Annotated in this window: 44 protein-coding genes and 4 pseudogenes (1 of these 48 running past the window's edge); 22 read left to right on the top strand and 26 right to left on the bottom strand. The window is 70.4% G+C overall.

Translation table 11 applies throughout. The features are described 5' to 3' along the window. The 7 genes from ACWCRJ_RS26360 to ACWCRJ_RS26330 all read left to right on the top strand — a co-directional run. On the top strand, positions 1-592 hold the 3' portion of the coding sequence (locus tag ACWCRJ_RS26360) for a type I polyketide synthase (protein WP_450941616.1). It extends 7,886 nt beyond the left edge of the window; the window shows 592 of its 8,478 coding nt (coding positions 7,887-8,478); its start codon lies off the left edge, out of view; it ends in the stop codon at positions 590-592. A gap of 194 nt (positions 593-786) precedes the next feature. Then, positions 787-2,862 carry a SpoIIE family protein phosphatase gene (locus ACWCRJ_RS26355; protein ID WP_450941615.1) on the top strand — a complete coding sequence of 692 codons (2,076 nt, stop codon included), beginning with the start codon at positions 787-789 and terminating at the stop codon, positions 2,860-2,862. Positions 2,863-3,470: 608 nt separating this feature from the next. Further along, positions 3,471-4,862, top strand: coding sequence for a C4-dicarboxylate transporter DctA (gene dctA / locus ACWCRJ_RS26350; protein ID WP_450941614.1), 1,392 nt, complete (start codon positions 3,471-3,473; stop codon positions 4,860-4,862). Continuing rightward, on the top strand, positions 4,862-6,013 hold the full coding sequence (locus tag ACWCRJ_RS26345; RefSeq protein ID WP_450941613.1) for a glycerate kinase: 1,152 nt from the start codon (positions 4,862-4,864) through the stop codon (positions 6,011-6,013). The genes dctA and ACWCRJ_RS26345 overlap by 1 nt, the downstream gene beginning before the upstream one ends. A gap of 42 nt (positions 6,014-6,055) precedes the next feature. After that, positions 6,056-6,955 carry a LysR family transcriptional regulator gene (locus ACWCRJ_RS26340; protein ID WP_450941612.1) on the top strand — a complete coding sequence of 300 codons (900 nt, stop codon included), beginning with the start codon at positions 6,056-6,058 and terminating at the stop codon, positions 6,953-6,955. Between the two features lie 112 nt (positions 6,956-7,067). After that, positions 7,068-8,162, top strand: coding sequence for a tartrate dehydrogenase (locus ACWCRJ_RS26335; protein WP_450941611.1), 1,095 nt, complete (start codon positions 7,068-7,070; stop codon positions 8,160-8,162). A 649-nt stretch (positions 8,163-8,811) separates the two neighbouring features. Next, positions 8,812-9,423 (top strand): hypothetical protein, encoded by a 612-nt coding sequence (locus tag ACWCRJ_RS26330; protein WP_450941610.1) that lies wholly within the window; start codon positions 8,812-8,814, stop codon positions 9,421-9,423. Between the two features lie 378 nt (positions 9,424-9,801). On the opposite strand, the gene ACWCRJ_RS26325 is transcribed toward ACWCRJ_RS26330, so the two are convergent. From ACWCRJ_RS26325 to ACWCRJ_RS26310, 4 genes are all read right to left on the bottom strand, one after another. Continuing rightward, positions 9,802-12,333: an ABC transporter permease gene (locus ACWCRJ_RS26325; protein ID WP_450941609.1), complete on the bottom strand. Its 2,532-nt coding sequence runs from the start codon at positions 12,331-12,333 to the stop codon at positions 9,802-9,804. 142 nt (positions 12,334-12,475) lie between these two features. Next, positions 12,476-13,243, bottom strand: a complete 768-nt coding sequence (locus ACWCRJ_RS26320) for an ABC transporter ATP-binding protein (protein WP_450941608.1) — start codon at positions 13,241-13,243, stop codon at positions 12,476-12,478. Positions 13,244-13,412: 169 nt separating this feature from the next. Beyond that, entirely contained in the window at positions 13,413-14,063 is a 651-nt protein-coding gene (locus ACWCRJ_RS26315) for a response regulator (protein WP_450941607.1), read from the bottom strand. Beyond that, positions 14,060-15,352, bottom strand: a complete 1,293-nt coding sequence (locus ACWCRJ_RS26310) for a sensor histidine kinase (RefSeq protein WP_450941606.1) — start codon at positions 15,350-15,352, stop codon at positions 14,060-14,062. Before ACWCRJ_RS26310 ends, ACWCRJ_RS26315 begins: the two co-directional genes overlap by 4 nt. Positions 15,353-15,675: 323 nt before the next feature. Here ACWCRJ_RS26310 and ACWCRJ_RS26305 point away from each other — a divergent pair, with 323 nt between their 5' ends. Together ACWCRJ_RS26305 and ACWCRJ_RS26300 are read left to right on the top strand one after the other, a co-directional pair. Next, on the top strand, positions 15,676-16,473 hold the full coding sequence (locus tag ACWCRJ_RS26305; RefSeq protein ID WP_450941605.1) for a hypothetical protein: 798 nt from the start codon (positions 15,676-15,678) through the stop codon (positions 16,471-16,473). Between the two features lie 139 nt (positions 16,474-16,612). Beyond that, on the top strand, positions 16,613-18,061 hold the full coding sequence (locus ACWCRJ_RS26300) for an FG-GAP repeat domain-containing protein (protein WP_450941604.1): 1,449 nt from the start codon (positions 16,613-16,615) through the stop codon (positions 18,059-18,061). Between the two features lie 47 nt (positions 18,062-18,108). Here ACWCRJ_RS26300 and ACWCRJ_RS26295 read toward each other — a convergent pair whose 3' ends face one another. After that, positions 18,109-18,582 (bottom strand): hypothetical protein, encoded by a 474-nt coding sequence (locus ACWCRJ_RS26295; RefSeq protein ID WP_450941603.1) that lies wholly within the window; start codon positions 18,580-18,582, stop codon positions 18,109-18,111. A 538-nt stretch (positions 18,583-19,120) separates the two neighbouring features. On the opposite strand from ACWCRJ_RS26295, the gene ACWCRJ_RS26290 reads away from it, so the two are divergent. The 5 genes from ACWCRJ_RS26290 to ACWCRJ_RS26270 all read left to right on the top strand — a co-directional run bounded on the left by ACWCRJ_RS26290 (position 19,121) and on the right by ACWCRJ_RS26270 (position 24,642). After that, positions 19,121-20,446, top strand: a complete 1,326-nt coding sequence (locus ACWCRJ_RS26290) for a DUF3533 domain-containing protein (RefSeq protein ID WP_450941602.1) — start codon at positions 19,121-19,123, stop codon at positions 20,444-20,446. Positions 20,447-20,547: 101 nt separating this feature from the next. Beyond that, positions 20,548-21,117 (top strand): TetR/AcrR family transcriptional regulator, encoded by a 570-nt coding sequence (locus ACWCRJ_RS26285; RefSeq protein ID WP_450941601.1) that lies wholly within the window; start codon positions 20,548-20,550, stop codon positions 21,115-21,117. Between the two features lie 893 nt (positions 21,118-22,010). Beyond that, positions 22,011-23,282: a hypothetical protein gene (locus tag ACWCRJ_RS26280; RefSeq protein WP_450941600.1), complete on the top strand. Its 1,272-nt coding sequence runs from the start codon at positions 22,011-22,013 to the stop codon at positions 23,280-23,282. A gap of 116 nt (positions 23,283-23,398) precedes the next feature. Beyond that, positions 23,399-23,932 (top strand): hypothetical protein, encoded by a 534-nt coding sequence (locus tag ACWCRJ_RS26275; RefSeq protein ID WP_450941599.1) that lies wholly within the window; start codon positions 23,399-23,401, stop codon positions 23,930-23,932. Further along, entirely contained in the window at positions 23,929-24,642 is a 714-nt protein-coding gene (locus ACWCRJ_RS26270; protein ID WP_450941598.1) for an ATP-binding cassette domain-containing protein, read from the top strand. The genes ACWCRJ_RS26275 and ACWCRJ_RS26270 overlap by 4 nt, the downstream gene beginning before the upstream one ends. Positions 24,643-25,063: 421 nt before the next feature. Here ACWCRJ_RS26270 and ACWCRJ_RS26265 read toward each other — a convergent pair whose 3' ends face one another. The 8 genes from ACWCRJ_RS26265 to ACWCRJ_RS26230 all read right to left on the bottom strand — a co-directional run bounded on the left by ACWCRJ_RS26265 (position 25,064) and on the right by ACWCRJ_RS26230 (position 37,832). Beyond that, positions 25,064-25,825: a maleylpyruvate isomerase family mycothiol-dependent enzyme gene (locus ACWCRJ_RS26265; RefSeq protein WP_450941597.1), complete on the bottom strand. Its 762-nt coding sequence runs from the start codon at positions 25,823-25,825 to the stop codon at positions 25,064-25,066. 916 nt (positions 25,826-26,741) lie between these two features. Beyond that, positions 26,742-27,767, bottom strand: coding sequence for a hypothetical protein (locus ACWCRJ_RS26260; protein ID WP_450941596.1), 1,026 nt, complete (start codon positions 27,765-27,767; stop codon positions 26,742-26,744). A 125-nt stretch (positions 27,768-27,892) separates the two neighbouring features. Beyond that, on the bottom strand, positions 27,893-29,929 hold the full coding sequence (locus ACWCRJ_RS26255) for a trypsin-like serine peptidase (RefSeq protein ID WP_450941595.1): 2,037 nt from the start codon (positions 29,927-29,929) through the stop codon (positions 27,893-27,895). 1 nt (position 29,930) lies between these two features. Next, complete coding sequence (locus ACWCRJ_RS26250) at positions 29,931-31,772, bottom strand: peroxidase family protein (protein ID WP_450941594.1); 1,842 nt, start codon at positions 31,770-31,772, stop codon at positions 29,931-29,933. 10 nt (positions 31,773-31,782) lie between these two features. Further along, positions 31,783-33,684, bottom strand: a complete 1,902-nt coding sequence (locus tag ACWCRJ_RS26245) for a GMC family oxidoreductase (RefSeq protein WP_450941593.1) — start codon at positions 33,682-33,684, stop codon at positions 31,783-31,785. Beyond that, positions 33,681-34,085: a hypothetical protein gene (locus tag ACWCRJ_RS26240; protein ID WP_450941592.1), complete on the bottom strand. Its 405-nt coding sequence runs from the start codon at positions 34,083-34,085 to the stop codon at positions 33,681-33,683. Before ACWCRJ_RS26240 ends, ACWCRJ_RS26245 begins: the two co-directional genes overlap by 4 nt. Positions 34,086-35,162: 1,077 nt before the next feature. Continuing rightward, on the bottom strand, positions 35,163-36,140 hold the full coding sequence (locus ACWCRJ_RS26235) for a phage baseplate protein (protein WP_450941591.1): 978 nt from the start codon (positions 36,138-36,140) through the stop codon (positions 35,163-35,165). A 963-nt stretch (positions 36,141-37,103) separates the two neighbouring features. After that, the gene (locus ACWCRJ_RS26230; RefSeq protein WP_450941590.1) at positions 37,104-37,832 is read right to left on the bottom strand and encodes an SDR family oxidoreductase; all 729 of its coding nucleotides are present in this window, start codon (positions 37,830-37,832) and stop codon (positions 37,104-37,106) included. Between the two features lie 74 nt (positions 37,833-37,906). Between ACWCRJ_RS26230 and ACWCRJ_RS26225 the strand changes: the two genes are divergently transcribed. Beyond that, positions 37,907-38,284 (top strand): MerR family DNA-binding transcriptional regulator, encoded by a 378-nt coding sequence (locus ACWCRJ_RS26225; protein ID WP_450941589.1) that lies wholly within the window; start codon positions 37,907-37,909, stop codon positions 38,282-38,284. 296 nt (positions 38,285-38,580) lie between these two features. Here ACWCRJ_RS26225 and ACWCRJ_RS26220 read toward each other — a convergent pair whose 3' ends face one another. The 8 genes and pseudogenes from ACWCRJ_RS26220 to ACWCRJ_RS26185 form a co-directional block, all read right to left on the bottom strand. Beyond that, positions 38,581-39,303 carry a peptidoglycan recognition protein family protein gene (locus ACWCRJ_RS26220; RefSeq protein ID WP_450941588.1) on the bottom strand — a complete coding sequence of 241 codons (723 nt, stop codon included), beginning with the start codon at positions 39,301-39,303 and terminating at the stop codon, positions 38,581-38,583. Positions 39,304-39,315: 12 nt separating this feature from the next. Next, positions 39,316-39,471 (bottom strand): hypothetical protein, encoded by a 156-nt coding sequence (locus ACWCRJ_RS26215; protein ID WP_450941587.1) that lies wholly within the window; start codon positions 39,469-39,471, stop codon positions 39,316-39,318. A 312-nt stretch (positions 39,472-39,783) separates the two neighbouring features. After that, positions 39,784-40,650, bottom strand: a complete 867-nt coding sequence (locus ACWCRJ_RS26210) for an NAD(P)-dependent oxidoreductase (RefSeq protein WP_450941586.1) — start codon at positions 40,648-40,650, stop codon at positions 39,784-39,786. A gap of 61 nt (positions 40,651-40,711) precedes the next feature. Then, a pseudogene (locus ACWCRJ_RS26205) lies at positions 40,712-41,755 on the bottom strand (alcohol dehydrogenase catalytic domain-containing protein). A gap of 83 nt (positions 41,756-41,838) precedes the next feature. Further along, positions 41,839-42,612: an SDR family NAD(P)-dependent oxidoreductase gene (locus ACWCRJ_RS26200; protein WP_450941585.1), complete on the bottom strand. Its 774-nt coding sequence runs from the start codon at positions 42,610-42,612 to the stop codon at positions 41,839-41,841. Next, positions 42,609-43,082: an NAD(P)-dependent oxidoreductase gene (locus ACWCRJ_RS26195; RefSeq protein ID WP_450941584.1), complete on the bottom strand. Its 474-nt coding sequence runs from the start codon at positions 43,080-43,082 to the stop codon at positions 42,609-42,611. The genes ACWCRJ_RS26200 and ACWCRJ_RS26195 overlap by 4 nt, the downstream gene beginning before the upstream one ends. Before the next feature lie 84 nt (positions 43,083-43,166). Further along, on the bottom strand, positions 43,167-44,255 hold the full coding sequence (locus tag ACWCRJ_RS26190; RefSeq protein ID WP_450941583.1) for an NAD(P)-dependent oxidoreductase: 1,089 nt from the start codon (positions 44,253-44,255) through the stop codon (positions 43,167-43,169). Beyond that, complete coding sequence (locus ACWCRJ_RS26185) at positions 44,255-45,214, bottom strand: cyclase family protein (protein WP_450941582.1); 960 nt, start codon at positions 45,212-45,214, stop codon at positions 44,255-44,257. Before ACWCRJ_RS26185 ends, ACWCRJ_RS26190 begins: the two co-directional genes overlap by 1 nt. Before the next feature lie 180 nt (positions 45,215-45,394). Here ACWCRJ_RS26185 and ACWCRJ_RS26180 point away from each other — a divergent pair, with 180 nt between their 5' ends. The 4 genes and pseudogenes from ACWCRJ_RS26180 to ACWCRJ_RS26165 all read left to right on the top strand — a co-directional run bounded on the left by ACWCRJ_RS26180 (position 45,395) and on the right by ACWCRJ_RS26165 (position 49,468). Then, a complete protein-coding gene (locus tag ACWCRJ_RS26180; protein ID WP_450941581.1) occupies positions 45,395-46,189 on the top strand; it encodes an IclR family transcriptional regulator in 795 nt (264 codons plus the stop codon). Positions 46,190-46,452: 263 nt separating this feature from the next. Continuing rightward, positions 46,453-47,947, top strand: a pseudogene (locus ACWCRJ_RS26175) (sugar ABC transporter ATP-binding protein). Then, positions 47,947-49,143 (top strand): ABC transporter permease, encoded by a 1,197-nt coding sequence (locus ACWCRJ_RS26170; RefSeq protein ID WP_450941580.1) that lies wholly within the window; start codon positions 47,947-47,949, stop codon positions 49,141-49,143. Before ACWCRJ_RS26175 ends, ACWCRJ_RS26170 begins: the two are co-directional and overlap by 1 nt. 109 nt (positions 49,144-49,252) lie before the next feature. Continuing rightward, positions 49,253-49,468, top strand: a complete 216-nt coding sequence (locus ACWCRJ_RS26165) for a hypothetical protein (protein ID WP_450941579.1) — start codon at positions 49,253-49,255, stop codon at positions 49,466-49,468. Between the two features lie 210 nt (positions 49,469-49,678). Here ACWCRJ_RS26165 and ACWCRJ_RS26160 read toward each other — a convergent pair whose 3' ends face one another. The 3 genes from ACWCRJ_RS26160 to ACWCRJ_RS26150 all read right to left on the bottom strand — a co-directional run bounded on the left by ACWCRJ_RS26160 (position 49,679) and on the right by ACWCRJ_RS26150 (position 53,088). Beyond that, on the bottom strand, positions 49,679-50,116 hold the full coding sequence (locus ACWCRJ_RS26160; protein WP_450941578.1) for a hypothetical protein: 438 nt from the start codon (positions 50,114-50,116) through the stop codon (positions 49,679-49,681). 658 nt (positions 50,117-50,774) lie between these two features. Further along, positions 50,775-51,224: a hypothetical protein gene (locus tag ACWCRJ_RS26155; RefSeq protein WP_450941577.1), complete on the bottom strand. Its 450-nt coding sequence runs from the start codon at positions 51,222-51,224 to the stop codon at positions 50,775-50,777. Between the two features lie 940 nt (positions 51,225-52,164). After that, complete coding sequence (locus ACWCRJ_RS26150) at positions 52,165-53,088, bottom strand: hypothetical protein (RefSeq protein WP_450941576.1); 924 nt, start codon at positions 53,086-53,088, stop codon at positions 52,165-52,167. Between the two features lie 433 nt (positions 53,089-53,521). Here ACWCRJ_RS26150 and ACWCRJ_RS26145 point away from each other — a divergent pair, with 433 nt between their 5' ends. Together ACWCRJ_RS26145 and ACWCRJ_RS26140 are read left to right on the top strand one after the other, a co-directional pair. Beyond that, positions 53,522-54,232 (top strand): hypothetical protein, encoded by a 711-nt coding sequence (locus ACWCRJ_RS26145; protein WP_450941575.1) that lies wholly within the window; start codon positions 53,522-53,524, stop codon positions 54,230-54,232. Between the two features lie 916 nt (positions 54,233-55,148). Next, a pseudogene (locus ACWCRJ_RS26140) lies at positions 55,149-55,796 on the top strand (IS5 family transposase); the annotation flags it as partial. 31 nt (positions 55,797-55,827) lie between these two features. Here ACWCRJ_RS26140 and ACWCRJ_RS26135 read toward each other — a convergent pair. Next, positions 55,828-56,820 (bottom strand): aldo/keto reductase, encoded by a 993-nt coding sequence (locus ACWCRJ_RS26135; protein ID WP_450941574.1) that lies wholly within the window; start codon positions 56,818-56,820, stop codon positions 55,828-55,830. A gap of 126 nt (positions 56,821-56,946) precedes the next feature. Here ACWCRJ_RS26135 and ACWCRJ_RS26130 point away from each other — a divergent pair, with 126 nt between their 5' ends. Next, on the top strand, positions 56,947-57,576 hold the full coding sequence (locus ACWCRJ_RS26130; RefSeq protein WP_450941573.1) for a TetR family transcriptional regulator: 630 nt from the start codon (positions 56,947-56,949) through the stop codon (positions 57,574-57,576). Between the two features lie 11 nt (positions 57,577-57,587). Here ACWCRJ_RS26130 and ACWCRJ_RS26125 read toward each other — a convergent pair. Further along, positions 57,588-57,671: pseudogene (locus tag ACWCRJ_RS26125) on the bottom strand (transposase); the annotation flags it as partial.

The raw sequence follows: 57,671 nt of genomic DNA, 5'->3' as shown, positions 1-57,671 counted from the left end.
CCTGGAGTTCCCGCACCCCGGAATCGGCGCCGGTGCCGCCGTACCGGAGGACCGTGCCGCGCTGGCCCGCGCGCTGGCCGAGAGCGTGCTACGGCACGTCGGGGCCGGTCCCTTCGTGATCGTGGGGCGCTCGGCGGGTGGCAACGTGGCGCACGTGATCGCCCACCGGCTGGAGGGCATGGGCCGGGCGGCGGCCGGTCTGGTGCTGCTGGACACCTACCACATCACCCCGGACAACAGCGGCAAGGAGTGGCTGCTGTCGCTGGCCGCCCCACCTCCGCAGGCCATCGGGCGGCCCGTCGTCCCCGGCGACGACGACACCGCCCTGGCCGCCGTGGGCGCCTACAACCGGATCTTCCTCGGCTGGGACCCCGAGCCGCTGACCACGCCCACACTCCTCGTCCGCGCGCTGCGGCCCACCACCGCGATGGCGGCCGCGGACCAGGACGACTGGCGGACGTCGTGGCCGTCGGCCCACGACGTCGTGGTCGTCCCCGGCGACCATCTGACGATGATGCGTGAGGACGCGCAGACGACCACGTCCGCGATCCGGACATGGATCGACGCGCGAACGAAGCAGCAGGAGGGGTGACACGTCAGGCCCCCTGCAATCGGCATGGCACCAGCCGGGAAGGCGGTGTCGGCGGCCGCTCTGTCCGCCGGGCACCGCCCCCCACCGTCCAGCCATGGCGTGCGGTGCCCCACGGGCAGAGGTATGACTGACACGTGGCCCGGCGGAACAGGCCCAGGCACTTTCCTGCGCTGCCGCCGGAAGGAGTGTCCGGTATGCCTGAGCGAGAGAGCCGGGCCGGGAGCGGTCGGCAGGAGGACGGTGTCACCGCCGCGCCCGGTGGGCTGCTCGATCTGCTGAAGGTCGCCGCCATGGTCCTCGGCAGCGACGGGCGGATCGTGCTGTGGAGCCCGGAGGCCGAGTCACTGCTCGGCTACTCCGCGGCCGAGGCGCTGGGCCAGGACGCGGGCGCGCTGCTGGTGGCCCCGGAGAACCGGTCCCGGGCTCGCGAGCTGTTCCGCCGCGTACGCACCGGGGCCCGCTGGGCGGGCGTCTTCCCGATGCGGCACAAGCGGGGGGCGACGCGCCGCGTGGAATTCCGCACCATGCAGCTGCGCGACGCAAGCGGCGACATCCACGCCCTGGGCCTCGGCATCGACGCGGACACCGTACGGAACGTGGAGCGGGATCTGGCCCTCTCCCACATTCTGATCAACCAGTCACCGGTCGGCATCGCGGTGTTCGACCCCGACCTGCGATGGGTCCGGGTCAATCCGTCCCTGCAGCGCATCAACGGCGTCTCCGAGGAGGCCGTGCTGGGCCGCCGCGTCGCCGAGGTACTGCCGGCGCTCGACGTCCGGGCCATCGAGGCACGGATGCGGCAGGTCCTGGACACCGGTGAGCCATTGCTGGACCAGCAGACGATCGGCCGGACCGCCGCCGACAACCAGGACCACGCCTACTCGGAGTCCTACCACCGGCTGGAGGACCCGAGCGGACGCGTGCTGGGCCTGGCGATGGCGATCCTGGACATCTCCGAGCGGCAGCGGGCGGCCGCCGAGGTCGTACAGGCGAGGGAACGCCTGGCGGTGATCGCCGACGCCGGTGTTCGCATCGGCACCACGCTGGACCTGCGTCAGACGGCACGCGAGCTCGCGGATGTCACCGTTCCGCAGCTCGCCGACCTGGCGGCCGTCGACGTACTCGACTCGGTCGTCGGCCACGGCGGCACGGGCGCGGCACGACCGGACGATCCGCCGGCCTACCGGGCGCTGGCGCTGAAAGCAGGCCGCCCCACCCATGCCTTCGAGGCCGTTGACCCGGTCGGCGAGCCGGCGTCGTACACCTCGGCACGGGTGATCACCCAGTGCGTACGGGAGGGACGGCCCATTCTCCTGCGACACGTGAACGCCAGGACACTGCGGCGTATCGCCCGGGACGACTCCGCCGCAGACCGGCTGGGCCGGGCCGGCGTCCATTCCTACCTGGCCGCTCCTCTGGTGGCCCGCGGCGAGGTGTTGGGCACGCTCAGTCTGTACCGGACGCTCAACCACCGGCCGTTCGACGACCAGGACCTCACCCTCGCGACCGAACTGGCCGCACGCGCCGCCATCTGCATCGACAACGCCCGGCTGTACGGACGTGAACGCGCCACCGCCCTCACCCTCCAGCGCAGCATCCTCCCCCAGGAACCACCGCGCCCCGCCGGCATGGAGGTGGCCTCCCGCTATCTTCCCGCGGTGAGCGAGGTGGGCGGGGACTGGTTCGACGTGCTGCCGCTCAAGAACGGCAAGGTCGGCCTCGTCGTCGGCGACGTCATGGGCAAAGGCGTGCACGCCGCGGCGATCATGGGGCAGCTTCGCACCGCCACCCGCGCCCTCGCCAGGCTCGACCTGCCGCCGGCGGAGCTGCTGGCCCACCTCGACGACATCGCCGCCTCGCTGGGCGACCCCGACACGCTGGCCACCTGCCTCTACGTCGTCTGCGACCCCCGGCACGGCCGATGCGAGGTCTCCCGCGCCGGCCACCTCCCGCCCGTACTGGTGGACCCGGGCGGGAAGGCCGTATTCCTCGACATCGCCGCCGGCGTACCCCTCGGGGTGGGAGGAGTACCGTTCACCGCCGACCAGCGGGAACTCCCGGAAGGGGCGCTGCTCGCCCTGTTCACCGATGGCCTCGTCGAACGCCGCACGGAACCCATCGACACCGGCCTGAACACCCTGCTCCGCCTGCTGGACGACACCCGTCTCCCCCTGGAGGAGACCTGCGACCTCCTGCTCGACACCCTGAACCGGCAGCCGGACGACGACGTGGCCCTCCTCCTCGCCCGACGCGTCGGCCCGCCGAACTGAAGGTCACATCGATACCGACGTGGGCGGCGTGGATACCGGTGCCGTCGAGTTCCTTGTGCGGGTTGATGGCCCAGGTGCGCAGCGCCGCGGTGGCGGCGTTGACATTGCCGACCTGCGGCACGGGGTCGATGGAGCCTGCGCCGGTGGTGTACAGCAGCGTGCCCGCGCCGGCCTCGCGCATCGCGGGCAGTACCGCCCGAGTGGCGGCGATCGCCCCGTACAGCTGGAATTCCATCTCGTGCTGCACATGAGCCGGTTCGGTCCGGGTCGGAGTGGTCAGCACCGTGCAGCCGCGTGTCCCCACCGGGGAGTACTCCAGGACATCCGATGCCCCCCCAACTTCTCGGCCGCGTCCTTGAGCGCCCGGCCGAGCGCGTCGTGCCACCCGGGCTGCCGCGATGTCATGAGGCCCGGCGGAAGCCGGATGGTCCAGGCGGCTCCGCGCCCGAGATGCGCGGATGCCATCGCCCTGCGCCCCCACCGATAGGCCCGGCCTATACGGGGCATCGATTTTTGGTCGTGGACCCCCTGCCCTGTCGCCCGTTTCACTGTGGCCCAAGCTGGCGCGCGCCGATCGGGCTCGGTGCCGCGCGATCAGGGAGGCTGCAATGACGCATACCCCGGGCACCGGACGAGACGAACAGGCCGTGCGTATCGCGGCGAGGCCGTGGTACCGGCAGTTGTACGTCCAGGTGCTGGTGGCGATCGTGATCGGCATCGTGCTGGGCTGGCGGTGGCCGGATCTCGCCACGGACATGGAACCGATCGGCACGACGTTCATCACCGCGATGAAGATGCTCATCGGTCCGATCGTCTTCCTGACGATCATCGGTGGCATCGCCGGAGTCGCCGACCTGAGGAAGGTCGGACGCACCGGCATCAAAGCGCTGACCTATTTCCAGGTCGGCACCATCGTCGCCCTGCTCACCGGTCTCGTGGCGATCAACCTCTTCCGGCTCGGCGACGGCGTGCACGCCGACCCGGCGACGCTGCGGACGTCGGGCGACGCGAGCCAGTACGTGGAGCAGGGCGAGCACCAGCACTGGTGGGAGTTCCTCACCGGTATCGTGCCGAACAGTTTCTTCGGCCCGTTCGTCGAGGGGAAGATCCTCCAGGTCATCTTCCTGGCTGTCGTCTTCGGCGTAGCGATCAAGATGGTGGGCAAGCCGGGCGAGCCGATCATCGCGGCCGTGGGACGGCTGACCGAGGTGGTCTTCAAGGTCCTGTCCTTCGTCATGAAGGCCGCGCCGCTGGGCGCCTTCGGCGCGATGTCGTACGCCATCGGGAAGTTCGGCCTGTCCACGCTGACCAGCCTCGGCTCGCTGATCCTCCTCTTCTACGTCACCTCGGCGCTGTTCGTCGTGGTCGTGCTCGGCGGTGTGCTCGCCCTGTACGTGCGGCTGAACATCTTCCAGCTCTTCCGTTACCTCAAGGAGGAGTTCTGGCTGATCCTCGGCACCTCGACCGCCGAGCCCGCGCTGCCCGGGCTGATGCGCAAGATGCAGTTCATGGGGGCGGAGCGATCCACGGTCGGACTGGTGGTGCCGACCGGGTACAGCTTCAACCTGGACGGGGCGGCGATCTACCTCTCGCTGGCCACTCTGTACATCGCCCAGGCCACCGACACCTCGCTCTCCCTCGGACAGCAACTCGGGCTGCTTGCAGTCATGTTGCTGACGTCGAAGGGTGCGGCGGGCGTCGCCGGCGGTGGTTTCATCGCTTTGACCGCGACCCTCTCGACGGTCGGCACCGTCCCTGCGGCGGGCATCATGCTCATCTTCGGCATCGACAAGTTCATGTCCGAGTGCCGGGCCCTGGTGAACTTCTTCGGCAACGCCGTCGCCACGCTGTTCATCGCCAAGTGGGAGAACGGCCTGGATCTGGAACGGGCACGCGCGGTGCTGGCCGGCCGGGCGGGGGAGCCGCCGGCGACCGAGACCGAAGAGATCCAGCCGGTCGCCCCGGCCCGCGCCCCGCACACCGCCGAGGTGACGCCCTGATGGTGTCCGTGCTGGTCGCCCCTGACAAGTTCAAGGGATCGCTCAGTGCCGACGAGGTGGCCCGCGCCCTGGAGCGCGGGCTGCTGGAGGCCGCCCCCCGGGCCCGGGTCACCCGCCTCCCGCTGGCCGACGGCGGGGAAGGAAGCGTGGCCGCCGCCTGCGCGAGCCGGTTCAGGCCGGAGAAAGTCACGGTGACCGGCCCGACCGGGCAGCCTGTCACGGCCGAACTCGCGGTGCACGGCCGTACCGTCCTCATCGAGGCGGCGGCCGTCTGCGGACTCGGCGTGCTGCCGGGCGGCCACAAGGCGCCGCTCACGGCCACCAGCCGGGGCATCGGCCAGGCCCTCCGTCACGCACTGGCAGGCGGCGCGGACACGATCGTCCTCGCGCTCGGCGGGGTCGCCACCACCGACGGCGGAGCGGGCCTGTTGCAGTCCCTCGGCGCGCGGCTGGCCCGAGAGGACGGCACACCGATCGGACCGGGCGGTGCGGGACTCGCCGATCTCCGCACGGCCGACCTCGCCGAGGCCCGCGAGGCCCTGGCGGGAGTCGATCTCGTCCTCGCCACCGATGTGGACAACCCGCTGCTCGGGACGACGGGCACGGCCGCCGTGTACGGCCCTCAGAAAGGGGCGACCGCGGGCGAGGCGCGGGAACTGGACGACGCGCTCACCGGCTTCGTGCGGCGACTGGAGGCGGGTGGAGTAGCGCAGGCCGCGCGATACGCCGATGCCCCGGGTGCGGGCGCGGCCGGCGGACTGGGATACGCCGGGATTCTGCTCGGCGGGCGGACGTGCTCGGGCGCCGACTATTTCCTCACTCTTCTTGGAGCCGATGGCCTTCTGGCCGCGAGCGACTTCGTCGTGACCGGCGAAGGCAGCCTCGACGAGCAGTCCCTGTCGGGCAAGCTGCCCGTGGCGCTGGCCCGGCGGGCCGGCCGGCTCGGGGTGGCGGTGCACGCGGTGGCCGGCCGCTGCACCCTGCCCGAGGATCGGACCGCCGCCCACTTCCGTTCCGTGCAAGCCCTGACGGACCTGACCGATCAGGACTGCGCGCGGGACAGTGCCCTGTCCGCGCACCTGCTCGCCCGGTGCGGGCGGAGCCTCGCCGCCCGGTGGATCGGACGCGGAGGAACGGAAGCCGGCGGGTAGGCTCGCTCCGCCTGTCGTACCAGCACAGAGCGGGGAGGTGCCGTGGACGCCCGGCAACTGGAGTACTTTCTGGCCATCGTCGAGCACGGTGGCTTCAGCAAGGCCGCCGCAGCCCTCCATGTCGCCCAGCCGTCGCTGTCCCAGGCGATGGCCAACCTGGAGGCCGATCTCGGGGTCGCCCTCTTCCACCGGGTGGGCCGGGGCGTCGTCCTGAGCGAGGCAGGCCGGGAGCTGTTGGAGCCGAGCCGGCGCGTGCTGCGCGACCTGGCCGCCGTACGCGACACCGCCGCCGCGCTCGCCGGGCTGCACGGTGGCACGGTCGAAGTCGCCACCATGCCCTCGCCCGGCATCGAGCCGCTGACCACGCTCATCCACCGCTTCGCCGACCTGCACCCGGCGGTGACCGTGAGCACGCACGCCGCCTTCACACCCGACGAGGTGGTCGCGCTGGTCCGCAGCGGCGCCTGCGAGCTGGGCCTGCTGGGCAGCGCGAGTCCGGTGCACCCGACCGGCCTGGACGTACTGCACGTCGAGGACCAGCCGTTCGTGGTCGTCGCGGCGCCCGGCGGGGCGATCGAGGACGACGTCACCATCCGTCCCCGAGACCTGGCCGGACAGAAACTCATCGCCTCACGCACCGGCAGCCTGATGCGCAACATCGTCGACGACATCACCGCGGGCGGCACCGGCACGGAGATCGTGACGGTCGTCGACCACCGCACGTCGATCCTGCCGCTGGTCCTGACCGGTGTCGGGATCGCCGTCCTGCCGTCGTCCTGGACCCGGCTCGCCCGCCGCTGCGGGGCGGTGGTGGCACCGCTGGCGCCCACCGCGCACCTCCACGTGGCCATGGTCAGCCTGCCGGCGCACCTCACGCCGGCCGCGCGGGCGTTCCTGGCCCTCACCAGGTCCTTGGCCGGTCGGCGGGCACCCGCCGTCTGACGCGGGACCGATCGGCTGCGCCTATACGTGCCATCGAAAGCAGGTCTTGGACGCATCACCGCGCCGCTGTGTTGACTCGAACCGACCGCACGACAGCGAGCCGGAGGCACCCATGACAGCCGCACCCCGCACGTTCCGCATCGCCGCCATCCCCGCCGACGGGGTGGGCAAGGAAGTCGTCGCCGCCGGGCGGGCCGTCCTGGACGCGCTGGCCGACGGCTCCCGGAACTCGGCGGACCCCTTCGCCTTCGCCTGGGAGGAGTTCCCCTGGGGCTGCGAGTACTACGAGCGCACCGGCAAGATGATCGACGACGACGGTCTGGAGCGGTTGAAGGACTTCGACGCCATCTACTTCGGCGCCGTCGGCTGGCCCACCGTCCCCGACCACATCAGCCTGTGGGGCCTGCGTCTGAAGATCTGCCAGAACTTCGACCAGTGGGCCAACGTCCGCCCCGTGCACTTCCTGCCGGGCGTCCAGAGCCCGCTGCGCAAGGCCGACGACACGGACCTGGACTGGGTCGTCGTCCGCGAGAACAGCGAGGGGGAGTACGCGGGCCTCGGCGGACGCAACCTCGGCGGACGGGGGCCCGGGGGCGAAGTGGCCGTACAGTCCGCCCTGTTCACCGAGGTGGGCTGTGAACGCATCATGCGCTTCGCCTTCGACCTGGCCCGCACCAGGGACCGCAGGAAGGTCTCCTCCGTGACCAAGAGCAACGCCCAGCAGTACGGCATGGTCCTGTGGGACGACGTCTTCAAGCGCGTGGCCGCCGACTACCCGGACGTGGAGACCGAGAGCGTGCTCGTGGACGCGATGTCCGCGAAGTTCGTCCTGCGTCCCGAGGACCTCTCGGTCGTCGTCGCCTCCAACCTCAACGCGGACATCCTCTCCGACCTCGGCAGCGCGCTGGCCGGCAGCCTGGGCCTGGCCGCCAGCGCCAACCTCAACCCCGAGCGCCGCTTCCCCAGCATGTTCGAGCCGGTCCACGGCTCCGCACCGGACATCGCGGGGCAGGGCCTGGCCAACCCCATCGGCGCGGTCGGCAGCGCCGCGCTGATGCTGGAGCACTTCGGCCTGCCGGAGCAGGCGGCGCGCCTGCAGAAGGCGATCGAGGCGACGACCGCCGCTGGCGTCCTCACCCGCGATGTCGGCGGCACGGCCACGACGGAGGACGTGACCAAGGCCCTGATCGACGCACTCGACGTCTGACCGTCTTTTCGGGCGCGCGGCAGCCGCGCAGAGGGGCAACCCCATTCCGGCGTGCGGCGATTGCCCCAGCGCGCGACACCGGGCATAGGCGAACTGGCCGCCGGGCCCGTCAAGTGGGTGCTCCCCGACGAGCCGACGCCGTCCACGTCCGGTGGACAGGCCTCAACTGGCGCCTGTCCACCGGAGAGCAGCGGGCTGCCGCCAACGGTTGGTCGGTCCGTACGGACGTCACTCCACCGGCGCGGGCCTGAAGCCCGTCTGGAAGTACCCGAACGGGAACCTCGGCGGATTCCCGCGCTTCAGGGCCGACCACGCCACCGCGGAGCGCTGGAAGCAGACCTTCCCTCTCTATTCGCTCTCCACTTCGAGGAGGTCGAGGGAGACCCCGTCGCCGGGCCGGCTCGGGCCGCACCCGGCGGCCTGTCCCGGCAGCGGCCACAACTGGGCAGGCCGACCTCTCGGTTGCAGGAACACGTCGGCCTCGGCCGGGGGGCCACGCGTGTGGCTGACGGTGCCGCCGCTGGTGAGCGCGTCGCCAGCGAAGAGGGAACCCGCCCCTCGTCGAGTGCGCTGAAGAAGCTCCGGTGGCGGCAACGGCGTTCCGCCCCCTGCCCGTGGTGAACGGTGGCATGGCTGCGACGATGCCCCGGTGAACCACTTCTCGTATTCCAGCCTGGGGCCTGGTCATGACCGGCAGCATCTCCCGGAGCCCTGGCAAGCCGAGCCCGGCCAGTGGCCGAAGCTGGAGGCCGCACTCGCTGTGGTCAATCGCGACCTGATGGCCACCCTGCCGGGCCAGGACCCTCTGATACTGATGGTCACCCCGTCCTGGCAGCCGCTGCCCCCGGGCGTGAGCGACAGGGGGCAGGTCCACGTGGCGATGCCGGACGGCCGCTGGCACGGTAATGCGGTGAACGCGTGTGACCTGGAGGAGGGCGATCCTCCGGAGCCGGAGGATGAGGCGACGGTCCTGACCGTCGTCGCGGATGCGGCGCAGGCCACCATCACCGAGTTGCTCTGGCAGGTCTGGCCGGTCTGCCGGGAACACAAGATCGGAATGCACCCTCGTCCCGCGGGGACCGTCGACGACCGGTGCGAGGGCGACGCAGACGCGGCCGGCCCACCCGTGTGGTGGTGCCGGGGCGGCCGGGACGGCGCCTGCCACGACGTCTCCCCGGTGGGCGAGCTGGCCGCCACTCTGCCCGGAAAGCAGCGCCGCGCACTGCACCGCAGCGCGCGTGAACGAGACGGTCACCGATAGCCGCGGGCCAGACCGAGGCGCGGTGCCGCCGGACCCGCCACGCGAACGAGCCACACGCGAAGTACGAAGCAGGCTCGGACAGCCCGTGGCCTTGGTGTGGGTGAGTGGGGCTCGGCGCCGTCGGCATGCCGAAATCACCACGTCCCCACGGCCGGACAGAACCTGTTTCCCGCAGCGGCATCCACCGAGATCAGCCCCTGCACGACGGCCTGCCAGAACCGGATGCCGCCCTCACACCACGCGACACCCGGCCGACCCGGCGAGGGCATCTGCCCGCGCTGGCCCGACCGCCCGCTGGAGTACGCCGAGAGGCACGCGCGGCGGCCGACCCTGAGTGGATCAGTCCGACCGCTGCCCGGGCCAGCTGTCCCGCGCGCCTCAGTCCGCCTTGAGGGCGGTGAGGATGTTCAGCCGGGCCGCCCGGCGGGCGGGCCAGAGTCCCGCCACCACGCCGACGAGTGCGGCGCCCGTGAGGGCGACGGCGATGCGGCCCCAGGGGACGACCATCTCGTACCCCTGGATGCTGTCGGCGGCCATCCTGCCCGCGGCCCAGCCGAGGAAGAGGCCCGCGCCGATGCCCAGCAGGGCCCCGAACAGCGAGATGAGGACGGACTCCAGGTGGATCATCCGCTTGGTCTGCTCGGGCTGGAGCCCCACCGCGCGCAGCATCCCGATCTCACGGGTCCGCTCGAACACGGACATCGCGAGGGTGTTGACGACTCCCAGGACGGCGATCACCACGGCCATGGCCAGCAGCCCGTACAGCATGTTCAGGAGCAGGGTGATGTCCCCACCGCCGGCGGACCTGGCCAGGTCGTCGGTGTTCCGCAGCCGGATGAGGGGGTTCTGGTCGAGGGCGTGCCGCAGGGACTGCCGTACCGCCTCGCCGTCGCCGTCCTCGGTGTGCACCAGGACCGAGGTGTCCTCGATCTCCTTCACATGGGGCTGGAGGGTGGCGAGCGGCATCATGGTGGCCGGGAGGAACTCGTCGCCACGGTAGATGCCGCCGATCCGCAGGGTCCCCCGGTTGCCGTCGCCGTAGACCACCGGAAGCCGCTGGCCCATGGTCCATCCGTAGAGGTCGGCCGTGGAGGTGTCGATCAGCAGGTTCGTGCCGCCGCCCGCGCCCAGTGCCGCGAGCGACCCCGATGCGAAGCCGGGGTCGAGGAGAGCGCCGATGCTCCGGGCGTCCACACCGGTCAGGTTCACCTCGTCGCCGCCGATCCGGACGGCGCTCTGGCGCAGCGGGCTGGCGGCGGTCACGGCCGTGGACTTCGCCAGGGTGTCATGGACCGACGCGGGCAGGGAGCCGCCTCTCCTCGACGAGATCTCGAAGTCGGCCGTGACGGCGTTCTCGGCCCGCTGGTGCAGCGAGGTCGTGGCGGACACCGCGACCACCGTCAGGCCGGTGACCATCGACAGCCCGATCATCAGGGCCGAGGCCGTGGAGGCGGTTCGCCGGGGATTGCGGCGGGCGCCCCGCGCGGCCAGCGTGCCCGGGACGCCGAAGCGGCGCAGGAGAGGCACGGCCAGGGCGATGGCCGGTCCGCAGAGCGCCGGGGTCACCACGATGAGGCCGATGAGCAGCAGGGCGGACGGGAAAAGGACGAGGGTGCGGCCCTGCTCTCCGCTGCCCGCGGCGAACACCACGCCGAGCACACCGATCACGATCAGGGCGGCACCGATGGCGTTGCGCCTGCGGAGGCTACGGGCCGGCGGGGGTGTGTGGAGCGCGGACATGGCGGCCACGGGAGGCACGGCGGCGGCACGGCGGGCCGGCAGATACGCGGCGAGCATGGTGACGACGACGCCCACCAGGAACGAGACCAGCACGGTGCCCGGAGCGACGACCAACGGCCCGTCGGGGACGCCGGATCCGGTGGACGCGAACAGCTGCCGCATGGCCAGGGCCACACCGATCCCGAGGAGGAACCCCGCGGCCCCCGCGCACAGCCCCAGCAGCGCGGCCTCGATGAGGACGGAACGGGTCACCTGGCGACGTTCGGCGCCGACGGCCCGCAGCAGGGCCACCTCCTGCGAACGCTGGGTGACCAGCATGGTGAAGGTGTTGCCGATGACGAAGACGCCGACGAACAGGGCGATGGCCGCGAAGACGAGCAGCACCTGGCTGAGCGCGTCCGCCCCCTCGGCGGCCGCGGCCCGCTGCTGCGCGCGCACCTGCGCCGCCGTGCTGATCTCGGAGTCCTCGGGCAGCAGGTCGCGTGCCTGCGCCGCGAGCCGCTGCGCGGAGGCACCGCGCGCGGCATCGAGGGAGACACCGTGGTACCGACCCGGCCTCAGCAACAGTTTCTGCGCGGTGGCGTCGTCGAAGAACACCGAGGTGCCGCCGGAGCCCGAGGTGTCGCCGGTGCGGACGATTCCGACGAGTTTCTTGTGCAGCACGGGTCCGTCGATGGCCAGTCGGACGGTGTCGCCCAGCCGGTAGCCGCCCTGGTCGGCGGTGCTGGTGTCCATCAGCACCTCGTCGGGCCCGGTGGGGGCGCGTCCGGTCGTCAGGGGGTGGCGGTCGTCCTTGCCGTCGGCCTGGGGGAAGTAGTTGCCCGCCATCGCCACCTTGCCCTCGCCGAGGGGGCGGCCGTCCTTCGCGGCCACGGCGGCGAACCCTTCCACGGAGCCGGTCACGGTCGCCACGCCGGGCAGCCGTCGCAGGCGCCCCAGCGTGTCCTCCCCAATGGTTCCGGGCTCGCCCGATGTCTCGTCGAACGGTGGGGTGGCCTGGACCGCGACATCGCGCAGCGTGCTGAGGTAGCGCTTCTTGTAGGCGTTGCCGACGGTGTCGGTGAAGACGAGGGTGCCCACGACGAAGGCGACGCCGAGCAGAACGGCGAGCATGGTCATCAGCAGGCGGGCTTTGTGCGCGAGGACATTGCGCAGGGCGGTGCGGAACACGGGCGGCCTTCCAGGGGTGCCGGTGAGGGGTGCTCGGGGAGCGGGAGACGCGCCGGGCGCGGGGCGTACGCGCGTCAGGCGCGGTGAGCCGACGGCAGGCGAGGCGAGGCGAGGCGAGGCGAGGCGAGGCGTGGCGTCAGCGTCAGACCGGGTGCGCGGGTGTCAGGCGGCCCATGCGCTCCAGGACGGCCTCGGCGGTGGGCGCGTGGAGTTCGTCGACGATGCGCCCGTCGGCGAGGAAGACGACGCGGTCCGCGTAGGACGCGGCGGCGGGGTCATGGGTGACCATGACGACGGTCTGGCCCAGGGCGCTCGTGGAGCCGCGCAGGAATTCGAGGATCTCGGCCCCGCTGCGGGAGTCCAGGTTGCCGGTGGGCTCGTCGGCGAAGACGATGTCGGGCCGCGCGGCCAGCGCGCGGGCGACGGCGACGCGCTGCTGCTGGCCGCCGGAGAGCTGGCCGGGCCGGTGGTCGAGCCGGTCGGCCAGGCCGACGGTCCGGATGACGCTCTCCAGCCAGGCCCGTTCCGGCTTGCGGCCCGCGATGTCCATGGGGAGGGTGATGTTCTCCACGGCGCTCAGGGTGGGCAGCAGGTTGAACGCCTGGAAGACGAAGCCGATGCGGTCGCGGCGCAGCCGGGTGAGCTGACGGTCGTTCAGGGAGCCGAGCTCCGTGTCGCCGAGGCGGACCGACCCGAAGGACAGTGAGTCGAGACCGGCCATGCAGTGCATCAGGGTGGACTTCCCCGATCCGGAGGGGCCCATGATCGCGGTGAACCGGCTCCGGACGAAGCCGACCGTGACCGCGTCGAGGGCCACCACACGGGTGTCGCCCGTGCCGTACACCTTCGTCAGGTCGGTTGCCTGGGCCGCGTAGCTCTCCAGGGCGGAAGGGGGCAGGTGTGCGTGCATGCCGATCCTCGGTGGACGCTCGATGTGGATGGCCCCTCGTGGCAGAGGGGGTCGCCGCCGACGGCGACCTCCATGAGCCTTCCGCTCGGCCACCCGCCGGCGGATCCCCCGAACATCCGGCACCGCATCCCCCGATCGGGGGAGATTGCCGGTTCCTACGGCGCGAACGCTATTCGGCACGCCCCGAGCGGAAGGCCCAGGCCGCGACCTCGACCCTGTTGCGCAGGCCCAACTTCGCCTGTAGCGACCCCAGATGGGTCTTGACCGTGCTGGGCGCGATGTACAGCTCGGCGGCGATCTCCGGGTTGGTCAGCCCGCGGGCGATGCCCTGGACGACCTCCTCCTCGCGGTCGGTCAACGGTTCGGCCGGCTCGGATGCGCCGCGTCGCCGTGCCTTGGTGAAGTGCTGCAGCAGCCGGAGGGTGATCTGCGGGGCGACCATGGCGTCCCCGCGGGCCGCCGCCCGGACGGCCTCGGTCAGCAGTGCGGGCCCGGCGTCCTTGAGGAGGAAGCCAGACGCTCCGTTCGACAGTGCCGTATACACATATTCGTCGAGGTCGAAGGTGGTGACCACGACCACCTTCGGCGCTCCGGGACGACCGCCGCCGGCCAGTTGGCGGGTGACTTCCAGTCCGTCGGGCGGAGGCATCCGGATGTCCACGAGACACACGTCCGGCCTCGTCTCGCGGGCCAGCGCCAGGGCCGAGGCACCGTCGGCGGCCTCGGCCACCACCTCCATGTCGGACTCGGCCGACAGCACCATGCGGAACCCGGCCCGTACCAGATACTGATCGTCAGCGACCAGGATGCGTATGGTCATGCCGTCCTGCCCTCCCGTAGCCGCACCCCGGAGCGTACGGCGTGCCGTCCGCGTGCACGGGCGTTCCGTGCGGCCTCGTCGGGGTGCAGCGGTACGGAGGCGTGGACACGCCACCCGCCTTCGGGCCGGTGCCCCGCCTCGAAGTCACCGCCGAGCAGTTCGATGCGCTCCCGCATGCCCATGATGCCGAAGCCGCCGCCGAGCCGCCCGAGGCTGCCGCGGGGGCCGGACGGAGAGCCTTGTCCGTCGTCCTCGACGACCAGTTCGGCGTGGCGAGCCGCGACCCGGGCGGACACGTCGACCGACCGCGCGCCCCGCGCATAGCGCTGGGCGTTGGTCAGGGCCTCCTGCAGGACGCGGCTCAGCCCGCCGGTGACTTCCGCGGGGACGTCCATGGGCAACCCCTGTCCGAGGTCCAGCCGGATCGGCAGTCCCGTCACCCGCGCCTCGTCCACGATGCGGGTCAGCACCTCGCCGAGGTTCTCCGCATGCCGCGGCGCCTCGTCACCGCGCATCGAACCGACCAGACGCCGCATCGACGTCAGCGCCTCGCCGCCCGCGTGCTCGACGGCCTCCAGCATTTCGTTCAGCATCCGCGGATCGGGGGTGCCCCGGCCGGTGACATGGCGCAGGGCCTGCAGCTGCACCACGATCGCGGTCACCTGATGGGCCACGGTGTCGTGCAGGTCGCGGGCGAGCGCGAGCCGTTCCTCCTGCCGGACCAGTTGTCCGGTGCGTTCCTGTTGAACGTCGTGGAGACGCAGCACCAGGCCGCAGACGAAGGCCAGGGCCAGTTCCAGCACGGTGCTGTCGGAGAAGTCACCGGGATCCGAGTCCCGCAGCACCGGGACGGAGAACACGCTGATGCCCAGGGCCGCCACGACCACCGGGGCCCACCGGGGCGTACATCGGCGCACAGTCACGGCGAGGAGGACCAGCAGGCCCATGAGTTCGCTGCCGCTGCTCTCGCTGGTCACCATGTTCACCGGCAGCAGGTGGTAGGCCACCGTGGCCATGAAGGTGCCGAAGCAGGCCACCAGCGCGGCCCGCGGGACCCATCGGGAGTCGCACACCGCGGCCAGCACGGCCATCGCCCCTGCCAGGGCTCCGGAGCAGACCGGCACCCAGTCCCCGACGAAGGCCTCCCTGTCGAAGGCCGCGTCGAAGACGATCCGCCCCCGTACGTCCTCGAAGACGGAGAAGAGGAACAACAGCCCCAGCGCCGAGATCAGGATCCGCCCCGGCCAACTTCGGTGACCGGCACGGCCGGAGGACACACCTATTCGCATCCGCGTCACCCTACGCACCTACGGCGGCGATCGCCGCCTGCCTCCCGCGCGCGGGTCGGTGGGCATGGGCGCGGGTCCCTGGCTTCGGCGGCGCGCATGGCCCTGAGCGCGGTTTCCGGCCGGCGGCCCGTGAAGTCGGTGGCCACCTGCAAATCCACCACCGCGTCGGCGCGCGCCAGTTGTGCCCGCATGAGGCGGAGGACTGCCCTCATGGACATGTACGGACGCCTCCCGTGCGCCTACCGTCGAAGTGACTGGCGGAACGGTTCGGGGCCGGGGTGCTGTGCCCTGCTCCCGACCCCACTACAGGGAGCGGCAGCGTCATGGGTCTCGACCGGAAGAAAGAGAGTGGCGAGCGGGAAGGAAAGCCTCTGCCCCGGCGGACCTCAACAGCCCAGAGCGCCGATGCGGCGCGCTTCTTGGGGAACCGTCAGGTCACGCAGTCGTCCGTCCGAGCCGTGCAGCGCATGGCCGGGAACGCAGCCGCCACCGCGTATGTGCAGAGGGTCACCGACGCGGATCGTGACAAAGCCAACGCTCGCCGGGAACGTTGGGCCGAGCGGGACACCGGACGTGGCGGTGCGCAGCAGGCAGCGAGCTTCACCAGTCACGAGACGGCGTTCGGGCCGTACAACGAGCGCCCCGGGCGCGGCGGGGCTCCGTACATCAGCTCCAACAAGAAGCAGTATCCGGGAACCCAGGGCGACGACCGCTACGTCCGCGAGGAAGAGAGCCAGTTCACCGGCCTGATCCCCACTCTCGACGCCGAGCAGTTCCTTCCCCTCGTCGAAGCGCTGAAGGGGCGGGAGTTGAGCGAGGAGGATATCGCAGGTCTGAGTGACGAACAGTGCCGGGCAGCGGCGATGCTCATGGGAATCGCCAATGCCGAGGCGGTTCGCGAGGCGGGAGCGATCAAGCACATCCGCAGCGCGCTCCGGCGGCAGGCCAACCCGTCCCACGAAGCACCGGAGTTCCTCAATGACTACCCGCAGGGACGTATCGGCGGTGCCCAGCACGAGAAGCGCGTCCGGTCGGGCAGGGCAAGGCGGGCCACACCCGAGGTCGAAACGATTCTTGACGCGTCGTCCTCGTCGGACGAGAGCACATCCCGCCGCCGTTAGTTCCTTGCATCCGTCGTAGTAGTGCCGTTGCCGACGGTGCCCAGTGGCACGGCGGCGAAAGGCATGCGGGACGCTGACCGGAATCCGACCCTGATCCGGTCGTTACGGGGCCGTGAGCTGCGTCTTGCAGGCTTGCACCATGCGCCTGCACCCTCGCTGCCCTGCTGTCGTCGTGGTTGCCCTCTGTCTGAGCACCCTGCTGGTCACGGGCTGCTCGGACGGTGACGGGAAGCCGGCGCCCCTGCCGCCCCCTTCCCCCGCCCAGCGGGACGACGGCGAGGTCAATCGGGACGACGTGAACGGCGACGGGTACGGCGACGCGGTCGTCAACGGCTGGTACAAGGAGCCGAAGTCAGGGGGCGACTGGCACAACAACCGCTTCGTCGCCCTGGCCGCCTCCGGTGGCCCGAAGCCGGGAAAGGCCTTCCGCCTCGCGGAGCGCTACGCCAAGCCGGACCCCCACATCACCAGCGCGCCGATCATGCACGACCGCTCGGCTCAGTTCACCGCGGATCTTGATGACGACGGTTACGCCGACGTCGTCGTGCGCAACCGGCTGAGCCACCCCAACGGGAAGTTCACGCTCGACCAGCGCATCGTCTGGGGTGGCCCGGACGGCCCCACGGGTGCCACCAAGCTTCCGGCCGACGTCCTGCGGGCCATCGCTGCCGGGGACTTCGACGGCGACGGCGCCCTCGACCTGCTGAGCCTCGCGGAGCCCGGCAGCGAGTACGACCGCACCCCGCAGCCCGCCGCTGTCCTGTACGGCCCGCTCGGCCGCGACGGCGGGGTGCCCCGCAGGACATGGAGTGCCGATGTGGGCCAAGGAGGCTGGGCGTACATGGCGCACGCGGTCGTGGGCGACTTCGACGGTGACGGCCGCGACGATCTGGTGACCAAGGCCGAATACGACGAGGAAGACGTTCGCCTCGAGGATGGCATGCCCAAAGACGTCATCGACGCCGTGCTCTACCGGGGTACGGCACAGGGGCTGAAGCCCTCCGGGGCCGTGCCGGGCATCACGGGCCGGGCTCCCGGCCTGGGCGACGGCGCCAGCCCCGTGGCGGCGGGAGATTTCGACGGTGACGGCTGTGCCGACATCCTCGCCCGGCAGGGCTACAGGCAAGCCGTTGCCGTCTACGGCAGCGGCAAGGGGCCCGGCCGGGGCAGTCCCGAAAGCGGGCTCGGCAAACTGGACGTCGTCGGCGCCCTCGCCGTCGGTGATCTCAACGGCGACGGGCGCGACGACATCGCCACGCAGTCCTCGGGCGACGATCGCCGCGTCGGCCAGGTGGCAGTGGTGGTCGGCGGCGATGACGGGCTCAGCGCGTCCCGTACCGTCATGATCGACCGGTACGCGATCGGGCTCGGCGGCTCCCCGCAGCACGAGGGAGACCGCGACTTCTTCGGCTGGGACCTGCACCTCGCCGACCTCGACATCGATGGCCGCGACGAGCTGCTCATCGGCACGTTCGGCTTCAACAAACCCCGCAAGGACGCTGGTTACTGGATCCTGCACGGAACGAAGGACGGCCCGTCGAAGACGAACCGCCGCTTCGTCAGAACCAAGGACTTCGGCCGCAGCTGACGTCCGGAGCGGGCGACAAGGGTGGGCGGTCGGCGCGGTTCGCCTGGCTAGCAGCTGCTGGAGCTCTGCCGCACGATGTGGGCGTTGGCCTCGTCCCCGACTTTGACGTAGAGCGCGGACTTGCCCCTCCGGTCGTACGTCTCGTCGTCGTTGATCGGTCCGGGGATGTCGAACGACACCTTGTAGCACCACCCGGCGTCGACTCGGAAAGCGTCCCAGTCCTGGTCCCACGGGGTGTGCTCGCCCGGACTGAGCCACTCTGTCTTCTGCGCGGCCCCACCGCTGCTGCACGTCGGCTGGGTAGTCGTCGAGGCGCCGGTGAGATCCCAGCTCCTGCACCAGTTGAAGTAGGCCACGGCTCCGACACCGCTGTCATTCACGGTCGACGAGCATCCGAGATTCCCGCACTCGGGGCCCGCGTACGCAGCGGGGGCGGGTCCCGCTACGACGAAGGCGATGGTCGTCGCCCCCACCACGGCCGCCGCCTTGGACCGCTTGCCGAACAGCTCCTGTAGTGGCATTTCTTCTCCTCTTGCGGTTGTTCCGGTTGTTCCGGTCGTAGCTTCGCGGAGGCGCCACGTCCCGCCGGCCGGCGCTTGGTCCGTGGGCGGGTTGGCGTGGTCGGCCCGCCTGGCTCACTCCGCAACGGCTCCCGTCCTGCCACGGCCCGACCTGCGATGAGATCGTGGATCAGAGGGCGGCGCGCAGCAAGGCTCGAACGCCAAAATGGAACGCCTGGAACGCCGCCCATGCCGCTAGCTGGGAGTTTCAGGCGTTATGGAACGCCCAGATCCCGCCGGGCGTGGTCTTTCGACTTGGATTTGGAAACTGATCGGTTTACTATGGCGGAAACCGGCCGGTTTCCATGTGGGGCGGCTGGGGCCGTGACCCACGGGTGCCGTCGCCGGCTTCGTCGACGGCGGCCGGGGCGCCGGGAGGGCTCACCCTCGCCCGGTCGTCGCCACCCGTGCCGCGGGGTTTCGATACGGCGAGTTCCGGTCTGCGACGGTGCCGTCCGGTCTCCTTCCGATGTAGCTGTTGTCCAGGCCGGAGTAAGTCATGAATGGAATTCACCCCTTCCGCGTGCTGCGTGCGAAACCCCTGTGGATCGCCAACGGCGTCATCACGGGCGTTCTCGCGCTGCTGTTCACCGTGTTCTATGTCGGTGCCAACATCGACCCGGCCGGCCACATGACCAAGCTCCCGGTCGGTCTGGTCAACGCCGACAAGGGGGCCTCGGTCGGCGGCAGGCAGGTCAACCTGGGGGAGCAGATCACCGAGTCGATCCGGAAGTCCCCCGGGGGAGGGGACAAGATCGACTGGAAGGTGATGGACGAGCCGGAGGTGACGGAAGCGCTCGGCAAGGGCAAGCTGTTCGGCGCGCTCGTCGTGCCCGCCGACTTCACGTCCTCCACCACCGCTCTGACCGGCACCGCGGCCAAGGAGCCCCCGGTCCGTCCGACGCTGACGGTGGTGACGAACCAGTCCGCCGGCGGCATGGGCTCCAGCCTGGCGCGGGTCGCGACGGCCCAGGCGGCCGAGAACGCCTCGCTCCGACTGGGTGAGGAACTGACCGCGCGGACCGGTGGCGAGCAGGCGGAGCTGCCCGCCGCGGCGCGCCTTCTGCTGGCCGACCCGGCCGCCGTCACCGTCGAGGACGGCCATCCGCTCGGCTCACACAGCGGCCTGGGTATGACGGCGTTCTACTACGCGCTCGCCCTGGTGGTCGTCGGCATGCTCTCCGCCAACGTCATCAGCGGCCAGGTCGACCACGCCCTCGGCTACACGCACAACGACATGGGCCCGCTGCGTCTGCACCGCCCGTTGATCCGGGCGACCCGGGTGCAGACCCTCACCATCAGCAGCACCCTCATGACGGGCCTGTCTTTGCTGATGGGCACCCTGGTGATGGCGGGCGCGGTCGGCATCATGGGCATGGACGCCGCCCACCTGCCGCTGCTGTGGCTGTACTCGGTGTGCGCCATAGCCGTCTCCGGGATCGGCGCGCTCACCCTCCTGGCGGTGTTCGGCACGCCCGGGATGCTGGTGGTCACGCTGTTCTTCATCGGGATGGCGGTGCCGACGGCCGGGGCCACGACCCCCATCGAGGCGCTGCCCGGCTTCTACCGCTTCCTGGCCGAGTTCGAGCCGCTGCGGCAGATCACCGGTGGTATCCGCTCGATCCTCTACTACGACGCGCAGGGCGACGCGGGTCTGACCCGGGGCTGGGTGATGATGGCGGCCGGCCTTGTGGCGGCCGTAGTGTTCGGCTTCGGTGTGCTGGGGTGGTACGACCGCAAGGGACTGCACCGCATCCCCGTCACCGCCGAGACCGGGCCCGAGCCCGAGACCGGGCCCGAGAAGAGCGCAACCCGGGCGCAGTGAAGCATCTTCCGTATTCGTCAGGACGCGGCCGTCGGGCCCCTCGACGACGGATGGGAAACCGATCGGTTTTCATTTCGCCCGATTCGGGTTAACCTCACCTTATGACCACCGAAGTGAAGCCAAGTTCCAGAGAGCGGCTGTTGGAGGCGGCAGCCACGCTCACCTACCGAGACGGCGTCAACATCGGCGTCGACGCGCTGTGCAAGGCGGCGGGAGTGTCGAAGCGCTCCATGTACCAGCTGTTCGAGAGCAAGGACGATCTGCTGGCAGCGAGCCTGAAGGAGCGCAATGCCGCTTCCGTGGCCGCTCTCCTGCCCGCGGCGGACGACGAACGCTCCCCCCGCGAACGGATCCTGCACGTCTTCGAGCAACTGGAGTCGCAGGCGTGCGAGCCCGGCTTCCAGGGCTGCCCGTATCTGGCTGTGCAGATCGAGCTGAAGGACCAGAGTCACTCCGCGAGCCAGGTGGCACACCGGAGCAAGGCGAAACTTACGGCCTTCTTCCGTGCCGAGGCCGAACAGGGCGGCGCGAGCGATCCCGGCCTGCTGGCCCGGCAGCTCATCCTGGTCTTCGACGGAGCCAGCGCCCGCGCGGGGATCGGAGCCGACACCGTCACGGGACTCATCGCCCCCACAGTGGTCACTCTGCTCGACACGGCAGGCGTGCGCTGACGCCTCGTCCTTCCACGTGCTTCGTGCTTCCCGTGTTTCCCAGATCCTCGTCCGGCTCGCTCGCCCGGACGGCCTCGCCGATCAGGTCGTCGCCTGGGTCTCGGCGGCTTCTCGTTCGCGAGGCAGGCCGCGTCGGACGGCGTGCTGAACCGGTCGGCGCCGATGTCGGGTGCGCAGACCGCGGGAACGGTCGATCCCCAGTAGCCCTTGCCGCCGTTGTCGGAGATGACGACTCCCGCGCCGATGGCCGGGGACGAGGCGGTGAGCTGGTAGCCCGCGACGCTGCCGATGCCCGTGCCGCCGCTGCCGGGCGAGGCCAGCAGGGGATCCGCGGTGATGCAGGGCACAAGGACCCGACCGCCGATGACGACCCGCGTCACAGCGAGGAGACCCGTCGCTGCATACCCGACTTCGACCGCGGGGTGCGTCGCACTGCCAGCACCCTCGCACTCTACGAGTTCATGCTGGAGCGTCACCCCTCGCGCATCAACCGCGGTGCGCTGTGGGGCTCCTGCCGGGCAGCGAAAGGCTGAGCGGTCGGCAGTGCCGATTTCGTAGACACCATGGCGCAGCCGTCAAGCGCCGGGCAAGGGCCCGTCCGGCACCCGCACAACCGCGGCTTCGGTCATCCCGCGCGTGGATGGACCGCACCGGCGTCAGACGGCGTGGGGTATGACGTCCAGCGGCGAAGTCTGTGTCATAGAACCTGGTGGGTTCGTCCTTCGTTCCAGTGATGCCGGCTCCGGGTTCTCGGTCACCCGGAGTCGGCGACCGGAGCGGCCCGGTATCCCCGTATGCGCTGTTGCACGACTCACGCGCCCGCGTTCACTCCGTCACGCCCCTGCCCACCCGCAACTGCGGACACAGCGGCAACGCTCCTTCACATCATGTATGTGGCACGGTGGGAACCCGGGACTCTGGTGCTCCGGGCGTATCTGCGGCGCCAGGCCGGCCCGTTGCTGTCGTTGACCGTGGCGGCTCTGATCGCCGGCTTCGCCGTGAGCCAGTCCCAGGACAGGTGGATCGAGATCGGCGAGAACCTCCACGAGGCGGCATGCGGCTACGGCGGGGCGGCCGCCGTCCTCCTCGCGAGCTGGCAGGGCGGCGCCGAGGTGCGCGGCGGAGTCGACTGGATCCATGCGACAGCCGTTCGCGGAGTGCTCTGGCAGCGCCTGGCAGGCTTGGCCTCGGGCGTCCTGTGGCCCCTGTGCGGATATCTGCTGGCGGTCCTGGCAGTACTCGTGTGGCCGTTCGCAGGACAACCGTCCCACCGTCCGCCGTTCGACGCCATGACCGTCGACGCGGCATCGATCACGGCCGTCTCGTGTATCGCCTACCTGGTCGGCCGCACCGTGCCGCTCCCGGTGACACCGTTCGTCCTCGTCACGGCCTTGGTCCTGTTCGGGCAGAGCGCATGGTGGATGGCGATCACACATCCCGTGGAGATCAACTACAGCGGGGACGCGCTTCCGCCCAACACGTCCGGCTGGGTTCCGGTTCACCCTCCCCTGTGGCTGCCCTGGGGACGATCCCTGCTGTTCGCCGTCGTGGCGGCGGGGGCCGTCAGCCTGTGCGCGCGCTACTGGAAGACGGCCGTCGTACTGGTGGTGGTGGCCGGAGCGGGGGCACTGGGTCTGGGACTGACGCAGGAGGGCGGCGCTGCGATCTCCGCCGTCAACGCCTCCGAGATGCGATGCACGGGGCGACAGGCCGCTCTTTGTCTACCGAGGGAGAACGAAGGCGCGCGGCGACGCCTCCAACCCCAGGTGGACCGGCTCGCCGAAAAACTGGAAGGCGTGCGCAACGCCCCCACCTACTACGTGGTGAGCGACCAGAGCTACCGCTATAGAGACTGGGGGGCCGATGACGATCCAGCCGACTCCGGCCCACGGGTCATCGGTATCGATGCCGGTGCCGATACGGAGTCCCTCGCCAGGGACGTGGTCTGCCCGGATTCCTTCTGTACGGGGTCCCTGGACGGAGCGGTGTTCGCCTGGCTGACCGGCATCCCGCCGGACAACGCGCTGTACCGAGAAGAGCAACTGCTCCGCATCCGAGAGCTGGACGGCCTTCCTCCGAAGCAGCGCGCGGACTGGCTCGAGCGGTATCTGCACGCGGTGAGGTTCGGGAAAGCGCTGCCCGACCTGCCCTACTGGCATTGGTGATCGTCCTGAACCCACATCAGCTTCTTCCCGTGTGGTTGCGGGCCGTCCCCGGCCTGCGGTGGCCCTGGCTGCTGTCCGTCTGCGGAGTATGTGCGGCGGGCGTGTGGCTGGGGAGGATGGCTGACCAGGAGGACATCCTGGCTGTCCTGCTGCTGCTTGCCCCGCTGCTGCCCCTCGTCTGGGTCGCCGTCAGCTACGGCGGTAAGGCCGACCCCTTCGCGCCGGTCGTGCGTACGACCCCGGCGGGAGGGCTGCGACTGCTGCTCCTGCGGACCGGGGTCGTTCTGGCCCTCTGTCTTCCGCTGCTCGCCGCCGCCGGTCTGGCCGGGTTGAGCGGTTCGCTCTGGGCTGCGGCCTGGCTCGTGCCGTGTCTGACCCTCACGCTCGCCACGCTCGTCCTCAGCTCCTACATCGGCTGCTTGCTCGGTGCCGGCGCGGTATCCGTCATGTGGCTCTTGGCGGTCTCGGCCATCACCCGGCTGTCCATGCGGACGGACGGGCCTGTCACCTCCTGGCGCCGTGTCCTTCTCGAAGTCCTCATGGACCTTCTCGACTTCGGTTCCCAGTTCCTCTGGGCACTGGCCGCCGGCGTACTGACCCTTCTGCTCACGCTCCGCCGTGAGTCCTTCGATGACTTGAGGTCCCGATGATCAACGCCCGCCGCGTGACCGTCCGCCACCGGCGCACGACCGCGGTCGACAGTCTCTGTCTGGACTTGCCTCGGGGCGTCCACGGTCTGCTGGGACCGAACGGTTCCGGGAAGAGCTCGCTGCTCGCCGTACTGGCGACGGCGACCCGCCCGGCTGAAGGTGAACTCAGGCTGCTGGACAGGGACCCTGGTCGTCCCGCCGAGCGGAGGGAGATCCGCCGCAGGCTCGGCTATCTGCCGCAGAAGTGCGAGATGTTCCGGGGGTTCACGGTCCGCGAGTGCGTCAGCTATGCGGCCTGGCTGAAGGACATGCCCGGCCGCGGCGGGGCAACTGCGGTGGAGCGCGCGGTGGAGAGCGCCGGCCTGAGCGCGCGTATCGACAAGAAGTACCGCTCCCTCTCCGGGGGTATGCAACGCCGTGTCGGGATCGCCCAAGCTCTGGTGAACCGGCCGGAACTCCTGCTTCTCGACGAGCCGACGAACGGCCTCGACCCGGAACAGCGCGAGCAACTGCACCTGTTGCTGCGGGAACTGAGTGCCACGACCACGGTCGTCATGGCCACCCATCTGATGGAGGACGTGGAGGGCTGCTGCGACAGCGTGGTCGTGCTCAAGAACGCGCGCAAAAGGTTCGCCGGGTCGCTGGACGAGCTGCGCTCGGCGGGTGGCTACGCACGAGTGATCGCAGACGACCCGGACAGCAGGATGTGACGGCCGCACCCACGCCACCGGAAGCGGCACGGAACTCCGTACGGCTCGTGTCCTCTAGCAATGCGGTCGGAGTAGCGTTCGCCGGCGAGTACAGGTATAGGGATAGTTATTAGCTTCTGTCCATGCCGACGAGGCGCATCGGATCGTTTCGGAGCATCGGCCGGACCGCACACCGTCTCGGCATGGGGCGGGGTGCCGGGCAGGTAGTGGAACTCGGCGAGTGGTATGCGCGGGGTCCTCGCGAGCGCTCCACCTCGAAAACCACGTCGAACATCACCAGCTCCACCCACCGCCGCACGGCGCCGGGGCAGGTCTGCGGGGGAGGAGCGACGGCACAGGGGTGTATCGGTGGAGCGCGGGGCACGGGCGTTGCCCGCGGACGCGGACGTCGTCGAGGCCGTCCGGTGGCGGTATCGACTGGCTACTCCTCGGGCTCCCAGGCGATCAGCTGCTCGAACACCTGCTGGTCGCCCTCCACCTTCAGGTCGCTCAGCGTGAGGCGGCCCCAGACGAAGAGGAGCAGCTGCTCGGCGGTGCCCGTGGCCGAAGCGGAGGCGGGCGCGGCGTCGTCCGTGAGGGGTGCGGGCCAGGCGCCGGTGCCGTCCAGCGCGAGAAGCCAGGAGCGGCCCTCGGTGGCGTGGTAGTGGATGGTGGCGGCCTCGTGCGGCCAGGCCGCCGGGGTGGAGTTGCAGGTGTCGAGAAACTCGGCCACGCCGTCGATCGCGACGTCCGCCGGCATCGACTGCACGGCGCCTGCGGCGAGCTGGGCGTCGTAGGTGTGCACCAGCACCTCGTGCACCCGGCGCCGGGCAACACCCCAGGCATTCGCCGGCGACACGCCGGCACCCCACCACGTCCAGCACTCGCGCTCCGGGCCGGCCTCGCGCAGCGCACTCAGCAGCAGCTCGTTCGACTCGGCGTACCAGGCCGTCAGCGCCGCGAGCTCGCGCGGCACCTCCGCGGCATCCTTGGCCGGCGGAGCCTCGGCCGGGCCCGCGGCGACGATCGCCGCCCACCAGCGCTGGCCCGTACCCAGGTGATGCACCAGATCGAACAACGTCCACTCGGGGCAGGACGGCACCGGCTCGTCAAGGCTGGGCGCGGCGGCAACCGCACTCCGGAACGCGGCCGACCGCTCGTCGATCAGTTGCAGCAGGGCGGAATACTCAGGACTCTCTGTCACATCGCTTGCCTATCACTCCAGCTCAGCCGACCGCACCTCATTTCCAGGCCGTCAGCTGCGGGAGTCGAAGCACCTATCGAGCTGCCGCTCACGCTGGCGGCGATGGCAGAACCGGCGGGTCTCGGCAGCGAGTTGGGCCTGGTCACGGGCCCGGCTGTGCATGGGCGGACTCCCGTTGCGATCGGCGGCGACCAACTCGTCGGGGGTGCAGCTCCGGCGAGTACGACGGCAGGAAGTGCGGCTCGATACGGTCCGGGTGATCGGCCGGCCAGGCGCGGACCTTGCGGGAGCGGTGCGCGGAGTGGCCGCCGGGTCGGTGATCAACAGGTTCTCGATGCGGTCGAGCAGGAGGCGATCCGGCAGGCCGTACTGGATCACTGCCCCTGTGACCTGGGGCTGACAGGGCAGCTGTGGACGCGGCGGACCGGGGTCGGGGATCTGATCGCGAAGTTGTACCGGGTGCGGCTGACCGAGCAGGGGGTGGGCGAGTACCCGCGCCGGTGGGGCTGTCCTTCCAGCGTCCGGGCAAGCGGGCCGTCGAGCCAGACACGAGAGCGGTACGTGTCTGGCGGGAGGAGACCTGGCCGGCGATCCGGGCCAGGGCGAAGGCCGAGCGCGGCGAGGTGCTCTTCGCCGACCAGGTCGGCATCCGTTCCGGCCAGGTCACCGGCCGCATCTGGTACGCCAAAGGGTGCACCCCTGCCGTACGCCGCTCGGGCAACCGGTCTCGGTCGACGCGATGTCCGCGATCAGTACCAAGGGCCGGATGCACCTCATGGTGTGCACCGAGACCTTCGACGCCGACGTCGTGTGCCGCTTCCTGGCCCGGCTCGCAGGCCACTTCGACCGCAAGGCGCACCTTGTCGTGGACGGCCGCCGTACATGTCCCACGGTTCGACGCCGAGCGCTGCTCGGCTCAGTCGGCGCCCGCGGCCTGTGCGGCGACCAGCGCCCCGACCCGGCTGCGGTACGCCTCGACCAGGTTGCCGCCGTCAGAGCTGGGAAGTCCCTCCGCACCGGCCCCGATCGACTGCAGGACCGTGTCGGCCCGAGCCTGAAGGTCCGCCACCTCGTCCGCGGTGTGCGGGTACAGCAGGTTGAGCCCGCGCTTGTCGCCGTCCGACAGGTTCTGCCCGTCACCGGTCGGTGCGCAACTGCTCGGGGTGGACTTGTAGAAGAACGACGGGAACCGGTACAGCATCACGGACCGTGGGTCGAAAGGCCCGGCAACGACATCCGGGTCATTCTCGGTGCGAAGGTTGTGGTCCACCTTCGCGCGCGGCCATCGGTTCGGCTCACCCGCGAGGTATGTGTAGATGCCGGGGCGCCGACCTTGCGAGTCCGCCACGAAGACACCGTCCGCGTCTTGGGTGGGAACATACCCGGCGTCGTCGTCCCAGCGGAACTCGGCCTCGCAGGTGCCGCGCATGTTCTGGTGGGAGTGGTGGAACGCCAGCGCGTGCAGGAACTCGTGCCGCACCGTGCCCTCCCACTGGGCGGGCCTGTTCACCGCGTAGCGCCCGAGGTTCAGGCTGCGCTGGCCCGGGTTGCCCCCGACCGGGCCACCTCCCGCGCCGATGGTGCGATCCGTGCTGTCGGTGCCGACCAGGGAGAAGTACCCCTGCAGGTCGAAGCTGACTCGGATTTCGGCGGCGAAGGCGGTATCGGCCGTGCTCCATCGCCGGAAGGTTCCGGTCACCTCGTCGTGGCCGAAGTCGAGTTTCAGGTTGCAGGTGTCGGTGATCTGCGCCGTCGCTCCGGCGATGTCCGCGTGCAGTTGTTCGTCCCCGTCGAGAAACGCGACCCGCACGGTCGAACCGGGTGTCCACCGGGCGATGTCGGTGACGAGGAACTCCAGGCCACCGCTGGCCGATGCGCGCCTCCAACGATCGCGCACCTCGATCGCCGCGACGATCTCGTCCGGGAGGGATTCGAGTTCCATGGCGCATCCTTTCGCATCACATGCGAAGCGGTCCCACGACCGCTCTGACAAGGGGTGGCTGCTCGGCTCGACGCGCGAGCGTGCCGACATGTGCCACCGGTCCGCTCGGTGACGGAACGGCAGGCTCAGCCGCTGAGGTGGCTGCCGATCGATCGTGCGACGTCGGGGTGGGCGAGGTACTCGACGATGCTGTGTGCCCGGTCGCGGGCGTTGACGACGGCGAGGTCGGACAGACCGTCCGCCCAGTCGTCGCCCAGCGGGCATCCGATGGCCACCCCGTCGGTCGGGCACCAGACGTTGAGCCAGTCCGCCACGACGTCCGGACGTTTCGGTCCGCCGACGAGCAGCCTGCTGTACACGCTGTCCAGGCCGAGGGGGCTGCCCGCCGTGGTCAGATGGACGAGGTCCACCCCGGGGGACAGTCGTGTGGTGAGATCAAGGCCGACGACCGTGCCGAGGCTGTGACTGACGAGCACCACTTCCCCGGCGTCCGGCATCGTCTCAAGTACGCAGTCCAGGACCTCGTCCCGGATGCGCCGGTCTTCGAGGTACGCGGCCACATCGCGGAAGACCAGGGCGATGGCCCAGGCATCGAGGTCGCTCCTGGCGGCCAGCCAGCTGAGCCGCTTCTGCAGGGACCCGGCCACGTCACCCAGGTCGATGCGCTCGGTGGCCAACTGGCCCTCCTGCGGCATGTCCCACTTCGAGGCCGCCTCGCCGATGATCTCCTCGTACACCGCGCGGGCGGAGGGGGTGGTGGGTGCCACGGCCTCCGCCGCCCTGGCGGTCGGCGCCTCGGTGAGGTGGGGGACGGCCTCGTGCGCGGTCATGGCCCGCACCAGCCTGTCGCCGTAGTAGGGGAACCAGACGTCCGCCGGGTCGACGAAGGGAGAGAGCCCGGCGCGGACGAGCCCCTGGTTGAGTCCGGCCGCCCATTCGCGGCGCAGTTTCTCGGGCTCCTTGCCTTCCTGGGAGCGACCGTGCAGGAAGACCAGATGCCGTCTGCCGCCGAACGCGCCGTCCCGGGCGCGCAGACCCGCCCGCGCGGTGACCTGCTCGGCGGCCGGGGGCGACGCCGCGACGGCGGGAGCCGGAGCCGGCACCGGACCTGCGGCGGCCTCTGCTGCGTCCAGCCCCGACTCCGGGCCCATCTCGGCCAGCAGTTCCTGCTGCCGGGAGGAGAGGGGCAAGGCAGCGAGATGCTTCAGGATCGAGCTGATGCGTACGCCCTCGTTGGACACCCAGTCGATGGCGTCGTCGCCGTCACCGGGCTGCCAGACCTGTCCGTCACGGCGCAGGACGCGGCCCTGTCCGTCGGTCCTGGGGACGCCGCTGTGGTGGAGGGCGACGACCTCCCATTGGTCGTTGAAGACGGGAGAGCCCGAGTTGCCCGGCTCGGTGTCCGTCTCGTAATGGAGGAAGTCGTCGAGGCGTACCTGGAGCGTGTTGTCGCGTACGGCGATCTCCTTCAGGCGTCCCATGGGATGGCCGATGACGTTGACCGGCTCGCCAATGACCAGTTTTCCCTTCTGGGCGCTGAGCCGGTTCCAGCCGAACGTCTGGCCCGCGGGCCGCAGGTCCGGGCCGGGGGCGACCCGCACCAGGGCGAAGTCGAGGCGTTGGTCCGCCGCGAAGAATCCGTCCGGGTCGAGCTCCAACCGCGTCGCCGGCTGGGAAGCGTTGTCGACGGTGACCTGGGCGTCGAACTCCACGAAGCTCTGCCGGGCGGCCTCGACGTCGGGGAGCACGTGATGGTTGGTCAGCAGCAGGTTCGGTGACACCAGGAAGCCGGTGCCGACCGGCAGCTCGCGGCCGTTCTCCCGCACCGAGATCCGGGCGACGGTGCGGGCCGCCCGGGCGCCGCGCGGCAGGAAACTCCAGGCCTGCAGGTCCCTGGACACCCCCAGAATGCGTTCGTACGCGGCGCTCGCCTCCAGCGGCTCCGCCCGGACGGCCTCCACCGCCATGGCGGCGGGCACCGCCTGCCGGTCGAGCAGTCGGGCCGCGCGCGCCGCGAGTGCCTCCTCCGAGTCCGGGAAGGCGACCCCGGCATCCTGCCGCTGTCTGATGGCCCGCCGCTCGTCGCCGGTCTCCCCGTACCGTGCGGCAGCCGCCGCGGCCTGGCGCTCCCGTTCGTCGTGGGACCTGTCCGTCGCCGCCATGTCAGGTCACCGTCCTTCCGGGTGTGTTCCACGGCACGAAGGCGTTCGCCAGCCCCGCCAGAGCCGTACGCAGCTCCGGGTGGTGGCGCAGCAGCACCGTGATCATGGAGTTGTCGTCGATCCAAGCCATACCGGCCTTGGAGTACACCTCGGGGGTGTAGTACTCGGTGAAGAAGCGGTCGCTGTTCAGCCGGCGTGAGGCCATCAGGATGAAGATGCGGAACGCCGTGTCGCTGAAGGCGAATCCGGTCGGCAGCTTCTCCGCGTACAGCCCGACCATGAGGTCGACCTTCTCGATGTCGCCGTCGTACAGCCACTGGATCTGCTCGGCCCACGCCCGGTTTTCGGTCAGTTCCAGGAAGTTCGCGGCGGGCTTCAGCCGCAGCAGCCGGCGGAACTCGTTGTAGCGGGGGACGCCCAGCTCCCGGGAGCGCAGGATGTCGGTGGCGGCGAGGTCCTGCAGCTGTCCGTCGGGACGCTCGAGCTCCTGCAGGAACTTGGGGAAGTTGTGCAGGGTGACCAGTCCGGGGTGGAGCGTGCCGAAGCTGTAGAGCAGATCACTCATCTCGGTGGTCTCCAGGACCTTCAGCGCCCCGGGGCCCGAGATGTCGCGGAGGGTGCAGTGGCGCAAGCTCGTGTCGTCGGCGGCGGAGCGCAGATGCCACTCGTCACGGATGAGCGGGTGCATACGGTAGACGGCCACGAACTCCTCGGTGAGGGAGTACGGGACGCCGTAGTGGTCCGTCTCGGCGCCGGGGATGCCGCTGACGACCTCGCTGTCGCTGATGCGGCCGAAGAGGTTGTGGACGCGCTCGCCCGCGACGCCCCACCAGTTGGCGCGCAGTGCCTTGACGGTGGTGGGGTGGCTGATCACGGCCGGTGTCCACTCCACGGTGTGGATCTTGGCGAGGAGCGCGGCGTTGACGAGCCGGGCCCGCTGGAAGAGCTCCTCGTCGTTCCAGGACGGGTACGCCCCGTGCAGGTGGTCGCAGATCGCGTTGTGCTCACGGGCGAACAGGTCGTGCATCATGGCCAGGCCCACCCAGAACCCGGGGATGTGCGAGGGATCCCGGGAGGGGTCCGAGGGGATCGGGGACTGCTCGTCGTCCCACAGCCGCAGCTTGCCCAGCTCACCGGTGCGCATCAGGCGTTGCTCGGTCTCGTTCGTCCCGTAGATCTGTGAGGCGTCCCACCAGTGGGAGGACACGTTGACGCGGGTGTCGGGCGTCCCTGGGGGAGCCTGCGGGTCGCGGGTCGGGTCGTCCGGTGTCCGCATGATCCGCATGGGGTGTTCCGGCCACGGGTCGTCGTCCATGAGGGGCACTTCCCAGGGCCGTTCCGTGGGGCTGGTCCCGTGACTGAACCAGTCGCGGACCATGAACTGAAGCCAGGCGGCGACCAGGGAGTTGACCGATTCTGCGGGGGTCAGTTCGTCGCGGGTGAGCAGGGAACGACTGACCTCGCGCGGGCTCGGCGCGGCGAGCACGTCCTCGGGTGTGGCCGGGGCGATCCGGTCCAGCGGGATGTTCCGGCCGAAGCGGGTGCCCGCCATGCCCATGCGCGGCTCGTCGAGGTCGTTGTGGCTGCCGTCGGCGGTCCGGTTGACCTTGTGGCTCTCGGAGGGGGGCGCGGGATCGGGCAGGTCGGCCGAGGGCAGATGACCGGTGTCGTGGAGGTTCTTCTGCCGGAGCTTGACTCGCAGTCCGAGGAGGGTCAGCAAGCCCGGTAGGACAGGCAGCCTGTCCCAGCCGAGACGTCGGTCCAGGTATTCGGCGCCGGCGGTGACGACCCGCCAGGGAAGTGACGTACGGTATCCGGCTGCGGCGCGTGGTTGCTTGCTCATCGCGGTCTCCTTAAGAGGTTGCGAGGATGACGTCGCTCGCCTTCTCGCTGATCATGTAAATAGGGGTGGCGACGAAGAATCCGGGAATGCGGGGGAAGACCGAGGCGTCGACGATCCGCAGGCGGTCCACTCCGCGCACCCGGAACTCGCTGTCGACGACGGCCGAGGGGTCGTCCGTCCGTCCCATCCGGCACGTGCAGGAGGCGTGGTGGCCCCAGGCTTCGTCCTGCACGAAACGGCGGACGTCGTCGCGGCCGACGACCTCCTCGCCGGGCCACACCTCGTTGAGGATCACGGAGCCGGCCCTGCGGTTCATCCCGCGCACGAACTCGACGGCACCGGCCATGGCTTCGAGATCCACGTCATCCTTGTCCGTGCCCTCGCCGAAGTAGTGGAAGTTCACCAGGGGGGTGTCGCGGGGGTCGCCGGAGCGCAGCCGCACCCGCCCCCCGGTGTTGTGGGTACGGCTCTTCAGGATCGCCCAGGTGAAGTGGTCCCGTCGGCGTGTCAGATCGAGCGAGTAGCCGGGGTAGTAGCCGCGGAAGTCGAAGGGGCCGCCGAAGATGAACAGATCGGGCGCGTCCAGCTCCGGACGGGACTTGCGGGTGACACCGACGACGGCGCCGTTGGTCGTGTACAGGCCTTCGCCGCGCAGCCACGCCCGGTAACAGCGGTCCGGTGCGGTCCCGGACCGCGGCGCGTGGAAGTCGCAGTCCTTGAGCACCGGGAACTCGCGGTCCATCTGGCTGACCACGCCGACCTCGTACCGGTCCTGCAGGTGGGCGCCAACGCCCTGGAGGTCGACCCGTACGGGGATGCGGTGCCGCTGCAGCTCCTCACGCGGGCCGATGCCCGAAAGCATCTGCAGCTGGGGCGTGTTGAAGGCACCCGCGGCCAAGACCACCTCACGGGAGGCGAGGACCCTGTGCAGGACGGGGGGCCGGGCGTCCGGCCGGCTCGCGGGGTCGGCACGGTAGGCGTGCGCCCCGTCCAGATAGTCGATGCCGACCGCGGCTCCGTTCCGGTCCAGCACGACCCGGGCCGCCAGGGCGTTCGTTCGGACCACCAGGTTGCCCGGATGACTTCGCTGTGCGGCCTCGACTCGCTCGCGTACGGCGCTGCGCCGTCCGTTCGCGGTGGAGAGGGGGATCTGCCACAGCCCCTGCAGGGCACGCGTCTGCGCCCGCCAGTCGTTGGGGTCGACGAAGGAGCCGAACCCCTCCAGCGGGGACAGCGGCCGGTCGAGGAGGTCGGCCAGCGCGTCCTCCGCGGCCGAGAGGACGACCTTCAGCAACTGCTTGTCCTGCAGGGCCAGTTCGGGGTCGGCCAGGGCGGTCGGCAGCCAGCCGTCGAAGCCGTGGCGCGCGTCGTTGCGGTACCGGGCGCCCACGTAGGGCAGGACCCTCAGCAGCGCGGCCAGCAGCGCGTTGGCAGGGGGCTTCTTGGGCCGCGGCCGGTAGGTGCAGCGTTCCAGCCGCTCGAAGTACCGGCGCATGGCCGTGCTGTGCCACGTCGTGTCGCCGGTCTCCTCCGCGATCGCGTCCCAGTCGCGGTTGTACGGGTAGACGGTGATCAGCGCGTGGTGCGCGGTGCAGCCGCCGACCGTCCCGGCACGCGGGTAGAGGACGCCCCGGTCGGGGACGAGTTTGCTGTCGCGCTGCTGCTGCCGCTCATCGGCGTAGTGCCGTACGAAGTAGTTCCAGCACTGGACGGGGTCCTCGGAGGCGTCGGCGTGGAAGGCGGGCACCAGATAGTTGTCGTTCTCCTGGGCACCACCCGCGTCGAGCAGCAGGGTGCGCATGCCGGCGGCGGCGAGATTGGCCGCCAACGGCCCGCCTCCCGCCCCGGCGCCGACGACGACGTAGTCGAAACCCGTCTCGGCCGGGGAAACGGCATCGGGTCCTTCCGTCACTTCCGCTTCCCCTTCACCGAGTTGGCGAGCGAGGTGACGGCCAGGACCGTGTTGGCGGCCGAGATGAGCGTGGTCAGCACCGCGGTACGCGGTGGAAGCCGGCCGCTCAGACCAAGGGTGGCCGCCGTCGCCGTGTCACTGACGTGGATCAGGACGCCGTCGCGCAGGTCGTCCCGCAACCGCTCGTCGCGGTTGGTCAGCAGGTCGAGGCCGAGCAGGATCGTCCGGATCCCGAAGAGCCGGAAGGCGTACACGGCCGCCGGACTGGGCCCCTCACCATCGGGGTCGAGGCGCCGGATGAGCAGGCCGGGTGCGAGCAGTCCGGCGGCCCCGTTGACGAGCCGGATTCCGGCGAGTGCGTAGATCGAGACAGCGCGAGGCGCGGCTTTCCGGGTGGACATCATGTCTCCTGACGGTGCGGCGACGGGAACTACCGCCGAACCCCCCGAGGAGGAAGAAGAACCCCCCAAAGCACTCTTAATAGAACACTATGGGAATCGCCGCGCCCCTGCACCTCAAGTTCGAGGACCCCAGCGGTGTCTCCGACGGGCGTGCTTACCCTGCCGGCTCCGGAGGCTGGGCCTCGGCTGGTGACGCCTGCGCCGCTTGCCCGACCGGTGCACAAGCAGGCCGAGCTCGCGTTCGCCCGGCTCGACGCCGAGGAGCCGGCGCGGGCCGAGGACGAAGTACGGAAGATCGAGAGCACGATCGAGGGGCGCAGACGGGCGGGCCCGCCCGTCCAGCCTCCTGCGGATGCCGCGGTGGGGCAGGCATCCGGCGAAGGAGGAACGGTACGGTGTGCAGCTTCGAGACGGGACAGACGCTGGTGCGACGCGATGTGCACCGCCCGCTCCGGCCGGGTGTGGAGCGAGCACGCTCCGCGCGTCGTCGCCGACACGAGCGAGGCCCCTGGTGGCCGCTTGCTCGCCGGGAGCCGAGACCCGCCGGCCGGCTCTGTACGTCAAGGCCCGCGACGACGGAGACCGGTCACTACGACGGACGAAGACGAGTACGCGCACGTACGGCGGCTTCGTCACCGATACCGACCACCAGGCCGTGGATGCGGCCCGCGACGAGGTCCTCGCGATGCTGGCCGTACGTTCCGGCCCGTTCACCGAGTCCGCCGCGTGGTCAGCCTGGCGATGGAACCCGACCTGGCCCGCCCCGCGACTGCCGCAACCCCCCGGCGGCCGCGCGCAGAGCTGTACCGGCAGGCGACTGAACCGCGAATCGAGCGGCGAGGAGTTGTCGCGACTCGCTTGCGCGCGTACGCGGTAGCAGGCCCGTGTGCTGTCGCCGTCGTGTGTGCCCGGCGTGCCGGGCGCCGTGGGTGCTGGGCGTGACCTTGGAGACACCCCTGGGACGGGGGACACCGGCCCGCTCGGTGTCGGAGCACTGGACGTGCCATCGGCTCCCACCGCACGCGATGCGCGAGGGGGAGCCGGGCAGCGGACCCGCCTTGTCACGGCCCGGACGGCTCAGATCAGCGCGTTCTTGTAGAAGATGCTGGAGCGCCGGTCGCCCTCCACACCGGTGGCGAAACCGATGAAGAGGCGGGCCTCACCGGCGTCGGTGCGGTAGATCGCCAGACCCTCGGGCTCGCGGTGGTGCAGGGTGGAGCCGGCCTTGGTGAGGACAGGCCCCTGCTTCACGGTGCCTGTGTTGATGTCGATGCTGGTGACGTGGGTGTTGCCGTCACCGGTGGGGGTGCCGTCGCCGGGGTACGCGTCACCCGTCAGGTAGTACATGTACGAGCCGTACAACGTGTAGCCCTGCGGTGTGCCGGAGATCGCCGGCTGCTTGAAGTCGACCAGCGGCGAGCCGAAGTTGCCCGTCTCGAAGGCGGAGAGGGGGTATACGGCGATGCGCTTGCCGGAACTGCTGTGGTAGCGCACGATCATGCGCTGGTAGACCGGGTCGACGGAACAGGTGTACTCGGTGGCCCCCGAGATGGGCCGGTAGGCGGCCGAGCCGGCCGGTGAACTCAGCGTGGTGCCTGCGGCGTACCGGACGGGGGTGAGTGCGGTGCCGTATCCGGCGGTGTTCGCGGCGCACTCGATCCACAGCTCGGTGCCGGAACCGCTCGGCAGCGCGGCGAATGCGACGCCGTGACCGAAGCCGTTGAGGTGCATGTACGAGATGTAGTTCCCGTCGAAGTCCATCTTGTTGATGCACAGGTCACCAGCGGACTCGGGGCTGTCACTCCGCTTGGTCGCCACGAAGAGGAACTTGTTCACCCAGTCGAAGGCGAAGCTCTGCTGCACCCGCGCCCCGTGTGTGTCCTTGGACCGGAACAGGTCGTACGACGGCTCCGTGAGATCGAACCTCTTGGTGCCGGCCACCGCCGCGGAAGCCGTCTGCGCGCCGGCACCGAGCCCCAGCGCGGCTAGCGAGGCGCCGGCGCCGGTGCGTATGAGGCCGCGGCGGGAGAAGGGAAGACGGTGAGGGTGGTGCATGGGGGGACTCCGAAGCATGGTGGGGGAGAGGGCAGAAGTGGGTGATGCTATCTCCTGGGCCGGCCGTCGTTCCGGATCGGGCGGAGTCCGTCACGACTGCGGCACCGGACCGGCACAACCGGCGTCCGACGCGCGCAGATGAGGGATGGTCAGGCAAGGGGAACCGGTCGGCTTCCAGCTGTTCCAGCCGGCAGGGGGAGTCGAGGGGGCCGTCCGGCGTGGTCGTGGTCCGCGTATGCCCGCTCACCGGATTCGTCCGGACAAGCGCGGTGGCTGGCAGGGGCGGGGCGGAAGCCCGGACCCGTCCGGGAGAGACCGTCGCCGTAGCGACGGCGGTGGTGGGGCCGTGCGCGACGCGCGGTCTGAACGCCCAGGGAGCCGACCGGGGACCAGTCCGGCGTCGCGGAAGGCGGTCATGACGCCGATCGCCATGACGTTGCTGACGGCGAGGATGAGGTGCCGGCCAGGCACCTGCGGACAGGCTCGCGGCCCGCCGCGCAACCGTCTCGGCGGCTGAACGCGGCTTCGACCACGAACCTCTCGTCCACGTCGATGCTGACCTCGGGAAGGCCCTCCACAAGCCGTCGCACACGGATACACCGCTGCTGGTGGAGGACATCCGCGCAGCGACCGGACGGGCAGCCGAGCCACCGGGCACGCCGAGACACTGCGGAGGCGACGGATGTCGAGCATGCGGACGAGGAGGACGAGTCCCCGGCGCCGATGTTCGGTGCCGTCCAGCCCTACAGCTGGGCCTCACTTGACAGCCTCCCACTGACAACCGGCACCAGCAGCCCCTCAGCGAGCGAATCTGGGGGCGTCGACCCGATCCGCAAGGAGTCCGACCTGGGCTGCACCTTCTACGACACATGCCGGATGTCGTGGTCCCCTGGCGCCAGTTCCAGGGCTAACCACGCATGAGCGCAGAAGCCATGACCCAGGTCGGTGCAGCCCGATGGGACCTCATACCGCCATCAGCGCCGACAGGGCGCGGTCCATCGTGGCGTTGAACTCTTCCGGCGTCAGCGGTAGCCGGGACTTGACGTCCCGGCTCCACTGGTCGGCGAGGACCTCGGCGGAGCCCGCCTCGACACCGTCGAGCGCCGCGTCGGCCAGGTCCGACGGCGTGATCTTGGCGACGGGCCAGCCCGCGGCCATGTCGGTGTCGGCCAGGCCGAGGTGCACCGCTGTCACGAGCGTGCCCTGCTCGACGAGTTCCAGCCGGACGCCGTTGGTCATGGCCCAGGCGGCGGCCTTGGCCAGGTGGTAGGCGTTGGCACCCTTGCCTGCGAACCATGACATGGCGGAGAGGACGTTGACGATCGCACCCCCGCCGTTCCCGGCGAGCGTCGGCGCGAACTCCCGGATCATTCCCAGGTGGCCGAACATGTTGGTCTCCAGCTCGTGCCGCACCGCGTCCAAGGAACCGGCCACCAGGTCGGTCCCCGTAATGATCCCCGCGTTGTTGATGAGCACCGAGACGTCCGGGGCGGCCTCGGCTGCGGCCCGCACGGATACGGGATCGGTGATGTCGAGAGGCAGCACCTCGACCCCGGGGAGGTCCACGGACTCGGGTCGGCGAGCCGTCGCGTAGACCTTGCGGGCTCCCCGTTCGAGCAGGCGCTGGGCAAAGGCGCGGCCCAGACCGCGGTTGGCTCCGGTGACAAGGGCAACTGAGTTGTTGATGTCCATGCCGCTACGCTAGAACCTGACGCTAACGTCAGAGGCAAGTCCTGCTCCACAGGGCTGGGATGAGAGGACTCACCATGACCGCCACAGAGGCCGCGGCCGAACGGCTGATCCGCATCGGCGAGGTGGCGCGGGGTGCCGGGGTTTCTGTACGCGCCGTGCGCTACTACGAGCAGCAGGGGCTGCTCATCGCCGAGCGCAGCCCATCCGGCCAGCGCCTCTACCGGCAGGATGCCGTCCCCCTGGTCCGTTTCTTCCAGCAGATGTTCGCCGCCGGCCTGACCAGTCGAAGGATCACGGAACTCCTTCCGTGCTGGGCCTCCGGGCACACCGACGCCGAGCAACGAGCCATGCTGCGCACCGAGCGGGACCGCATCCAGGCCAAGGTCGACGACTTGCAGGCTGCCCTGGACCGCCTCGACGGCGTCATCGCGGTCACGGACACGCACCCGTAGGTCACTCGACGGGCCTTGACCGTCTTGCGTGAGCAGGATCTGAGTGCTGTCGGCGGCCTCGGCCACGCCGCTCGATATGTCGAAGAACTCCGCCGCGTGTCCGCCCCTTTGGGCCAAGTACGCAGAGGGCGCCTTTGCCCTTTCAGTACGCGGCGACGCCGCTGGGCGCGCGCGTCGAGCGGGCCAACTCCTCCTCGTTCGGGTCACGGTCACAACCGGAGTCGTGGGCCGGGCCTCCCCCGGCGCACCTCCTCGGCTTCGTCGAAGTCCTCTTTCCTCAGGGTGCTGGGCCGTGGTCAGCGTTGGCGCTCGACCGGTACCGGCTCGGTGTCCGGACGGAGGGTGGGGTGTGCATCCTTGAAGTGGTCGTACGCCACCCGTGCCGCGGTGAGGACCTCGTCGTAGATCTGGTCCATGTGCGGGCCGGCGCACACGGTCGAGGACCAGTGGTGGTGATAGAAAAGGTTGCTCCGGCTGGGGCGTTCGCCGATCACCTCGGCGAAGAGCCAGCCGGCGAGACGTGCGGCGTTCTTCCAAGTGACCTCGCTGACCGTCCAGTTGGGCGCGAGCGTCGCGTTCGCCATTTCGATGCTGATCGAGCTCTGGTTGCCGAACGTGTTGCCGACGGCCCAGGCGTACTCGTGCACCTTGACGTATTGGGCGACGGCGCCGGCGGCGTCCACGTCGAAGTGGGCCGAAGCCGGACGTACCCTCCAGACGTCGAGCACGCCCTGGTGCGAAAGCCGGCCGGCGTTGTGGTGCAGCGTGACCGACGTCTTCTTGTACGACGTGTGGGTGACGTGGCCCGTCGCGCTGAGCTCGTCGATGAAGTCCGCGACGGGACGGTCGTAGGGGATGGTGCCGGCCGCTCGGGGGTCGGCCTTCGCGTAGTCCTCGGCGAAGCCGACGAAGTCGCTCTCAGGAAGGTCGTCAATGTTGTCGGTGCCGGGGCCATCGCCCGTGTCGGACCTCTCGATGGCCGCCTTCACGTCCTCGTCGTCGACGTTGTTCTCGGGCATGACGCCGTCCTTTCAGTCGCGCAACTCGCGCAACAGATGGTCTGGGGGCTGGACGAGGAGGAGATACGGCTCGATGACCTGAGCCGGGGCAGGTACGGCCGTCGGGCGTCGGATCTTGATCACGGAGATCGGCTCGTCACCGGGGAGGGTTCGCACATGCCCGTGCATGCGAGTCCCCTCGGACGCGGCGGGAGTCGACGAACGCGATTCTGGTTGCCCTACGCACTTCTGAAAGGCCGATCAGGGCGTCTGATTCCAGGTTCGCCCCGTGGGCAAACCCTGTCAATTTCGGTCGGGGCGCGTGTCCGTGGTGCGCAGCGCCTCCGACCGCACACCACCCACTTCAACGGGTCCGGTGGCGGCCGGCCTGGCCCTCTCGACGAGGTGGTGGCCCCGTTTTCGCCTCGACATCGACCGGCCCGCCGTGAACGCCGGCCTCACCTTGCCCCACCGCAACGGCCGTAGCAAAGGTGTCACGCGTCATGAGGTGGCCCGCGGCATGGATGTGCCGGGCCTGCCCGATGTGCCGGGGACCGGGGTGGGGGCGGCCTTCCCGTCCAGTACCGCTTCGATGTTGCGGGCGGCGAGGTCCACCATGGCCGCACGGGTCGCCTCCGTCGCCGAGCCGACGTGCGGCAGTACCACCAGATGCGGCTCGGCGAACAGCGGGTCGGACGGGGAACGCGGTTCACCGGTCATCACGTCCAGCCCCGCCGAGTGCAGTTCGCCGCGGCGCAGCGCGCCCAACAGGGCCTCCTCGTCCACCACTCCGCCGCGTCCGGTGTTGACCAGGGTCGTGGTCGGTCTCAGCAGGGCGAGTTCGGCGGCGCCGATCAGTCCTCTGGCGCGGGCGATCTGGCCGTAGCCGATCAGCCCGAGCGTCGCGCCGTGCACGTCGAGCCCCAGGAACGCGTCCATGCGGAAGGCGCCCCAGGTGCCGCGGCGCACACTGTCCATGCTGGCGGGCAGGCGGCGCCGGGCCATGAGGATCAGCGCCATCGCCACGTCGGCTGTGGTGTCCGCGAGTACGCCGGGCGTGTGGGTGACGACGACACCGCGCTCCATGACGGCTGCCACGTCGATGCCGTCGTAGCCCATCGACGCGAGAGCGACGACCCGCAGGCGGGCCCCCGCCGCGTCGAGCAGCGCGGCGTCGACGCGGTCGCTGCCGAGAACCAGCAGCCCCTCGCAGTCCTGGGCCAGCTCGGCCAGTTCAGCCGGGGTCGGCGGGGCGGGTTCCGGCCAGCCGGTGACGTCGAAGCGGGCGGCGAGGCGCCCGAGGCCGTCACCGGGAAGGCCGGTGCGGCCGACTGCCACGCGAGGGCGGCCGGTGGGTGTGCCGGACATGTTCGACTCCGTTGCAGGCGAAGAGGATCGGGGCGGGTGAGGTCCGTGTTTCCGGCTGTCTTCAGGCCTCGAAGTCCAGCAGCACCTTGCACGAGCGGGCGGGGTCGGCCGCGAGTTCGAACGCTGCCTGGGTGTCGGCCGCGGGTACTACGGAGGTGATCACCGGGTCCACCGGGAGGCTGCCGTCGGCCAGCGCCCGCAGGACGTCGGTGAGTTCGTCGTCGAAGCGGAAGGAGCCGACGAGTCGCACTTTCCGGGTGATCAGCGCGTTGGCCGCCACCGGAGTGTCGCCGGGCGGCAGGAGGCCGAGACCCACGACGAGGCCCCCGCGGTCGACCCCGTACACGCAGGTGCGCAGTCCCGCCTGGCTGCCGGAGGACTCGATGGCGAGGTCCGCGGCGAGTTCGTCGAGCCCGTCGGCGCCGACGCCGACCCGCACGGTCGAGGTGGCGCCCACCTGCTTGGCGATGGCCAGCGGGGCCTCGTGCACATCGGTCACGATGATCTCGGCGGCGCCGGCGGCCCGGAGCGCCGCCACCACGAGGCAGCCGATGGGACCCGCTCCGGTGACCAGCACTTGCTTGCCGCGTACGTCCCCGGCCTGCCGCACGGCGTGTCAGGCGACCGCGGCCGGCTCGACCACGGCGGCCAGCCGCAGATCCAGGCCGTGGGGCAGGGGGAGCACCCGCTCGGCGGGGACGATGATGACGTCGGCGAAGCCGCCCTGGACATGGGGGTTGCGCGCGGCGCTGCCCAGGTAGCCGGTGTCCAGGCAGGTGTTGCGCCGACCGGCGAGGCACTGGCGGCAGCTGCCGCAGGAGGCCAGCGGGTGCACGGCCACCGGTGTCCCGGGTGGCGGTGCCGGGGTGCCGGGGCCCGCCTCGCGCACCCAGCCCACGACTTCGTGGCCGAGCACCAGCGGCTCGCGGATCCGGAACTCCCCGACCGCGCCGTGGCGCCAGTAGTGCAGGTCGGAACCGCAGATGCCGCCGTACCGGATGTCGACCGCGACCTCGCCGGGGCCGGGCACCGGCACCGGGCGTTCCTCCAGGTGAAGGTCGCCCGCGCCGTGCGCCACCACGGCGCGCGTCGTCGCTGAGTCCATGTTCTCGTCCCGCTCTCCGTCGAAGGCTTCGGATGCTCGGCTGCTCGGCTGCTTCGATCGGTTCGTACAGGGGTGGTGATGCGTCAGACGACCGCGGTCAGTCCGCCGGCGACGGCGATCACCTGACCGTTGACGAAGTCGGACGCTGGTGCGGCGAGCCATACCAGCGTGCCGACCAGGTCCTCGACCGTGGCCCAGCGCCCGGCCGGGGTGCGGCCCCGGATCCACGAGTCGAAGGCCGGATCGTCCACCAGCGGGCGGGGCAGCTCCGTGACCACATAGCCCGGGGCGAGGGCGTTGACGGTCAGCCCTGATCCCGCCCACTCGGCGCACATGCTGCGGGTCAGCATGGCCAGGCCGCCCTTGGAAGCCGCGTAGGCGGCGATGCCGGGCCGGGCCAGCCAGGTCTGTACGGAGCAGACGTTGACGATCTTTCCGTGGCCTCGCCGGACCATCCCGGCGGCCACCGTGCGGCCGACGAGGAAGGCGCTCGTGAGGTTGGTGTGCAGCACCCGCTCGAAGTTCTCCGCGGAGATGTCCAGCATCGGTTCGCGGTGCTGCACCCCCGTGTTGTTGACGAGGATGTCCAGCGGGCCGGTGGCGTCCTCGATCTCCCGGATCGCCTGTCGTACGGCCTCCTCGTCGGTGACGTCGACGGCCGCCGTGTGCACCTTGGCACCGGTGGTCTCGGACAGCTTCTGCCGGGCGCGTTCCAGCGTCCCGGGATCGCGGCCGTTCAGGACGAGTTCCGCACCCGCCTCGGCCGGCCCGGTGGCGAGTGCGGCTCCGATGCCCTTGCTGGAGCCGGTCACCAGGGCCCGGCGGCCGGTGAGGTCGAACAGGGCGGGAGCCTTCACGGCCGCACCTCCAGGGGGGCGTAGTAGTGCATCAGTGCCGCGTTGTCGGCGTCGCCGTGGCCGGCCGCGCCGAGCCATCGATGCAGTTCGACCACGGCGGTGGTGATCGGAAGCGGTATGCCGGCGGACCGCGCGTGGTCGCGGGCGGCGTCGAGATCCTTGACCATGTTGCCGACGCGTCCGGTGGGGGAGAGGTCGGCCTCGGCGAACTTGACGAAGAACTCCTGGAGCAGAGCCGAGTCGGCCCTGCCTCCGGTGAGGGCGGTGAGCACCTGCCGGGGCGGCAGACCGGCCCTGCGTACCAGGGCGGCTGCCTCGGCGAGCGCGGCGAATCCGCAGCCGACCAGTACCTGGTTGACGGACTTCACCAGCTGACCGGAACCGGCAGGACCGAGGTGTGTCAGTCGCGAGGCCAGCGCGCCGAGGACGGGCCGGGCGCGTTGGACGTGCTCGGCCTCGCCGCCGAGCATCAGGCGCCAGGTTGACTGCCATCGGAAGGCCCATCGCGCCGAGCCCGACGAAGCCGACGGTGTCGGACCGGGAGGGCGGTGGGCTCACGGCCTGACCCCCGCCCGCGCGTGCCGGCCCGCGTCTTCCGCGAGCGCGCCCAGCCGTTCGGAGAGGTAGGGGTGAGCGAGCACAGCCCGGTTGACGACGAAGCGCGGCAGCCGGCCGGTCGCGACGTCCAGCACGGCCCGGACCGCGCTGCCGCCAATGCCCGCGGACATCTCGTCGGTCCAGGCCAGGCTGTGCGGACTGAGGACGACGTTGTCCATGCGCAGCAGCGGGTTGTCCGGATCGGGCGGCTCGGTCTCGAAGACGTCCAGGCCGGCGCCTCTGATGCGGCCCGCCCGCAGTGCGTCGATCAGTGCCGTCTCGTCGACGATCGGGCCGCGCGCGACATTGAGGAGGACGGCCGAGGGCCGCATCAGGGACAGCCGCCTGGCGTCCACCAGGTGATGGGTCTCCTCGGTCAGCACGCACATCACGATGACCGCGTCCGGCTCGGCCAGCACGGTGTCGGCGTCGACGAGACGTACGCCCAGTTCCGCGGCGGTCTCCGACGGACAGTAGGGGTCGTAGGCGATGATCTCGGTGTCGAACGGCCGGAGCAGTCCGACGAGGTCGCGGGCCGTGTTGCCGAGTCCGAGAAGGCCGATACGGCGGCCGGTGAGCCCGAGCCCCATCCACTGTTCCCGCTCGGCCCAGCGTCCCTGGCGTACCAGCCGGTCCTTGGCGGTCATGTGGTGCAGGAGCCCCAGCAGCATGGTGAGGGCGGCGGTGGCGACGGGCCGCCGGGCGCCGTCCGGGGTGATGGTCACGAGGGTGCCGTGCAGCGTGCAGGCGTCGAGGTCGACGGCGTCGTAGCCGACCCCGAAGCGGGCGAAGAGGACCGGGGGTCTGGTGAGGCCGGTGAAGGAGCGGGCGGTGACGGCGGGGGCCGCGAACAGGACGGCGTCGAGGCCGTCGATGTCCGGGGCGAGGAGTTCGTCGGTATCGCGCGGCAGGTAGTGCCAGTCGATCCCGGCGGCGTCCAGCTCGCCCAGCCGGATGTCGCCCCATACATTGCGCCCGTCCGCGTCGAGGAAGTCGCGGCTGAACCCGACGGTGAACGGGCCGCCGGCCGACGGGGGGCCCGCCATCACAGCACCGCGACCGGGTTGACGGGCGAGCCCGTGCCGCCGGGGATGTTCAGCGGCGCGACGACGAGCAGGAACTCGTACCGGCCCTGCGCCGCGCAGGCGGCGGACAGCGCCTCCAGGTCGAGATTGTCCAGGAGCGGTACGCCCATCGCGGTGATGGTGAGGGCGTGCACGGGGGAGTGCAGCCCCTCGACGGGCGAGGGCCGTACGTCGCTGTCGCCGTCACCGCCGAGCAGGGAGATCCCGCGCTCGGCCAGCAGGGGTACGGCGTCCACGTGGAAGCCGGCGCTCGCGTCGTCCGGGTTCCAGGGGCCGAGTTCGGCGCGCCGCCGGAAGTGGCCGGAACGCAGCAGCACCGCGTCGCCCTCGCCGATGCTCAAGCCCAGCGCCTTCTCCGCGGCGACGACGTCCTCGGCGTGCACGGCGGTGCCGGGCTCCAGCCAGTCGATGCCGAGGGCGGCGGGCAGGTCGATCAGTACGCCCCTGGTGACGAGGGGGCCCAGCGCGGAGACGGCGCCGAAGTGGGCGCCGGCGGCGTCGACCACCTCGCGGGCGGTGCGGCCGTCGTAGAGCTGACCGCGATAGGCGATGTGGGACAGCGCGTCGAGGTGACTGACGCCCTTGCCGTGGTAGTCGACGGCGATGAAGTCCTTGTGACAGGACGGTTCGGGGGCCTCGACGTCGCCGAGGTCGGACATGTAGTGCAGCGCGGGCTTACCGTTGTCGGGGCCGGGCACGGTGTTCCAGGGCAGGGCCATGGGGACGGTGACGCCGCTGCGGACCAGGGCGGTGGCCCGCTGGACGTGGGCGGGGGTGACCCGGTTCCACGCGCCGCGGTCGGCGGGGCTCCACGTGCCCCAGGTCCGTACGGCGGCGAAGAGGGAGTCGAACTCCTCACGCGACAGCGGGGGGCCGTTGTCGGGCGGAGGGGGCGGGGAGTCGGTCGGGCTGCTGGTCATGAGGTGCTCAGCGCTCCAGGGCTCGGAGGGTGTCGTCGGCCGGCCTACAAGGCGCGCTACGGTCGGCGGACTCGGCGAATCCCGACGCAAAGCGCGCGGCGACGGCATTGTCGTTCGGCGACAGACGAGAGACAATAACAACATGCTGAACTTCGAACAGAATGATGGGTGGAACCGACGGTGAGCGCAAGCGACCCGGGAAGCCTCGTCCCGGCGGTGACCCGAGCGGTGGCGATTCTCGACGTGCTCGGCGAGGCGGAAGGCCGCCCGCTGTCGGTCAGCGAGATCGCGCGTGCCCTGGACCTGCCCAAGTCCTCGACGGGCAATCTCTGCGCCTCCCTGGAGGCGGCGGGCATGATCACGCGCAACGGCGCGGGCTTCGCGCTCGGGCGCAAGCTGGTGGAGCTCGGCGGCCGGTATCTGTCCACGGTGGACCAGCTGCGCGACTTCTACGAGTTGTGCCGACGCAGCTCGCACATCTCGCAGGAGACCGCCCGGGTGGCCGTTCTCGACGGCCTGGACGTGCTGTACCTGGCCAGGTACGACGGCACCCAGCCGTTGCGGCTCACCGCCAACATCGGCGACCGTTTCCCCGCGAACTGCACGGCCACCGGCAAGGCCATCCTCTCCACGCTGGATCCGGCGGTGGCGGAGGACCGGCTTCGCGGCCGTACCCTGCCCGCGCTGAGTGAACGGTCCATCACCTCGGTGCCCGCACTGCTCCAGGACCTGGCCCGGGCCCGGGCCAGGGGTTACGCGGTCGACGACGAGGAGGCGACGGCGGGTGTGCTGTGTCTGGCCGTGCCGGTATCCGGTTTCCGCACCGACTCGGCGCCCTTCGCGATCAGCGTCACCGTGCTCAAGGCGCGGCTCGACGACGAGTTCCGTGCGGCACTTCTGAAGGATCTGCGCGCCATCGCGGCGGGCATGGAGAACCCCATGCTCCCGCGGGGGGCGTCCCAGGGGGGCCGATGAGGTGAGGCGGGCGCCCCGCCACCGCCTTGGGTGATCGTCGTCGCGGCGGCCGTACGGACATCTGTCCGTACGGCCGCCGCAACGTTCGGGCAACTCATGACAACGGGAGTATTGACCAACATGCTGTGCTGAGTTCAGGATGCTGGTCGAGCCGATGGATCGGTCCTCGGTCTGCAGAACCCGGAGAAGTCCGTGAACGACGCTCCCGACGACATAGCCGCCAGTTCTCGTCCCCCGGCGGGCGCGCGGCCTCCCGCCCGATCGTGACGATCCGCGGCCTGCGCAAGCGGTTCGGCGGCACTCTCGCGCTCGCCGATGTGGACCTCGACATCCACGCCGGCAGCGTCCTTGCCCTGTTGGGGCACAATGGTGCCGGAAAATCCACACTTATCAAGGTTCTCGCTGGTGTCTATCGCGCCGACGAGGGCCAGGTCACCGTCGCCGGCCACCCCCTCGGCTCCGGCGCCGCGAGCGCCGAGATGTCCTTCATCCACCAGGACCTGGGTCTCGTGGAATGGATGACCGTGGCCGAGAACGTCGCCCTGGGCACCGGCTACCCCCGCCGCGCCGGGCTCGTCTCCTGGCGGCAGGTACGTCGGCGCTGCACCGAGGCCCTGGAGATAGTCGCCGGGCACCTCGACCCGGACGCTGCCGTCGCCGACCTCACCCGCGCCGAGCTCCCTCGTGGCCATCGCCCGCGCGCTGGCCACCCGCGCCCGCCTCATCGTCCTCGACGAACCCACAGCCAGCCTCCCCGCCGCCGACTGCGCGAGGCTCTTCGACGTCCTGCACACCCTGCGCGACCGAGGCCATGCCATCGTCTACGTCAGCCACCGCCTCGACGAGGTGTACCAGGTGTCCGACCGCTACGCCGTCCTGCGCGACGGACACCTCATCAGCGAGGGCCTCCTCGCCGACCACGGCCCCGACCGGATCGTGCGCGACATCGTCGGCCACGAGCCGGAGAGCCACCGTCCCGCGGCTCCGCGCACCACCTTTGCCTCCGACTCCACCGTGCTGCGCATGTCCGGCGCCATCACCGAGGGCGCCGGCCCCGTCGATCTCGAACTGCGCGCCGGGGAAGTCCTCGGCATGGTCGGCCTCACCGGAGCCGGACACATGCACCTCGGCCGCGCCCTCGCCGGCGCCCGGCCCCTCACCGGCGGCCAGGTGCTCCTGGACGGCAGGCCCTACCGCCCCGGCTCGGTCTCCGCCGCCGTCGACGCGGGCATCGGCTTCGTCACCAGCAACCGGCAGGAGGAGGGCTGCGCCCTCGAACTCTCTGTCCGCGAGAACTTCCTGGCCAACCCCCGGGCAGACGCCCGCTCCCCGTGGCGCTGAGTCAACCCCAAGCGGGAACGCGCCCAGGCCAGGTCACTCGTCGAGCGGTTCGGCGTACGCCCCGGCGATCCCGAGGCCCCTATCGCCACCCTCTCCGGCGGCAACCAGCAGAAAATCATGATCGGCCGCTGGCTGCGCCTGAGCCGCCGCGTGGTGATCCTCGAGGAACCGACCGCCGGAGTCGACGTCGGCGCCAAGGCCGAGATCTACCGCCTCCTCGACGACGCCCTCGCCGAAGGACTCGCCGTCCTGCTCATCTCCGCCGACTTCGAGGAAGTCGCCGACGTCTGCCACCGCGCCCTGGTCTTCGTCCGGGGGGCGGTCACGGCCGAACTGTCCGGCGCGGCCCTCACCGTCACCGAACTCACCCATGCCGCGTCGGCCATGCCGGCGCTGACCGGAACGGGCAACCACTGATGGCCACCGAGACCACATCCTCCCGCCGCGATCAGGGAACCACGACCGGCAGCGACATCGACAGGAGCAAGCGCACGGACACCACATCCTCGGCCCGCCGGTCCAGCGGCAGCCGCGCACGCGGCCATCTGATCGGCACCTACGGACTGCTCACCCTCACCGTTCTGCTCTTCCTCGTCTTCTCCTTCGCCCTGCCGGACACGTTCCCGACCCTCGACAACATCTCCTCGATACTGTCCAACCAGTCGATCCCGGCCATGCTCGCCCTCGGTGCGATGATCCCCATCGTCACCGGCAAGTTCGACCTCTCCGTCGGCTACGGCCTCGGCCTCGCCCATGTGCTGACGATGCAGCTCATCGTCAACAACGGCTGGGCCTGGCCCATGGCCTGCCTGGTCGTCATCATCGGCGGCGGCATCATCGGAGTGTTCAACGGACTGCTCGTCGAGTTCGCCAAGATCGACTCCTTCATCGCCACCCTCGGCACCGGCAGCGTGCTGTACGCCTGCACCGGCTGGATCACCGACGGCGCCCGCATCGTCCCCGGCCCGCAGGGACTGCCCCCGGCCTTCACCGACCTGTACGACTCAAAACTCCTCGGCCTGCCCGTCCCCGCCTTCTACGTCCTCGGCCTCGCCGTCGTCCTCTGGCTGCTCCTGGAACGGCTGCCGCTCGGCCGCTACCTGTACCTCATCGGCTCCAACGCCCGAGCCGCCGACCTGGTCGGCATCCCCACCCGCCGCTACGGCATCTACGCCTTCGCCGGCTCCGGGCTCGTGGTCGGCTGCGCGGGCGTCCTGCTCGCCGCCCAGCAGCAGATCGGCAACCCCAGCGTCGGTATGGACTACCTGCTGCCCGCCTTCGTCGGAGCCCTGCTCGGGTCCACCGCCATCAAGCCCGGCCGCGCCAACGCCGCCGGCACGGTCGTCGCCGTCGCCATCCTCGCCATCGGCCTCGCCGGCATCCAGCAGATGGGGGCCGAATTCTGGGCCACCTCCCTGTTCCACGGCGGCACCCTCCTCCTCGCCGTCGGCCTGGCCGGCTACTCCGCCCGCCGCAGGCTGCGCGCAGGCGCCAACGCCACCCGCACGTCACTGTCCGAGCCGTCGTCGTCCGCCGCGCCGTCCGCCTCCGTGCAGACGTCCCTCTCCTCCGCGGAATCCACACCCCCGTCACCGGCCGCGACACCGGAGTAATCCGCACCGCCGCGCCCCTTCACGTCGAGGCGTCCGACCCCACCTCCATCCCCTCGATACGCCCCCGCTGCTTTCCTCCCCTCCCCGTACGTCATTCAAGGAGCCGTCCGTGTCGCACCACCACACCCGCAAGGCGACGCTGAGAACCGTGGCCGCCCTCGCCGTGGTCACCGCCTTCGCCGCAGGCTGCACCCGAGGGTCCCAGTCCGGCACCGCCGGCACCGCGGCCGACACCATGGGCGGCTGCCTCGCCGTCCTCGCCAAGGCGTTCCTCAGCGGCGAGAACCGCTTCCTCGGCCTGGGCCCCCATGGTCATGGCCGATAGGTATCCGGCTCCTGTCACGACTCGCCGGGTGGATCGGGCGAGGATGCGGTGGTCGACCTCCCCAGGCGTTCCGCCGCATCCCCGGCCGATCTTCCGCCGTCTACCCGCTGGCTGCCGCGCCACTCCTACTCCGGCGCATCAAGATCACATACTGCTTGGTTGGCGGCCGTCAGATGGGTACGCCCGCCGTCCGGCAACGGTGTGCCCTGGTCACTCGATGTGGACGGGTGCCGGGGACCATGCGGGAGGCAGTGGCTCAGCCGGATCTCCGGTCACCAGCAGCGGGTAGCGGAACCGCCACCACCGCGCGTGCTCTGTCATCGGGCTCCGGCTCGTACCGAACGGCTCTGTCGGTCCCGTGGCCACGTGGAAGCGCGCGTCCAGGGCGTCGAGTTCGGCCTGACGGTGCCTGCGTACCCGCTCGGTCAGGATCGGCCAGGCGTCGTGGAGCCAGTCGCGATCGGCGATGTCATGGGAGAACTCCCAGGCCCACATCGTGTCGAAGCCCTCCTCGACGTCCGCCACGAACTCCGCCCACGCCTCCATGCGGGCGTTCAGGCTCAGGACGCTGTGGTAACGCGTGGACAGCAGCCGCGTGGCACGATGAACCGACGCGTAGTCCTCGGCGTCCAGCAACTCACTCTCCATGCCCTGCAGCCTCGCAGGAGAGCGCACCGTCGTCACCTCAATACCGCCGACGACCCCAGCCGCCGGGCTCGGGAACCCGCGTACCTGACAGGCGCACCCGTTGGATCCGCCCAGGAGCCAGCCCGAAGCCGGCGTCCGGACCTGGGCTGAGGAGGGGTGCCAGGGGGAGCGACGCCGCCATCAAAGTCGATGATCGTTGTCTCAGCCGTGGTCACGAATCGTCAATCGTGCCGGGACGGCCGGTCCGTGGGCACAGGGCAACGCTGTCACCTGCCCGCCCCTGCGGCGTCAGCCCACCGATTGATCACCCGCGCGACATCGGCCCACAGGCCTACGCCCTCGGGCCGATGGGGTCTGCGGCCGACCTCCTGGCGCCAGGTCAGCGGCCGGCTCACCGCACCATGGCAAGAGGGAAGGCCACCGACTGCACCTGCAGCGGAACATCCGCCATCGCCCGCCCCGTCGACCGCGACGGCACCAATCCGCCAGGCGTACGTCTTCCATGGGACGGTCACCGTGGCTGCGATCCGCCTATGGCTCCGTACGCAGTGAAACGCCTCGTTCAGAGCTTGTCAGCACCTGGGTAGTGGCGACGCAGTTCGCTGAGCACGCGCGCGTCGACAGCCCTGACGTCCCCGGATGAGCTGTCGAACTCGGTCTACCAGGGTGAGCGGGTGTCGCGGCGTGCTTCTGGGGTCTGCTCGGGCAGAGCCGTGTCCTGGTCGGTGCGTAGCAGCATGCCCGGGTCGGGTTCGCAGTCCTCGTTGGGCGGTGCCGGCTGGTGGAAACGCTCGGTGCGCGCAATGGTGATTTCCACCAGTCGGCCCTCGTGGAACATCCATAGCCCGAAGCAGTCGTCGTCCTGGTCGCGAAGCAGAACTTGCACCGTATGCGGATGCGGCCACGGCAGCGACTCCAGGTGCCTGAGCAGACCCTTGCGGGCATGCATTTTCTCGAACTCCAGGGCCCACCCGAACTCGTAACCCCAGTGCCCCGCTATAGGGACGAAGCGACCTCGCCACGTGCGTTCCGGGTCCTCCTGGGTCAGCGGTTCCATCACCTCGTCCGACCAGCGGGCGAGCACGATGACCTCTGCGTCTCTACTCATGTCGGAGTATCACCGCATCCGCCTGATCCACCGCAACCAAATTCCTCAAGGACCATGACGACGACGAGAGCGATGAGGGCCGCTCGGACTGACCGTCACAGCGGCAGGACGTCCGTGAGGCTCCACCCTGGTCGGCCCACGCGGAAGTGGTGGCACGGGCGCAGGCAGAAGCGGCGCGACCGCAGCGCGCGAGCCGCATGAGGCTGCGGGCGGCGCCGCCGCGCCGGGCGTCAGCAGGCGCGTGTCACTGCGGCGTGCAGTGCGCGCACACCAGACCTGCGGGTGCCGGTCGGCGCTTTCGATAACGATGTCGCTGATCGCTGATCGCTGATCGCTGATCGCTGATCGCTGATCGCGGACCTGGCCGGGACTCGCCCTATGAGCGTCCGGGAGGGGGTGGGCGGCCTGTTCGGGCCGTTGCCAGGCACACCAGGTACGCGCGATGTCGGTGCCCGGGCGGGCCCAGCGCTCGGCGGTCGGGAGCTGCTCGGGCCGCAGGTTCTTCCCGGCATCGAGTGCGGCGCGGGCGTCGCCGAGTAGCGGGCCGACCGTGTGGGTGCGCGAGTGCCCAGTGCACGCCGACCATGTGCACGTCGACGGCGGCCTGGCTGATCGCGAATGGCCGGCCCGGCGGAACCACCGGCGACAGACGGCGTGCGGCGCGTCGGGCCTCCTCTGCCATCGCCCTGGCCTCGGCACGCTGCCCGGCCCGGGCGGCGGTGAGGCCAGGGTGCAAAGGCTGGTCTTGACTGACATCTGATCGGCAGGGTGACTTTGGGTACTTCGACGAGGGCGGCCGAGGGCTACTGCTCGTCGCTCGGCTCACCCAGGGCTGGAGTACCCGGCACAGCGCCAACGCCAGGAACATCTCGTGCGCGCAGGCCTTCCCCCCGAATCGGGCTGAGACGGGAGCCGCCGCCCGCTTCGGCAGACCGCGTGTTCAGGATCCCTGGGTGATCGTCTTTTCTCGCATCATGTTCTCCAGCTCCTCGTCGGACAGCGGGTGCAGTGTGTTCAGCAGGTGGCGCAGGCCGGGTTCGTCGAGGGACTGGCTGGAGACCTCGACCTCCGCGCCGCGGTGCTCGCGGATCAGTCTGATGTGGTGGCCGTCGTCGGGGAGAGCACTGACCACCCGGATCTCGCCGCGTTCGTCCATGGTGCAGGTCACGCCCTTCTGCACGAGCAGAGCGCATGTCGCTTTCGGCGTGTGCGGCGAGCGGACTGTCAGGTTCACGTATCCGCCCTGATCCGGCTCGACCGGGAGGTAGTCGACGCTGAACTGGCCGCCTCCCACCACAGCCTGGGAGACCCGCATCCCCGGCGGGGTGTCTCCCACATACAGCAGCTCGGGACGCTCCCGGTACCGCGCGACCTCGGTAGCGTGCCGACGCTGCTCCGCCTGCTCCGGACCGACCAGGCCCCCGTAGACCACGCATGCCGCCAGCACGGCGATCGCCCCCAGCCGCACCCGCTGGCTCGGTACGAAGAACGCCGCGGCCACGGCGTACGGCAATCCGGTCAGCGCGATCCGCATGCCCGCGCTCCCCAGGTCGACCTCCCCGCCGTAGGCGGCCAGGCCGGCCAGGACGCCGAGCGTGCCGAGGACGAACACCAGGACCGCCCAGCCGAATCGACGCGGCGTGGAATCGCACAGCGGCACGACCGTCCGCGCGGGGAGGCCCGCCGTGGCCAGCAGGATCACCGTCAGCGGCACGCCCAGAGCGAAGGCCGAGACGACCGCCCCGTCGCCGCCGCCCCAGCCGGCCATCAGCAGCCCGAATCCGAATACCGGCATCGCGGCCGCCATCGTCGCCCAGACCAGAAGGAGATGAAGTGCTGTCAGTGCGCCTCTGCCACTCGTCATGCCAGAAGGCTGCCAGCCCGTGTTCCGGCGGACATGAGTACAACTACTCAGTACATTCACCTCCCTCATCGGCGGTGTGCAGGCGGAAAGCACCCGCCGCGTCGGCGGCCTGCGATTCGGACGCGGCCTACGCGGCCCCGGTGTCGACGGTCGGGGCGAGCGGGACCAGCTCTTCGCCGAGACCGAGCCGGAGGCCGCGTTCTGCCCGCGAGGGCGGCGGGATCGTCGCCGTCCGGTACGCGGCTGAAGCCGCTGGGCCGCCCCCGTCCGCTCCGCCGGGCAGGGTCCGGGAGTTACGGAACAGGGACAACTCGGTGCAACCGTCCCCCACCCGTCCGCGTCTCCGCTCCTGCCCAGCGGGAATGCCGGGCCATGGTGCGACGGAGAGTGACGAGTGAACCGATCCAAGGGATGGGCGAGACGGGTGTCCCGGATGGCCGCCGCAGGGCTGGTCGCGGGGCTGGTCGTGGCCTGCGGGCCGAAGGACTCGGCTGCGGGGGAAGCGGCCGTGAGCGGGAAGCCGGACAAGACGTCGAAGCCGGCGACCGCCACACCGGCCAAGACGCCCAACAGCCCTGGGAAGACACCCGACAGCCCGGGGAAGACACCCGGAACCCCCACCACGCCTCCGTCCCCGAAGCCGAGCGGTACGGCACCCGGCGGCGCCAAGGCCCTGACCTGCGAGCAGCTGAGGAACGCGTCTCTGGACGGCGGAGGGCTGGAGGGATACGGCATCTCGGGAGCCGCCCTCAGCGCAGGACGCTGGGAGGGCGCGGACGGTGTCGTGATCGAGTTGCAGCCGCAGTGCGCGATCGGTGACATCGCCGGGGACAGCGCGCCCGACGCCGTGGGAGCCCTGAAGATCTCGACCGGCGGCACCGGAAAGTTCTACACGCTGGTGACTTGGCGCAACGACGGCGGCACCCCCGTCCCCGCGGCCGCCGCCGAGCTCGGCGACCGTACGCCTGTGGTCTCCATCGACTTCCCGTCCGGCGGGGCACCACGACAGGTGACCGTCGTCTACCGCACTCGCGGCGATGACGACCCGGCGGCCGTCGTCACCCTCACCCGTACCGCTGTGTACCAGGTCAGCGAGCCCACCATGGTGGAACTGCACCACAGCGACGCCCCGTACACGCCGTAGCGAATTCGAGCTCGTGCGGCCGGCCGGGGGCAGGCATGGCGCCTGCGCGCCAACGCCCGAGCGTACCGATCCGTCGGCCGGGACGGCTCCGTTCGAGGAAGTGGGAGACGCTGCTGGTGTCAGGGGGACGTCAGAGGGCTGGAGGTCGGGTCATGCGCGGTGCCAGCGGGCGGGGTGCCGCCACCGGCCGGAACTGTCGCGGGCGATATCGACGCTGACTTCCAGACGGACGGTGCGGCTGATGTACTGAAGGTCCCCGTGGTCGTCGTACTGCCGAGCAGCGGCGTGCGGGGATCGACCGGGGACCGGTGACCGAACATGATGATCGCCTCGTGCGTTCTTGCAGGCCACCTCTTCCATCCAGACCGACGCCCACCTCAGTCACTCGCGCACGACGTCAGCCTGGGTGGTCGACGGGCACAGGGCCCATGGTGCCGACAACCTCCGCGTGGCGAACTCCGACTCCGGCGCGGCCCGGCGCCGGTACGGCCACCCGGTCGCGTCCCTCCCGGACCGCAGGGGATCAAATACGACGAAGTGGGCCGGGCCACTTCATCGCTGCTCGGTCCGCACCAGCTCCGTGGCCGGGCAAGCTGGTTCTGCAACCGTGCGAACGCGAGGCGGCCCGCGGTGTCCCATGCGATCAGCTTGCCGTCCAGCGCGCGGTCGCATCCGACATCTGCGCGACGCCGGGCACGATCTCCGGGACGGCGCGCAGCTCTGGCGGAGCTGTTCACTGCCGAGCGGGTTCGCCGCCGTACTCCAGGGCTCATGGCGGAGCGGGCCTGGGAGTGGGCCGCCAAGCGCTCACGCGTCGCACTCCCGGCCGCTTGCGGCTTCCCGCGGGCGGAAGTCGAGTGGGTTACGCGGCTGCGGGGCCTGGCCATCGAGACCGGACTGATGACCAGCGGCGCGGACGTGGCGGCAGCTCCCGCCTGTGTTCGGTCCGGCCTGGCAGACGGTGTACCGGAGGTTCACACAGTGGAGCCAGGACCGGGTCTGGGGCCGGCTCCACCGCGTGGTCCTGGATGAACTCGGTGCCCGGGGTGAGCTGGACTGGTCCCGGTGCGCGATCGATTCGGTCAGCATCCGTGCCGTAAAAGAGGGGATGCTGTCGGGACCGAATCCGACCGATCGTGGCAAGTCGGGATCGAAGATTCATCTGCTCACCGACCGGAACGGGACGCCGCTGTCGCTGGGCATCTCCGGAGCCAACATGCACGACAGCCAGGCCCTGGAACCGCTTGTGCGCGGCATCCCGCCCATCCGCTCCCGCCGCGGACCTCGACGCAGACGCCCGGCGAAACTGCATGCGGACAAGGGCTACGACTACAAGCACCTGCGACGATGGCTCCGCAGCCGCGGCATACGCCACCGCATCGCCCGCAAGGGCATCGAGCCCTCGCAGCGGCTCGGCCGTCATCGATGGGTCGTTGAACGTACGGTTTCCTGGCTTGGCGGATGCCGTCGTCTGCACCGCCGCTACGAACGCAAGCCCGAGCACTTCCTCGCCTTCGTCGGCATAGCCGCCGCTCTCATCTGCCACCGGCGCCTCACCACATGAACGGTGGAGAGGCGTTGTGGCGTCTGCGGGATCAGTCGGTGGTGAAGCTGGACAGTGTCGCGGCCGGGTAGCGGCTGCCCGCCGAGCCGTGGGGGAGGATCTCGGTGATGTCGGCCAGGTCGGCGTCGGTGAGCTGGACGCTGTCCGCGCCGGCGTTCTCCTCGAGACGCCTGGCACTGCGGGTGCCGGGGATGGGCACGACGTCCTGACCCTGGGCGAGGAGCCAGGCCAGCGCGAGTTGGGCGGTGGTGATGCCCCTGGCCGCGGCGAGTTCCTTGAGCTGTTCGGTGGCGCGGAGGTTGTAGGTGTAGTTCTCGCCCTGCCAGCGCTCGTCCCAGCTGCGCATGTCGTCCGCGGGGTATTCGCTCGCGGGCTTGACCGCTCCGGTCAGGAAGCCTCGGCCGAGCGGGGAGTAGGGCACCAGGCCGATGCCGAGCTCCCGCAGGACGGGGAGGATCTCCTCCTGCACCTCGCGCTCGAAGAGGGAGTACTCGTACTGGAGGGCGGAGACCGGGGTGACGGCGTGGGCTCGGCGGATGTACTGGGGGCCGACGTTGCTCAGGCCGAAGTACCTGACCTTGCCCTCGGTGATCAGTTCACCGACGGCGCCCGCGACTTCCTCGGCGGGGACGTTGGGGTCGGAGATGTGCTGGTAGAACAGGTCGATGTGGGCGGTCTGCAGGTGGCGCAGGCTGTTTTCGGCGACCTCGCGGATGTTCTCGGGGCGGCTGTTGAAGCCGGAACCGAGCGGCTGGGAGGTCATGTCGAAGCCGAATTTGGTGGCCAGGACCACCTCGTCGCGGAAGTCCCGGACAGCTTTGCCCAGCAGGATCTCGTTGCTGCCAGTACCGGCGCCGTACAGCTCGGCGGTGTCGAAGAAGTCGATCCCGAGTTCGTGGGCGCGATGGATGGTCGCGGTGCCCTCGTCATCGTTCGAGGTGCCGTAGGCCATGGACATGCCCATGACGCCGAGACCGAGCGCCGAGACGCGCAGGCCCTGAGAGCCCAGGTTGCGGAGCTGCATGAGTTCATTTCCTCCGTGCTTGTCGGCCCCACCCCGAACGGGTCGAACCGAACTGTTCGGTTTTAACGTTACGCGCAGATGCCCTGCAGCGCCAAACCAAACCGTTCGGTGCTTTATCCTGGGGTTATGTCCCATTCCCCCGACTCCGGCCAGGCACCAGCGCACGCTGCTGCTTCTGGCAGCAGCGACACCACGCGCGAGCGGATCCTCGCCGCTGCCATGGAGGAGTTCGCCCGCCACGGCATCGCCGGCGCCCGCGTCGACCGCATGGCCAAACTGGCCCGGACCAGCAAGGAGCGGGTCTACGCCTACTTCCGCAGCAAGGAAGCGCTCTACGCCCATGTCGCCGCGCGAGAGCTCTCCGTCATCGCCGAAGCCACCCAGATAGACCCGTCCGACCTTCCCGGCTACGCGGGCCGGCTGTTCGACTACTTCACCGCCCGCCCGGACCATCACCGCCTGATCACCTGGGGTCGCCTCGAACTGGCTGACGCTGCGGCCACAGAAGCCGATCCCACCCGGGCGGTCATCACCCGCAAGCTCGACCAACTGCGCCAGGCTCAGCAGGCCGGGCAACTCAGTCCCGCCTGGGACCCGGCCGACGTCCTCGCCCTGGTCAACCAGATCGCCACTACTTGGGCAGCCCAACCCGAACTCGCCGAAGCCGCGGCCGAGCACGCCACAGACTCCTCCACCGCGGCCCGCCGCGCCGCCGTGGTGACCGCAGTCGAGCAGCTATTCCCCCGAGCGGTCTGACTAGTGCCGCATCAGGCAACGTTCGCCCTGTCGACCACTGCTCGTAGCCGTTGATCGTCGGCGTGACGGTTTCGCCAGATGATGTAGCGGCGGAT

It is taken from the genome of Streptomyces sp. NPDC002324 (assembly GCF_053593335.1).
The sequence above is the reverse complement of the archived record's forward strand: the minus strand, read 5'-3'. Positions and strand labels throughout refer to the sequence as shown.

Excerpts from the sequence above, each read along its gene's own strand:
- ACWCRJ_RS26235 (WP_450941591.1), bottom strand. The coding sequence starts at position 36,140 with ATGCACCACCCTCACCGTCTTCCCTTCTCCCGCCGCGGCCTCATACGC.
- ACWCRJ_RS26255 (WP_450941595.1), bottom strand. The coding sequence starts at position 29,929 with ATGGCGGCGACGGACAGGTCCCACGACGAACGGGAGCGCCAGGCCGCG.
- ACWCRJ_RS26310 (WP_450941606.1), bottom strand. The coding sequence starts at position 15,352 with ATGCGAATAGGTGTGTCCTCCGGCCGTGCCGGTCACCGAAGTTGGCCG.
- ACWCRJ_RS26145 (WP_450941575.1), top strand. The coding sequence starts at position 53,522 with ATGGCCGCCGCAGGGCTGGTCGCGGGGCTGGTCGTGGCCTGCGGGCCG.
- ACWCRJ_RS26260 (WP_450941596.1), bottom strand. The coding sequence starts at position 27,767 with ATGGAACTCGAATCCCTCCCGGACGAGATCGTCGCGGCGATCGAGGTG.
- ACWCRJ_RS26170 (WP_450941580.1), top strand. The coding sequence starts at position 47,947 with ATGGCCACCGAGACCACATCCTCCCGCCGCGATCAGGGAACCACGACC.
- ACWCRJ_RS26195 (WP_450941584.1), bottom strand. The coding sequence starts at position 43,082 with ATGCTCGGCGGCGAGGCCGAGCACGTCCAACGCGCCCGGCCCGTCCTC.
- ACWCRJ_RS26285 (WP_450941601.1), top strand. The coding sequence starts at position 20,548 with ATGACCACCGAAGTGAAGCCAAGTTCCAGAGAGCGGCTGTTGGAGGCG.
- ACWCRJ_RS26295 (WP_450941603.1), bottom strand. The coding sequence starts at position 18,582 with ATGCCACTACAGGAGCTGTTCGGCAAGCGGTCCAAGGCGGCGGCCGTG.
- ACWCRJ_RS26315 (WP_450941607.1), bottom strand. The coding sequence starts at position 14,063 with ATGACCATACGCATCCTGGTCGCTGACGATCAGTATCTGGTACGGGCC.
- ACWCRJ_RS26290 (WP_450941602.1), top strand. The coding sequence starts at position 19,121 with ATGAATGGAATTCACCCCTTCCGCGTGCTGCGTGCGAAACCCCTGTGG.
- ACWCRJ_RS26130 (WP_450941573.1), top strand. The coding sequence starts at position 56,947 with ATGTCCCATTCCCCCGACTCCGGCCAGGCACCAGCGCACGCTGCTGCT.
- ACWCRJ_RS26230 (WP_450941590.1), bottom strand. The coding sequence starts at position 37,832 with ATGGACATCAACAACTCAGTTGCCCTTGTCACCGGAGCCAACCGCGGT.
- ACWCRJ_RS26250 (WP_450941594.1), bottom strand. The coding sequence starts at position 31,772 with ATGAGCAAGCAACCACGCGCCGCAGCCGGATACCGTACGTCACTTCCC.
- ACWCRJ_RS26210 (WP_450941586.1), bottom strand. The coding sequence starts at position 40,650 with ATGTCCGGCACACCCACCGGCCGCCCTCGCGTGGCAGTCGGCCGCACC.
- ACWCRJ_RS26320 (WP_450941608.1), bottom strand. The coding sequence starts at position 13,243 with ATGCACGCACACCTGCCCCCTTCCGCCCTGGAGAGCTACGCGGCCCAG.
- ACWCRJ_RS26275 (WP_450941599.1), top strand. The coding sequence starts at position 23,399 with ATGGCTGACCAGGAGGACATCCTGGCTGTCCTGCTGCTGCTTGCCCCG.
- ACWCRJ_RS26335 (WP_450941611.1), top strand. The coding sequence starts at position 7,068 with ATGACAGCCGCACCCCGCACGTTCCGCATCGCCGCCATCCCCGCCGAC.
- ACWCRJ_RS26185 (WP_450941582.1), bottom strand. The coding sequence starts at position 45,214 with ATGACCAGCAGCCCGACCGACTCCCCGCCCCCTCCGCCCGACAACGGC.
- ACWCRJ_RS26135 (WP_450941574.1), bottom strand. The coding sequence starts at position 56,820 with ATGCAGCTCCGCAACCTGGGCTCTCAGGGCCTGCGCGTCTCGGCGCTC.
- ACWCRJ_RS26270 (WP_450941598.1), top strand. The coding sequence starts at position 23,929 with ATGATCAACGCCCGCCGCGTGACCGTCCGCCACCGGCGCACGACCGCG.
- ACWCRJ_RS26155 (WP_450941577.1), bottom strand. The coding sequence starts at position 51,224 with ATGAGTAGAGACGCAGAGGTCATCGTGCTCGCCCGCTGGTCGGACGAG.
- ACWCRJ_RS26220 (WP_450941588.1), bottom strand. The coding sequence starts at position 39,303 with ATGCCCGAGAACAACGTCGACGACGAGGACGTGAAGGCGGCCATCGAG.
- ACWCRJ_RS26305 (WP_450941605.1), top strand. The coding sequence starts at position 15,676 with ATGGGTCTCGACCGGAAGAAAGAGAGTGGCGAGCGGGAAGGAAAGCCT.
- ACWCRJ_RS26150 (WP_450941576.1), bottom strand. The coding sequence starts at position 53,088 with ATGACGAGTGGCAGAGGCGCACTGACAGCACTTCATCTCCTTCTGGTC.
- ACWCRJ_RS26355 (WP_450941615.1), top strand. The coding sequence starts at position 787 with ATGCCTGAGCGAGAGAGCCGGGCCGGGAGCGGTCGGCAGGAGGACGGT.
- ACWCRJ_RS26240 (WP_450941592.1), bottom strand. The coding sequence starts at position 34,085 with ATGTCCACCCGGAAAGCCGCGCCTCGCGCTGTCTCGATCTACGCACTC.
- ACWCRJ_RS26225 (WP_450941589.1), top strand. The coding sequence starts at position 37,907 with ATGACCGCCACAGAGGCCGCGGCCGAACGGCTGATCCGCATCGGCGAG.
- ACWCRJ_RS26300 (WP_450941604.1), top strand. The coding sequence starts at position 16,613 with ATGCGCCTGCACCCTCGCTGCCCTGCTGTCGTCGTGGTTGCCCTCTGT.
- dctA (WP_450941614.1), top strand. The coding sequence starts at position 3,471 with ATGACGCATACCCCGGGCACCGGACGAGACGAACAGGCCGTGCGTATC.
- ACWCRJ_RS26190 (WP_450941583.1), bottom strand. The coding sequence starts at position 44,255 with ATGGCGGGCCCCCCGTCGGCCGGCGGCCCGTTCACCGTCGGGTTCAGC.
- ACWCRJ_RS26345 (WP_450941613.1), top strand. The coding sequence starts at position 4,862 with ATGGTGTCCGTGCTGGTCGCCCCTGACAAGTTCAAGGGATCGCTCAGT.
- ACWCRJ_RS26215 (WP_450941587.1), bottom strand. The coding sequence starts at position 39,471 with ATGCACGGGCATGTGCGAACCCTCCCCGGTGACGAGCCGATCTCCGTG.
- ACWCRJ_RS26160 (WP_450941578.1), bottom strand. The coding sequence starts at position 50,116 with ATGGAGAGTGAGTTGCTGGACGCCGAGGACTACGCGTCGGTTCATCGT.